This is a genomic window from Pseudomonas sp. 3HC3, from assembly GCF_044904505.1.
GTDB classification, from domain to species: Bacteria; Pseudomonadota; Gammaproteobacteria; order Pseudomonadales; family Pseudomonadaceae; genus Aquipseudomonas; species Aquipseudomonas putida_Y.
In genome coordinates this window covers 1-56,255 of the sequence record NZ_JADDRH010000022.1, presented here as the reverse complement: position 1 = coordinate 56,255, position 56,255 = coordinate 1, and the positions used below count along the sequence as shown (strand labels likewise).

General features: G+C 62.5%; 58 protein-coding genes. 3 read left to right on the top strand and 55 right to left on the bottom strand.

Features of this window, described 5'->3' with window-relative positions:
• Nucleotides 1-63: 63 nt before the first annotated feature.
• From INQ47_RS22330 to ccmA, 15 genes are all read right to left on the bottom strand, one after another.
• Nucleotides 64-402: an FKBP-type peptidyl-prolyl cis-trans isomerase gene (locus INQ47_RS22330; protein ID WP_404702602.1), complete on the bottom strand. Its 339-nt coding sequence runs from the start codon at nt 400-402 to the stop codon at nt 64-66.
• 126 nt (nt 403-528) lie between these two features.
• On the bottom strand, nt 529-936 hold the full coding sequence (locus tag INQ47_RS22325; protein WP_252458912.1) for a GFA family protein: 408 nt from the start codon (nt 934-936) through the stop codon (nt 529-531).
• A gap of 67 nt (nt 937-1,003) precedes the next feature.
• Complete coding sequence (locus INQ47_RS22320) at nt 1,004-1,792, bottom strand: PhzF family phenazine biosynthesis protein (protein WP_404702601.1); 789 nt, start codon at nt 1,790-1,792, stop codon at nt 1,004-1,006.
• A 51-nt stretch (nt 1,793-1,843) separates the two neighbouring features.
• Complete coding sequence (locus INQ47_RS22315; protein WP_404702600.1) at nt 1,844-2,782, bottom strand: 2-hydroxyacid dehydrogenase; 939 nt, start codon at nt 2,780-2,782, stop codon at nt 1,844-1,846.
• Nucleotides 2,783-2,810: 28 nt separating this feature from the next.
• Entirely contained in the window at nt 2,811-2,999 is a 189-nt protein-coding gene (locus INQ47_RS22310; protein ID WP_404702599.1) for a hypothetical protein, read from the bottom strand.
• Between the two features lie 648 nt (nt 3,000-3,647).
• Nucleotides 3,648-4,064, bottom strand: a complete 417-nt coding sequence (locus INQ47_RS22305) for a hypothetical protein (protein WP_021785213.1) — start codon at nt 4,062-4,064, stop codon at nt 3,648-3,650.
• Between the two features lie 12 nt (nt 4,065-4,076).
• Nucleotides 4,077-5,273 (bottom strand): c-type cytochrome biogenesis protein CcmI, encoded by a 1,197-nt coding sequence (ccmI, locus tag INQ47_RS22300; protein ID WP_404702598.1) that lies wholly within the window; start codon nt 5,271-5,273, stop codon nt 4,077-4,079.
• On the bottom strand, nt 5,266-5,742 hold the full coding sequence (locus tag INQ47_RS22295) for a cytochrome c-type biogenesis protein (RefSeq protein WP_021785211.1): 477 nt from the start codon (nt 5,740-5,742) through the stop codon (nt 5,266-5,268). The genes ccmI and INQ47_RS22295 overlap by 8 nt, the downstream gene beginning before the upstream one ends.
• Nucleotides 5,739-6,275 (bottom strand): DsbE family thiol:disulfide interchange protein, encoded by a 537-nt coding sequence (locus INQ47_RS22290; RefSeq protein WP_003254377.1) that lies wholly within the window; start codon nt 6,273-6,275, stop codon nt 5,739-5,741. Before INQ47_RS22290 ends, INQ47_RS22295 begins: the two co-directional genes overlap by 4 nt.
• Nucleotides 6,272-8,260, bottom strand: coding sequence for a heme lyase CcmF/NrfE family subunit (locus INQ47_RS22285; RefSeq protein WP_252460561.1), 1,989 nt, complete (start codon nt 8,258-8,260; stop codon nt 6,272-6,274). Before INQ47_RS22285 ends, INQ47_RS22290 begins: the two co-directional genes overlap by 4 nt.
• Nucleotides 8,257-8,712 (bottom strand): cytochrome c maturation protein CcmE, encoded by a 456-nt coding sequence (gene ccmE, locus INQ47_RS22280; RefSeq protein WP_404702597.1) that lies wholly within the window; start codon nt 8,710-8,712, stop codon nt 8,257-8,259. The genes INQ47_RS22285 and ccmE overlap by 4 nt, the downstream gene beginning before the upstream one ends.
• The gene (ccmD, locus tag INQ47_RS22275) at nt 8,709-8,885 is read right to left on the bottom strand and encodes a heme exporter protein CcmD (RefSeq protein WP_021785208.1); all 177 of its coding nucleotides are present in this window, start codon (nt 8,883-8,885) and stop codon (nt 8,709-8,711) included. Before ccmD ends, ccmE begins: the two co-directional genes overlap by 4 nt.
• Nucleotides 8,882-9,649, bottom strand: a complete 768-nt coding sequence (locus INQ47_RS22270; RefSeq protein ID WP_021785207.1) for a heme ABC transporter permease — start codon at nt 9,647-9,649, stop codon at nt 8,882-8,884. Before INQ47_RS22270 ends, ccmD begins: the two co-directional genes overlap by 4 nt.
• 46 nt (nt 9,650-9,695) lie before the next feature.
• Complete coding sequence (gene ccmB, locus INQ47_RS22265) at nt 9,696-10,373, bottom strand: heme exporter protein CcmB (protein WP_021785206.1); 678 nt, start codon at nt 10,371-10,373, stop codon at nt 9,696-9,698.
• A complete protein-coding gene (gene ccmA, locus INQ47_RS22260; protein ID WP_003254385.1) occupies nt 10,361-10,993 on the bottom strand; it encodes a cytochrome c biogenesis heme-transporting ATPase CcmA in 633 nt (210 codons plus the stop codon). The genes ccmB and ccmA overlap by 13 nt, the downstream gene beginning before the upstream one ends.
• Before the next feature lie 267 nt (nt 10,994-11,260).
• Here ccmA and INQ47_RS22255 point away from each other — a divergent pair, with 267 nt between their 5' ends.
• From INQ47_RS22255 to INQ47_RS22245, 3 genes are all read left to right on the top strand, one after another.
• On the top strand, nt 11,261-12,817 hold the full coding sequence (locus INQ47_RS22255; protein ID WP_404702596.1) for a flagellar hook-length control protein FliK: 1,557 nt from the start codon (nt 11,261-11,263) through the stop codon (nt 12,815-12,817).
• Nucleotides 12,814-13,152 (top strand): EscU/YscU/HrcU family type III secretion system export apparatus switch protein, encoded by a 339-nt coding sequence (locus INQ47_RS22250; protein WP_021785204.1) that lies wholly within the window; start codon nt 12,814-12,816, stop codon nt 13,150-13,152. Before INQ47_RS22255 ends, INQ47_RS22250 begins: the two co-directional genes overlap by 4 nt.
• A 67-nt stretch (nt 13,153-13,219) precedes the next feature.
• The gene (locus tag INQ47_RS22245) at nt 13,220-15,931 is read left to right on the top strand and encodes a dermonecrotic toxin domain-containing protein (RefSeq protein WP_252460550.1); all 2,712 of its coding nucleotides are present in this window, start codon (nt 13,220-13,222) and stop codon (nt 15,929-15,931) included.
• 115 nt (nt 15,932-16,046) lie between these two features.
• Here the strand turns inward: INQ47_RS22245 and INQ47_RS22240 are convergent, their stop codons facing one another.
• The 40 genes from INQ47_RS22240 to INQ47_RS22045 all read right to left on the bottom strand — a co-directional run bounded on the left by INQ47_RS22240 (nt 16,047) and on the right by INQ47_RS22045 (nt 55,845).
• Entirely contained in the window at nt 16,047-16,442 is a 396-nt protein-coding gene (locus INQ47_RS22240) for a DUF2802 domain-containing protein (RefSeq protein ID WP_252460549.1), read from the bottom strand.
• Between the two features lies 1 nt (nt 16,443).
• The gene (locus INQ47_RS22235) at nt 16,444-16,923 is read right to left on the bottom strand and encodes a chemotaxis protein CheW (protein ID WP_003254393.1); all 480 of its coding nucleotides are present in this window, start codon (nt 16,921-16,923) and stop codon (nt 16,444-16,446) included.
• Between the two features lie 41 nt (nt 16,924-16,964).
• Nucleotides 16,965-17,861: a CheW domain-containing protein gene (locus tag INQ47_RS22230; RefSeq protein WP_279934518.1), complete on the bottom strand. Its 897-nt coding sequence runs from the start codon at nt 17,859-17,861 to the stop codon at nt 16,965-16,967.
• Complete coding sequence (locus INQ47_RS22225; RefSeq protein ID WP_252460547.1) at nt 17,861-18,649, bottom strand: ParA family protein; 789 nt, start codon at nt 18,647-18,649, stop codon at nt 17,861-17,863. The genes INQ47_RS22230 and INQ47_RS22225 overlap by 1 nt, the downstream gene beginning before the upstream one ends.
• A gap of 223 nt (nt 18,650-18,872) precedes the next feature.
• Nucleotides 18,873-19,730 (bottom strand): flagellar motor protein MotD, encoded by an 858-nt coding sequence (motD, locus tag INQ47_RS22220; protein WP_209967355.1) that lies wholly within the window; start codon nt 19,728-19,730, stop codon nt 18,873-18,875.
• 3 nt (nt 19,731-19,733) lie between these two features.
• On the bottom strand, nt 19,734-20,474 hold the full coding sequence (locus INQ47_RS22215) for a flagellar motor protein (RefSeq protein WP_003254399.1): 741 nt from the start codon (nt 20,472-20,474) through the stop codon (nt 19,734-19,736).
• Nucleotides 20,474-21,586 carry a chemotaxis response regulator protein-glutamate methylesterase gene (locus INQ47_RS22210; RefSeq protein ID WP_176685416.1) on the bottom strand — a complete coding sequence of 371 codons (1,113 nt, stop codon included), beginning with the start codon at nt 21,584-21,586 and terminating at the stop codon, nt 20,474-20,476. The genes INQ47_RS22215 and INQ47_RS22210 overlap by 1 nt, the downstream gene beginning before the upstream one ends.
• A 45-nt stretch (nt 21,587-21,631) precedes the next feature.
• On the bottom strand, nt 21,632-23,878 hold the full coding sequence (locus INQ47_RS22205) for a chemotaxis protein CheA (RefSeq protein ID WP_404702595.1): 2,247 nt from the start codon (nt 23,876-23,878) through the stop codon (nt 21,632-21,634).
• Nucleotides 23,879-23,890: 12 nt separating this feature from the next.
• Nucleotides 23,891-24,679 carry a protein phosphatase CheZ gene (locus INQ47_RS22200; RefSeq protein WP_176685414.1) on the bottom strand — a complete coding sequence of 263 codons (789 nt, stop codon included), beginning with the start codon at nt 24,677-24,679 and terminating at the stop codon, nt 23,891-23,893.
• A gap of 23 nt (nt 24,680-24,702) precedes the next feature.
• Complete coding sequence (locus INQ47_RS22195; protein WP_010955070.1) at nt 24,703-25,077, bottom strand: chemotaxis response regulator CheY; 375 nt, start codon at nt 25,075-25,077, stop codon at nt 24,703-24,705.
• Between the two features lie 107 nt (nt 25,078-25,184).
• Nucleotides 25,185-25,925 (bottom strand): RNA polymerase sigma factor FliA, encoded by a 741-nt coding sequence (gene fliA, locus INQ47_RS22190; protein ID WP_404702594.1) that lies wholly within the window; start codon nt 25,923-25,925, stop codon nt 25,185-25,187.
• Nucleotides 25,922-26,755, bottom strand: coding sequence for a flagellar synthesis regulator FleN (fleN, locus tag INQ47_RS22185; protein WP_021785193.1), 834 nt, complete (start codon nt 26,753-26,755; stop codon nt 25,922-25,924). The genes fliA and fleN overlap by 4 nt, the downstream gene beginning before the upstream one ends.
• Before the next feature lie 93 nt (nt 26,756-26,848).
• Nucleotides 26,849-28,156 carry a flagellar biosynthesis protein FlhF gene (gene flhF, locus INQ47_RS22180; protein WP_252460544.1) on the bottom strand — a complete coding sequence of 436 codons (1,308 nt, stop codon included), beginning with the start codon at nt 28,154-28,156 and terminating at the stop codon, nt 26,849-26,851.
• Nucleotides 28,157-28,167: 11 nt separating this feature from the next.
• Nucleotides 28,168-30,297 carry a flagellar biosynthesis protein FlhA gene (flhA, locus tag INQ47_RS22175; RefSeq protein ID WP_252460543.1) on the bottom strand — a complete coding sequence of 710 codons (2,130 nt, stop codon included), beginning with the start codon at nt 30,295-30,297 and terminating at the stop codon, nt 28,168-28,170.
• A 1,234-nt stretch (nt 30,298-31,531) separates the two neighbouring features.
• A complete protein-coding gene (gene flhB / locus INQ47_RS22170; protein WP_404702593.1) occupies nt 31,532-32,674 on the bottom strand; it encodes a flagellar biosynthesis protein FlhB in 1,143 nt (380 codons plus the stop codon).
• Between the two features lie 2 nt (nt 32,675-32,676).
• Nucleotides 32,677-33,453, bottom strand: a complete 777-nt coding sequence (gene fliR, locus INQ47_RS22165) for a flagellar biosynthetic protein FliR (protein WP_010955080.1) — start codon at nt 33,451-33,453, stop codon at nt 32,677-32,679.
• Between the two features lie 7 nt (nt 33,454-33,460).
• On the bottom strand, nt 33,461-33,730 hold the full coding sequence (fliQ, locus tag INQ47_RS22160; RefSeq protein ID WP_103462211.1) for a flagellar biosynthesis protein FliQ: 270 nt from the start codon (nt 33,728-33,730) through the stop codon (nt 33,461-33,463).
• A 21-nt stretch (nt 33,731-33,751) separates the two neighbouring features.
• On the bottom strand, nt 33,752-34,507 hold the full coding sequence (fliP, locus tag INQ47_RS22155; protein ID WP_003254415.1) for a flagellar type III secretion system pore protein FliP: 756 nt from the start codon (nt 34,505-34,507) through the stop codon (nt 33,752-33,754).
• Nucleotides 34,507-34,941, bottom strand: coding sequence for a flagellar biosynthetic protein FliO (fliO, locus tag INQ47_RS22150; RefSeq protein WP_031322757.1), 435 nt, complete (start codon nt 34,939-34,941; stop codon nt 34,507-34,509). The genes fliP and fliO overlap by 1 nt, the downstream gene beginning before the upstream one ends.
• A gap of 12 nt (nt 34,942-34,953) precedes the next feature.
• Nucleotides 34,954-35,421 (bottom strand): flagellar motor switch protein FliN, encoded by a 468-nt coding sequence (gene fliN, locus INQ47_RS22145; RefSeq protein ID WP_029615633.1) that lies wholly within the window; start codon nt 35,419-35,421, stop codon nt 34,954-34,956.
• Nucleotides 35,422-35,468: 47 nt separating this feature from the next.
• Nucleotides 35,469-36,437 (bottom strand): flagellar motor switch protein FliM, encoded by a 969-nt coding sequence (gene fliM / locus INQ47_RS22140; RefSeq protein ID WP_021785186.1) that lies wholly within the window; start codon nt 36,435-36,437, stop codon nt 35,469-35,471.
• Nucleotides 36,438-36,446: 9 nt separating this feature from the next.
• The gene (fliL, locus tag INQ47_RS22135) at nt 36,447-36,944 is read right to left on the bottom strand and encodes a flagellar basal body-associated protein FliL (RefSeq protein ID WP_176685407.1); all 498 of its coding nucleotides are present in this window, start codon (nt 36,942-36,944) and stop codon (nt 36,447-36,449) included.
• A 217-nt stretch (nt 36,945-37,161) separates the two neighbouring features.
• Nucleotides 37,162-38,427, bottom strand: a complete 1,266-nt coding sequence (locus INQ47_RS22130; protein WP_252458829.1) for a flagellar hook-length control protein FliK — start codon at nt 38,425-38,427, stop codon at nt 37,162-37,164.
• 70 nt (nt 38,428-38,497) lie between these two features.
• Nucleotides 38,498-38,845, bottom strand: a complete 348-nt coding sequence (locus tag INQ47_RS22125) for an Hpt domain-containing protein (RefSeq protein WP_404702592.1) — start codon at nt 38,843-38,845, stop codon at nt 38,498-38,500.
• A gap of 48 nt (nt 38,846-38,893) precedes the next feature.
• Nucleotides 38,894-40,585, bottom strand: a complete 1,692-nt coding sequence (locus INQ47_RS22120; RefSeq protein ID WP_404702591.1) for a SpoIIE family protein phosphatase — start codon at nt 40,583-40,585, stop codon at nt 38,894-38,896.
• An 8-nt stretch (nt 40,586-40,593) separates the two neighbouring features.
• Nucleotides 40,594-40,899, bottom strand: coding sequence for an STAS domain-containing protein (locus INQ47_RS22115; protein ID WP_279934532.1), 306 nt, complete (start codon nt 40,897-40,899; stop codon nt 40,594-40,596).
• Nucleotides 40,900-41,207: 308 nt separating this feature from the next.
• Nucleotides 41,208-41,660 carry a flagellar export protein FliJ gene (gene fliJ, locus INQ47_RS22110; RefSeq protein WP_103462206.1) on the bottom strand — a complete coding sequence of 151 codons (453 nt, stop codon included), beginning with the start codon at nt 41,658-41,660 and terminating at the stop codon, nt 41,208-41,210.
• A gap of 6 nt (nt 41,661-41,666) precedes the next feature.
• The gene (gene fliI / locus INQ47_RS22105) at nt 41,667-43,022 is read right to left on the bottom strand and encodes a flagellar protein export ATPase FliI (protein WP_103462205.1); all 1,356 of its coding nucleotides are present in this window, start codon (nt 43,020-43,022) and stop codon (nt 41,667-41,669) included.
• Nucleotides 43,012-43,806 (bottom strand): flagellar assembly protein FliH, encoded by a 795-nt coding sequence (gene fliH, locus INQ47_RS22100; RefSeq protein WP_404702590.1) that lies wholly within the window; start codon nt 43,804-43,806, stop codon nt 43,012-43,014. Before fliH ends, fliI begins: the two co-directional genes overlap by 11 nt.
• A gap of 162 nt (nt 43,807-43,968) precedes the next feature.
• Nucleotides 43,969-44,988, bottom strand: a complete 1,020-nt coding sequence (fliG, locus tag INQ47_RS22095; protein WP_003254434.1) for a flagellar motor switch protein FliG — start codon at nt 44,986-44,988, stop codon at nt 43,969-43,971.
• The gene (gene fliF, locus INQ47_RS22090) at nt 44,981-46,759 is read right to left on the bottom strand and encodes a flagellar basal-body MS-ring/collar protein FliF (RefSeq protein WP_404702589.1); all 1,779 of its coding nucleotides are present in this window, start codon (nt 46,757-46,759) and stop codon (nt 44,981-44,983) included. The genes fliG and fliF overlap by 8 nt, the downstream gene beginning before the upstream one ends.
• Nucleotides 46,760-46,774: 15 nt before the next feature.
• On the bottom strand, nt 46,775-47,107 hold the full coding sequence (fliE, locus tag INQ47_RS22085) for a flagellar hook-basal body complex protein FliE (protein WP_003254438.1): 333 nt from the start codon (nt 47,105-47,107) through the stop codon (nt 46,775-46,777).
• A gap of 136 nt (nt 47,108-47,243) precedes the next feature.
• Complete coding sequence (locus INQ47_RS22080; protein ID WP_103462202.1) at nt 47,244-48,599, bottom strand: sigma-54 dependent transcriptional regulator; 1,356 nt, start codon at nt 48,597-48,599, stop codon at nt 47,244-47,246.
• Nucleotides 48,599-49,816, bottom strand: a complete 1,218-nt coding sequence (locus INQ47_RS22075) for a PAS domain-containing sensor histidine kinase (RefSeq protein WP_103462201.1) — start codon at nt 49,814-49,816, stop codon at nt 48,599-48,601. The genes INQ47_RS22080 and INQ47_RS22075 overlap by 1 nt, the downstream gene beginning before the upstream one ends.
• Nucleotides 49,817-50,018: 202 nt before the next feature.
• Entirely contained in the window at nt 50,019-51,494 is a 1,476-nt protein-coding gene (fleQ, locus tag INQ47_RS22070) for a transcriptional regulator FleQ (RefSeq protein ID WP_119714053.1), read from the bottom strand.
• A gap of 167 nt (nt 51,495-51,661) precedes the next feature.
• On the bottom strand, nt 51,662-51,955 hold the full coding sequence (locus INQ47_RS22065; RefSeq protein ID WP_404702588.1) for a flagellar protein FliT: 294 nt from the start codon (nt 51,953-51,955) through the stop codon (nt 51,662-51,664).
• A 16-nt stretch (nt 51,956-51,971) separates the two neighbouring features.
• On the bottom strand, nt 51,972-52,373 hold the full coding sequence (fliS, locus tag INQ47_RS22060) for a flagellar export chaperone FliS (RefSeq protein WP_019438376.1): 402 nt from the start codon (nt 52,371-52,373) through the stop codon (nt 51,972-51,974).
• A 127-nt stretch (nt 52,374-52,500) separates the two neighbouring features.
• Nucleotides 52,501-53,889 carry a flagellar filament capping protein FliD gene (fliD, locus tag INQ47_RS22055; RefSeq protein WP_404702587.1) on the bottom strand — a complete coding sequence of 463 codons (1,389 nt, stop codon included), beginning with the start codon at nt 53,887-53,889 and terminating at the stop codon, nt 52,501-52,503.
• 83 nt (nt 53,890-53,972) lie between these two features.
• Nucleotides 53,973-54,329, bottom strand: a complete 357-nt coding sequence (locus INQ47_RS22050; RefSeq protein WP_014590128.1) for a flagellar protein FlaG — start codon at nt 54,327-54,329, stop codon at nt 53,973-53,975.
• Nucleotides 54,330-54,405: 76 nt separating this feature from the next.
• Nucleotides 54,406-55,845 carry a flagellin gene (locus INQ47_RS22045; protein ID WP_404702586.1) on the bottom strand — a complete coding sequence of 480 codons (1,440 nt, stop codon included), beginning with the start codon at nt 55,843-55,845 and terminating at the stop codon, nt 54,406-54,408.
• Between the last annotated feature and the right edge of the window lie 410 nt (nt 55,846-56,255).

Genomic DNA, 56,255 nt, shown 5'->3' with positions numbered 1-56,255 from the left:
ATTAGGGGCTGGGTGTTGCGCAATTGTGTAAGGTGCAAGAATTTCGGGTTGCAACGTGCCCACTCAATCATCCCGCGTGAGCACTTCCAGCAGTTCGATCTCGAAGGTCAGGTCCGAATTCGGCGGGATCGCCCCTACGCTGCGTTCGCCATAGCCCAGGTGCGCCGGTACCAGCAGCTTGCGCTTGCCGCCAACGCGCAAGCCCATCAGGCCTTGGTCCCAGCCTTTGATTACCCTGCCGGTACCGATCACGCACTGAAACGGCTTACCGCGCGACCATGACGAGTCGAACTCGCTGCCATCGGCCAGCCAGCCGGTGTACTGGGTGGTGATCAGGGCACCTTTGACGGCGGCTTTGCCGTCGCCCTCGACCAGGTCGATGATCTGCAGTTCTTGGCTCACGGGTACACTCCAACGCTGAAAAACAAAACCGCCCTTTTCTCAGGAATGCACCGGTTTGGCAAGTTCACGCAGAATTGTATGGAGGCATTCGCCAACGGAATGCCCCCGTACAGACATGACGTTGAATCAGCTGTTCTGCTCGAACACCTCTTGGCCGGACAGCTCCTTGGTCTGATTGGCGAAGCAGTACCACGCGGGTTTCTGTTCAACGAAGATCTGCAGGTCGAAATCCCAGGCTTGGTCGCCATCGAGCAGGCCGACCGGCACGGCATGGAAGTCGTTGGCCTTGAGCCGGTAGTACAGGTGCGTACCACAGCGGCCACAGAAAGCACGCTGGGCCCAGTCGGACGAATCGTAGACGCTGGGCGCACGCCCTTCGATCAGCGGAGGCTTGCTGCAGTGCACCACCAGCAGCGGGCCGCCGGTCCACTTGCGGCACATGCTGCAATGACAAGCGCTGATATGGGTATTGTCGACGCTGACCGTCAGCCGCGTGTCGCCGCACAGGCAGGTGCCGTGTTTTTCCAGGGCCATGGGTGGCTCCTTGAACGGAAAGATGGGCCTGCAATTATAGAGGCCCCCCAGGGCATCGCACGCCATGCTAGATGTAAACATTGCCCCGCAGGTACAACGCCGCCCGCCCACTGATGATTACGCGGCCATTGCCCGGCACTTCACACTGCAATTGCCCTTTGCGTGCCCCGCCCTGCTCGCAGTTCAGCACCTTCTTGCTCAGCCTCTGGGCCCATACCGGCGCCAGCGAAGTGTGCGCCGAGCCGGTTACCGGGTCTTCATTCACACCAACCCGCGGGCCGAACCAGCGGGTGACGAAATCAAAGCCACGCCCTGCCGCGGTCACGGCAATGCCACGGACGTCGAAGGCCGACAGTGCAACAAAGTCTGGTTTCAACGTATCGAGCAGCAAGGCGTCATCGATCACCACCACATAATCGTCGCTACGGTACACCACCTGTGCCTGGCTCAAGCCCAACGCCTGCAGCAGGCCCGCCGGCATGTCCACCGCTACGGGTTGCTTGGCTGGGAAGTCCATGGCCAGCAGGCCATCAGTGCCACGGCTCACGCGCAGCTCGCCACTGCGGGTGTTGAAGCGCAGTACTTGCGCCTGCTCACCCAGTTGCTCGAACAGCACGTAAGCCGAGGCCAAGGTAGCATGGCCGCACAGGTCGACTTCCACGGTGGGGGTGAACCAACGCAGGTCGAACGTTTCGCCTTTGCGCACGAAGTAGGCTGTTTCTGACAGGTTGTTTTCTTCAGCGATGCGCTGCAGCACATCGTCCGGCAGCCAGCTGTCCAGCGGGATCACTGCGGCCGGGTTGCCACCGAACGGTTCAGTGGAAAAGGCATCGACCTGGAATATTTCGAGTTGCATGCACACACTCCTTGTTGCCCGGGCGCTGCCAGGCAGATATCTGGAAAAGGGTTACGGGCGTACCGGGGTCAAAACTGGCTCACCGGCAAAGAACGCCTGCAGGTTGCGTAGCACCAAGGCCACCGTGTCGCGCGCGGCTTCTGGCGATTGGCCAGCCACGTGGGGTGTGAGCACGGTGTTGGGCAAGGCCTTGAGTGCATCGGGCACTGCCGGCTCGTCATCGAATACATCCAGCGCGGCGCCAGCCAGCTGGCCACGCTGCAATGCAGCAATCAGGGCCTGGGTGTCGACCACGCTGGCACGGGCGATGTTCACCAGATAGCCGTCAGCCCCCAGGGCCTGAAGGACGTGGGCATCGACCAGATGCCGGGTGTTGGCGCCACCGGGGGTGGCCACCACCAGGATGTCGACGGCTTCAGCCAAGTGTCGGGGGCTGTCGTACCAGGCATAGGGGACATCCTGGCGTGCTGTGCGGCTGTGGTAGCTGACGTGCATGTCGAAGCCCAAGTGGGCCCGCTTGGCGATCGCCAGCCCTACTGCTCCGAGGCCGAGAATGCCCAGGCGTTTGCCACTCACCGAGGGGCTGATCACCCGGTTCCATTCACCGCGCCGCGTGCTGGCATCGGCACGGGGGATGTCGCGCAGCAGCGCCAGCAGCAGGGCCAGGGTGTGGTCGGCGACGGCTGCGGCATTGGCCCCGGCGCCATTGGTGACGGTTATGCCGCGGGCGTCGGCGGCGGACAGGTCGACCTGCTCGTAGCCGGCGCCGATCACGCAGATGATCTGCAATCTGGGTAATGCGTCAATTTCGGCGGCGGACAGCCCCAGCGGACCACGGGTGAGCACCGCATCGATTTCTTCGGCGTGGCGATGAATGGCATCGGCGCGCAGTTGCGGCGAAGGGGCACGGATCAGGTGGTAACCGGCCTGCTCCAGCATGGGCAGGTAATCGTCGACGGTTTCCACCAGTACCAGGACTGTCTTGCGCATGCCACCTCCGGGTAAATTCGAGGCGTCATTATGCGGAGTCACCGACCGGTACAGTCAATGGAAATAACAAGGCAAAACTGTACTGTGCTGTTGCTGCGTTGCTGTTGCTGTTGCTGTTGCTGTTGATCTTGATCTTGATCTTGATCTTGATCTTGATCTTGATCTTCGCGACTTCAGGAGGCCGAACGCAGGCCTTGCGGAGGCAGGTGACGGGCATGGATGCCCGTCAAGCGCTGAGGCCCCAGGATGGGGCCTTCGGCGCGGTCCTGCCGGGAGCAAGGCCGGAGGGAGGGGACCCCGGAGCGCAGCGCAGGGGCCGGATGATGGGAGCGCAGCGTTTTTTGGTTACTTTTTGTCGCGTTTGACAAAAAGTGACTCGCCGTAAGGGCGAAAAGGTGAGTCCGTGTCGCCATCGCGAATGGACTGTTCGCTGAGTCAAAACAGACGAGTTCGCTTCTTGCTTCTTGCTTCTTGCTTCTTGCTTCTTGCTTCTTGGATGTGGGCACTCACATCGAGTAGGTATTCATTCACGCAGGTGGCGCATAGTCACCTTTCCGCCCTTACGGCGGGTCACTTTTTGTCAAACGCGACAAAAAGTAACCAAAAAACGCTGCGCTCCTATCATCCGGCCCCTGCGCTACGCTCCGGGGTTCCCTCGCTACGGTCTTGCTCCCGGGAGGACCGCGCTGCAGGCCCCATCCTGGGGCCCAGCGCTTGACGGGCATCCATGCCCGTCACCTCCCTTCGCAAGCCCTGCGCTCGGCCTCCTGAAGTCGCAATCTGCGTCGCCTGAACTATCGCGCGCTTACAAGCAAAATCAAAAGCAGAAGCAGAAGCAGAAGCAGAAGCAAATACAGAAACAGCGTTACTGTGCGAACGCGCGCCCCAACCCACCTGGTACACCGCTGCTGTCAGTTTCCTGCCACGGCCCATTCGGGCTCAGCGACCAGCTCCAGCCGTTATCAAACCGATAGTAGGTACGCTGCCGGTAGAAGGTATTGGGCTGCTTCTCCAACACATATACACCCAGCCTGGGATCCCAGTGGCTTGCCCCGCCAGGCGGTGGCGCAAAGCTGGCCGAGGTACGCGGCATGGGCTTGGGTATTGCTGCCGGCTTGCTCGGCTGAGTGGAAGGCTGCCCGCCCGGCAAGGGCTTGACCACCGGCCCCGACGGCGGCACACGCTCGATAGGTGGCGCGGGCTGCTCGTACGGCTCGTGCACCGTACACGCAGACAAACCCAGGGCCAGGGTAATCAGGGTCAGGCGGACGGTGCTATGCATGGCATTGCTCTCTTACTGGTCTGGAGTGTCGATGGTCAGGCGCTGGGTAGCCTGGGTGGCGCTAGGCAACGGAGCACCCCGGCCAATCCATTCACCCTGGGTAGGCTGACCCGCGCGTGAAACACGTGCAACCAGTTGGACTTCGGCAAATTGCGACAGTTTCATCTGCGGCATCATCGCATCAGCATCAGACAACTCCACCTCGATCGGCAACTGCGCCACGGTCACCCGCTTGGCCGCCAGTGGCATCGGCGGGCCATTGCTGGCGCGAGCGAAGATAAACACCGTGTCGTCCGGCTTGACCTTGTCCTTCAAAGCATCCGCCAGTTCCACACGCACTTTCAGGCGAGCCGCCACAGGTGCAGGCTTGGTCGCCTGCGCTGGCGCGCCACCCAGGCGCTCGGCGGCGCGGTCGATACCACCCTGCAGGGCAGCACGCGATGTATCACTTTCTGGCAACTGCGCCAGCAAGCGCTTCCAGTAGTCGATGGCTTCCTGATAACGCTCGCCTTCAAACGCAGCAATACCGCGCAAGCCCAGGCTGGTCACCTCGTTGGGGTCAGCCTTCAACGCTTCGTCAGTCAGCGCCTGCAATTGCGGGCTCCACTGCTTGTTGGCGGCAAAGTACAGGGCCTGGGCCCACTGCCCCAGCAGCTCGGGCTGGCGGCCAGCCAAGGCCACGGCCCGTTCGAACGTACGCGCGGCATCGGCCGGGCGCTGTTCGGCCATGTAGGCCCGGCCAAGGAAATACATGGCCTCGGCCGAATCCGGCTGGGCCTGCACCACGCGCTCAAGGCGCGTGGTCATTTCTTCCATCGACTTGGGTGCCTCGGCAAATTCCTGGGTCAGCGCCACCTTGTCGGCCGCGCCAAAATGCAGGTACAGCCCCAGCGCCATCAGCGGTACCAGCACTGCCGCCAGCAGCGGCAGGGCCTTGCCCAAATGCCCCTGGCGCGGGGCCTCGGCGCCTTCGGTATCGGCCAGCAACTCGCGGGCAGCCTCGTCCCGGCCCTTGGCCATCTGCGCCTCATCGAGCACACCGGCGGTTTGCTGGGCCGCCAGTTCAGCGATGCGCTCCTGGTAAAGGGCCACGTTCAGGGCCGTGCGGTCTTCTTCCTGCTGGCGACGGCGGCCACGCAGGATCGGGAGCAGCAAAAAGCTGAGGGCAGCGAGCAGCAGCAGGCCCGCGCTAAGCCAGAATTCAATCATGGGTCTGTTCTTTTTCCAGCAGTTTGGCGAGACGCTCGCGTTCTTCAGCAGACAACTCATCGGCACCTTGCGCGGCCGTACCACGGCGTCGGCGCACAATCACCGCCAGCACCACGAAGCCACCGACCAGCAAGATCCCAGGGCCAAACCACAGCAGCCAGGTACGCGCGCTGAGCGCCGGCTTGTAACGCACGAAGTCGCCATAGCGGTCGACCATGAAGTCGATGATCTGCTGGTTGCTCTGGCCTTCGCCGAGCATGCGGAAGATTTCCCGGCGCAGGTCGGCAGCAATCGGCGCGTTGGAGTCGGCAATATCCTGGTTCTGGCACTTGGGGCAGCGCAGTTCCTTGGTCAACTGTTGGTAACGCTCGCGCTCGGCCTCGTCGCGAAACTGGTAGGTGTCGATCGCCGCCTTGGCCACACCGGCCAGGCTCATGCCCAGCACCGCAGCTGCCAGCCAGCGCTTCATGGCTTGGCCTCGTCAATCAGGCCCTGGTACAACGGCGCCAGCTGTTCACGCCAGACCGTGGCATCAACGATACCCACGTGCTTGTAGCGGATGATGCCCTTGGCGTCTATCAGGAAGGTTTCCGGCGCCCCATACACCCCAAGGTCCAGGCCCAGGCTGCCCTGCTCGTCACGAATATCCAGCTGGTAGGGGTTGTGGAACTCGGCCAACCACTTCTGCGCGGCGGCGTTGTCATCCTTGTAGTTGACCCCATGGATCACCACACCCTGCTGTGCCAGCTGGTTCAGGTACGGGTGCTCGACCTTGCATGACGGACACCAGGTGGCCCATACATTGACCAGTGCCGGGCGGCCCTGCAAGTCAGCCTGAGTCAGGGTGCGGTCCCCCTGTGTCGAAGCCAGGGAAAACACCGGGAACGGTTTGCCAATCATTGCCGAAGGCAGCTCGTCGGGCTTGAGGAAAAGCCCCTTGTAGAGGAACACCGCCACCAGCAGGAACACTGCAAGGGGCACTACCATGATCCAACGCTTCATGCAGCTGCTCCAGACACGCCCAGGACATCACGCACCCGGGTCTTGACCTTGACGCGGTAGCGCCGGTCGAGGGCCGCCAGCAACCCGCCCAGGCCGGTCAGCAGACCGCCCAGCCAGATCCAGCGAACGTAAGGCTTAATATGTACGCGCACAGCCCAGGCGCCATTTTCCAGTGGCTCACCAAGCGCAACGTACAGGTCTCGGGTAAAGCCGGCGTCGATGCCCGCTTCGGTCATCATCGACTGTTGCACGGTGTACAGGCGCTTCTCCGGGTGCAGTGTGGTCACTTCACGACCCTCGCGGCTGACCACGACGGTGCCCTTGTCAGAGATAAAATTCGGCCCCTCGAAGTGCTTGGCGCCCTGGAACAGGAAGTGGTAGCCACCCAGTTCCACGCTTTCGCCGGGCGCCATGCGCAGGTCGCGTTCGGCGCTGTTGTTGCTGGACAGCACCACGCCCAAGGCACACACCGCCAGGCCCAGGTGCGCCAGTTGCATGCCCCAGTAGCTGCGCCCCAGGCCCGGCAGGCCTTTGACCAGGCCCTTGTGGCGGGTCTTGTCGAAAATGTCACGCAGCCCGCCAAGCACTACCCAGGCAGCCAGGGCAAAGGCCGTCAGTGTCGGCCAATCGAAGTCGTCGACGATAAAGCCGGCAACCGGAGCAAGGATGGCACTGCCGATCAACACCGGGGTCATCATGCTGACCAGCCATTTGCCCGGGGTGTCCTTCCAGCGCACCACCACGCCCACGCTCATCACCACCATCAGCAGCGCCATCAGTGGCAGGAACAAGGCGTCGAAGTAGGGCGGGCCGACCGACAGCTTGGCACCGGTCAGGGCATCGAGCACCAGCGGGTACAGGGTACCGAGCAGAATCATCGAAGCCGCCACCACCAGCACCAGATTGTTGGCCAGCAGCAGCGTTTCACGCGACCACAGGGCGAAACCGACCTGGCTCTTGACCACCGGTGCGCGCAGTGCGAACAGGGTGAGCGACCCGCCGACCACGAACAGCAGGAAAAACAGGATGAAAATGCCGCGTGACGGGTCGGCGGCAAACGCATGCACCGAGGTCAGCACGCCGGAACGCACCAGGAAGGTACCCAGCAGGCTCAACGAGAATGCGGCAATTGCCAGCAGCACGGTCCAGCTCTTGAACACCCCGCGTTTCTCGGTCACCGCCAGCGAGTGGATCAGTGCCGTGCCCACCAGCCAAGGCATGAACGAGGCGTTCTCCACCGGGTCCCAGAACCACCAGCCACCCCAGCCCAGTTCGTAGTAGGCCCACCACGAACCCAAGGTGATACCAACACCAAGGAAAGCCCACGCAACGATGGTCCACGGCCGCGACCAGCGCGCCCAGGCCGCGTCCAGCCGGCCGCCAAGCAAGGCGGCGATGGCGAAAGCAAAGGCCACCGAGAAGCCCACGTAGCCCATGTACAGCATCGGCGGATGCACGATCAGGCCAAAGTCCTGCAACAGCGGGTTGAGGTCGCGACCATCGGTCGGCACCTGCGGCAGCAGGCGCTGGAACGGGTTGGAAGTAATGATCAGGAAGCTCAGGAAGCCCACGCTGATCATGCCCATTACCGCCAGTACGCGGGCCAGCATCACCTGCGGCAACTGCCGCGAGAACACCGACACGGCAAAGGTCCAACCGCCGAGGATCAGCGCCCAAAGCAGCAACGAACCCTCATGAGCGCCCCACACCGCACTGAACTTGTAGTACCAGGGCAAGGCGCTGTTGGAGTTGCTGGCCACATAGGCGACCGAGAAATTGTCTGTCATGAAGGCATGGGTCAGGCAGGCAAAGGCAAACACCAGGAAGGCAAACTGCCCCCACGCTGCCGGCCGCGCCAGGCTCATCCACAGGCTGTCGCCACGCCACGCGCCCAGCAGCGGCACACTGGCCTGCACGACGGCAAAGCAGATGGCCAGAATCATCGCCAACTGGCCCAGTTCGGGGATTACCAGTGCTGCGTTCATGGCTTGGCCTCTGCGCCGGTAGCGGCCTGGCCGCTTTCCTTCAACGCCTTGGTGACCTCGGGCGGCATGTATTTCTCATCATGCTTGGCCAGCACTTCATCGGCTACCACCACACCTTCGGCATTGAGCTTGCCAAGGGCGACGATGCCCTGCCCTTCGCGGAACAGATCGGGGAGGATGCCGCGGTAGGTGATGGGTACCGACTTGTTGAAGTCGGTAACCACGAAACGCACTTCCAGCGAGTCGGCCGAGCGCTGCACCGAGCCTTTCTCGACCATGCCGCCAGCGCGAATGCGCGTGTCCAGCGGCGCTTCGCCGTTGGCGATCTGGGTTGGTGTATAGAACAGGTTGATGTTCTGCTGCAATGCGCTCAAGGCAAAGCCGACGGCAACCCCGACGCCGACCAACAGGCCGACGATGAGCAACAGGCGTTTCTTGCGCTGCGGATTCACTGGTTGTTCTCCCGGCGCAAACGGCGCGCCTCTTCTTGCAAATAGCGACGACGAGCCAGCAATGGCGAGGCGACATTCAGTGCCAGCACCACCAGGCAGATGCCATAGGCCGACCACACGTACAGCCCATGGTGGCCCATGGCGAGAAAGTCACCGAAAGTGGCAAAGCTCATTGTGCGGGCCTCCGCCCCAGGCTGTTCAATACTTCGTCCCTGACCCAACTGGCACGTGCTTCGCGCTTGAGCACCTCTAGGCGCATACGCAGCAACAGCACCGCACCGAAAAAGCAGTAGAAACCCAGCGCCGTACACAACAGCGGCAGCCACATTTCGGCCGGCATCGCCGGCTTTTCGGTAAGGGTGAAGGTGGCGCCCTGGTGCAGGGTGTTCCACCACTCCACCGAATACTTGATGATCGGGATATTCACCACGCCGACAATCGCAAGCACCGCACAGGCCTTGGCCGCACTGTCACGATTACTGATTGCCTGGCCCAGCGCAATAATGCCGAAGTACAGGAACAGCAGGATGAGCATGGACGTAAGGCGGGCATCCCATACCCACCAGCTGCCCCAGGTCGGTTTGCCCCAGATGGCGCCGGTAACCAGCGCCACGGCGGTCATCCAGGCGCCAATGGGCGCAGCACATTGCAGGGCGACGTCGGCCAGTTTCATCTTCCACACCAGCCCCACCACCCCGGCCACCGCCAGCAGCACATAGCAGGACTGCGCCAGCATCGCCGCCGGCACATGGATATAGATGATGCGGAAGCTGTTGCCTTGCTGGTAGTCCTGGGGGGCGAAGGCCAGGCCCCAGGTAATGCCCACCAGCAGCAGGAGCACGGCTGCACCGGCCAGCCACGGCAGCATGCGGCCGCTGATGGCATAGAACCATTTCGGGGAGCCCAGCTTGTGGAACCACGTCCAGCTTATTTTCATCAGGGTACATCCAGGGTATTTGCCGGGCTTGAGAGCCCGGGACTCGTTATTCGCCGACGCTGATCTTCAGGCCAGCCGCTATCGCAAAGGGTGCCAGGGTAACGGCAAGAGCCGTCAAGCTGGCGAGCCAGAGCAGATGGCCGGTTGCCGGCATATTTTGCAACGCCGCTTGCAACGCACCACTGCCCAGGATCAATACAGGGATATACAACGGCAGAATCAGCAACGCCAGTAACAAACCTCCGCGTTTAAGGCCGACTGTCAGCGCCGCGCCCACTGCGCCCAGCAAGCTCAATACCGGCGTACCCAGCAGCAACGAACCGAGCAGCACCGGCAGGCAATGGCTTGGCAGCCCCAGCATCAGTGCCAGCAGTGGCGCCAACAATACCAGCGCCAGCCCGGAAAAGATCCAGTGCGCCAGCACCTTGGCCAGCACCAGCAGCGCCAGTGGGTGCGGCGACAGCACCCATTGCTCCAGCGAGCCGTCTTCGAAATCGCTGCGGAACAGGCCGTCCAGCGACAACAACACTGCCAGCAACGCTGCCACCCAGACCAGGCCCGGCGACAAGGTTTGCAACAATTGGCTTTCCGGGCCGACCGCCAGCGGGAACATGGCCACGACGATGGCGAAGAACACCAACGGGTTGGCCAGTTCGGCCGGGCGACGGCACAGCAGGCGCGCTTCGCGGCGCAGCAACAAAATGAATACGCTCATGCAGCCCATTGCCCCAGGTTCAGTTCTCGGTAACCGGAGGGCTTGCGTTCCAGTGTGTGGTGAGTCGTCAGCACCACCGTGCCGCCCTGCTCGCAGTGGGCTGCCAGGTGCGCTTCAAGCTGCGCCACGCCTTGCTTGTCGAGCGCGGTGAACGGCTCGTCGAGAATCCATAGCGGCGGGCAAGCCAGGTGCAGCCGGGCCAGGGCCACGCGGCGCTGCTGGCCGGCGGACAGGGTATGGCAGGGGACGTCTTCGAAACCGCGCAGGCCGACAGCCTCCAGCGCCGCCCAGATCGCCTCGCGGCTGGCCGGCTGGTGCAGGGCGCACAGCCAGGTGAGATTCTCCTCGGCGGTGAGCAAGTCCTTGATGCCAGCGGCGTGGCCGATCCACAGCAGTGCGCTGGCCAGGGCATGTCGCTGTTCGGCCAGGGGCTTGCCACCCAGCAGAATCTGCCCGGCCGTCGGCTGCATCAGCCCGGCCAGCAAGCGCAACAGGCTGGTCTTGCCACTGCCGTTGGGGCCACTGATCTGCAGCATGTCGCCGGCGCCCAGCTCGAAATCGAGCTGCTCGAACAGCAGGCGCCAGTCGCGCTCGCAGGCCAGGCCCGCAGCTTGGAGGTGAAGGGTCACGGTTTCGCCTTATCTTTAGTAGGGCTTTGGCGCGGCGTCGCCTGTTTCGCGGGTGAACCCGCTCCTACAGGTTCGGCGCAGTACTCGGATACCGCACAGAATCCTGTAGGAGCGGGTTCACCCGCGAAGCAGCCAACACCGCTCCAAAGCCCTTGTGTCTCAAGTCGCCCCGCGCGCTGCCGTTATACTGGCAACCACGGGCGCTCGGCATTATTACACGCGCCGCCGCGCTGCCAAGAGGCCGGGCTCGACAGGTTGTATACAATCATGACTGAAATCAATAGTCTCGGCGCACAAAACGCGATCAGCAGCCAAACCATGAAGGCAGGCATGACCGGCGAACTGCTGCGCCTGATCCAGGCGCAACCCGGGCTGCTGGCCCCCGGCGAAACCGCGCAAGCCGAGGTTTTATCGTTGCGCCAGACGGGCCAGGACTTTCAACTGGTGCTAAGGCTGATGCAGGCCAACGGCGTGCAGACCCAACTGCAGGCCAACGCCAGCCAGCCGCTGCCCCAAGGCAGCCAGATCACCGTCAGCCAGACCGAAAGCAATCGCCTGGCGATCATGTTGCAACAGGCCAGCGCCAGCCAGGTCGCCACCCTCACCCAGCTGGACACCAGCAAGGTGCCGGTCGGCACCTTGCTGCAAGGCAAGGTCCTGACCAACCAGCCGCTGGCCCAGGCACCCGGCCAACCGGCCGTGTACCGGGCGCTGGTCAGCTTGCTCAACAGCACCCAGGCCGGTGCCACGCTGAGCATCGACAGCCCGCGCCCGCTGGCCATTGGCAGCCTGCTCAGCGCCTTGGTGCAGGGCGATCAGTCATTGCGCTTCGTGCCGCTCAGCGGCAGGCAGGACCAACTCAGCATTGCTCAACAGCTGCTGACCCAACAAAACCGCCAAGCCTCGCTGCCAGGCCTGCTCAACGCCCTGCAACAACTCACCCGCGACCCAGGCGTCGATGGCGACCTGCGCGCCAGTGCCGAGCGCCTGCTGGCCGGCTTGCCGGACGCCCGACAACTGGGCGACGCCAAGGCAGTGGCCCAGGCCCTGAACAACAGCGGCGGCTTTCTCGAGGCGAAGCTGCTGAGTGGATCCACCGCCAGCGTCGCCACCGACCTCAAGGCGCATTTGTTGCGGCTGATGGACCAGGCCCCCGCCCTTGCGGCGGGCGCCACCAATCTCAACCCCGCCAGCCTGGCCGTGACCATGCCGGCACTGGCGCGCAGCGCACTGGGCATGCTCGAACGGGTCAGCCCCAAGCCGCAGCCGGGAGCTTTCCCGTTACCGTCGCGACTGCTAAAGGCCCTGGAGGACGAAGGCGACCTGCAACAGTTGCTGCGCCTGGCTGCTGCTGCCGTTTCACGCTTGCAGAGCCACGCCATGAGCAGCCTGCAACAGACCGGCACGCTGGAGAACGGCAACCTGCAGACCACCTGGCAAACCGAAGTGCCTATCCGCCACGGCCAGGAGTTCATCCCGCTGCAAGTCAAACTGCAACGCGAAGAAACCCCGCAACAACAAGCCGACCGCCAATATAAAGCCCAAGACCCTCGGCAAGCCCTGTGGCGCATCGAGCTGGCCTTTGACCTGTCCCCGCTCGGCCCCATGCAAGTACAGGCGCAACTGAGCCAGGGCCGTTTGAGTGGGCAGCTATGGGCGGAGCGCGAGCAGACCGCGCGCTTGATCGACACCCAGCTCGGCGCGCTGCGCGAGCGCCTGCAGGCCCGGGGCCTGGAAGTCGGCGACCTGGAGTGCTACCCGGGCATTCCACCACTGGGGCCACGCACACGAATGGAACAACGCTGGGTGGACGAAACCGCATGAGCCACACGACACCACGCCAAGCCATAGCGCTGAACTACGACGGCCATCAGGCACCGACCCTCACCGCCAAGGGCGACGAGGAACTGGCCGAGGCCATCCTTGCGCTCGCCCGCGAACACGAAGTGCCGATCTACGAAAACGCCGAGCTGGTACGCCTGCTGGCACGGCTGGAGCTGGGCGATCAAATACCCGAGGCGCTGTACCTGACCATTGCCGAGATCATCGCCTTCGCCTGGCAACTGCGCGGCAAGGTACCCGCCGGTTTCGACGATGCGCCTCCGGAAGAGCACGATATCACCCCGCCATTGCCCCTGCTGCCCGGTACTGGCCGGTAACTATCTACCACCCCCTCTCCCACCATGCGCCCAACCTTGTCGGCCTCCCACGTACAAGGTGACCGTCATGATCGACAGCAGAATCAACGCCCAAGGTGTGCAATTCGTAGTAGACCATCTGGCCAACATCCCACGCCCGGACCGCGAAGCCAATCGCTTGATCCGGCAGTGGCTTGCCGGGCAAGGTGTGCATATCGACCCCGATCGCGTCGATGTGGTCACCCTGCACTACCGGCCGGATGACCAAGGGTATGTGGCAGCGGTCCAGCAGACCCAGAGCATGACCCAGGCGCTGCTGGGCAACTGGCAAGGGGAGTCCGATAACAACCTCATCGGCGCACTGTTCGCCAACCCTTGGGCAGGCACCTTCCCCCAAGGGCCGCTGAAGCTGGTCGATCGCCTGCCAACGCTGGGCTTTGGCCATCAGGGCGCGGCCTTCGAGGTGTATAACGGCCTGTTCCAGCGATCGTCCCCCGCCCGTTACGATGCTTCGACCCACGTTCAGGTTCCGGCTGAAGCCTTCCAGCGGTTCATAGAAGCGCTGGACTTTCACCAGCCGTTCAAAGCCATGCTCGACGCTTACTGGCAGGAGCATCAGGACAGTCACCGCCTGGCCAGCAAGCTCAATTTCATCGCCGCCTGCAACGCCCAGGTCAGCCAGGGGCGCCTGAGCGATGCCGCCAGGGAGCTGGCATGGCAAGCCGCCGGCATGATGCCGCAGCGCTTCAAGATGCGAGTGAGCACGCTGAGCATCTATGGCTATGCGGCCACCGACCTGCTGTACATCAATGCCCCCCACAGCGATCTGACCCTGCTGTACATGCCAGGTAACAGCTCGCCCTTGCTCGAATTCGCCAGCGAGAACCTGCTCAAGGACTGGGTGGGCGATCAGTGCAAGGACCCCGCCCGACGCGAGGCACTCAAACAACACTTCAGGCTCGCCGACCGTCCTCAGGGCCTCGACTTCAGCGGCCTGGACACCGCGCTAGAAGGCCTTGGCGACTATCCGGACCGGCACCGACTGCCGCCTGAACATGGTTACTTCAACGATGATGGCGTCTGGCCCCCCAGAACCTACGTGAACTACAAACCTGGCAAATACAACCCCAAACTGACCGGGGATATGTTCGCAGCCCTGACCGAGCGCCAGCGCCAGCGCAGCTACGACGATGCCGATTTTGTCATCACCACCGATAGCCAGGTTACCAAAGCCAGATGGCGAGGCTACCTCACCAACACGCTCAACCTGCTGGCGCCACTGTGCCTGGTGGTGCCGGGGCTGGCGCCATTGCTGGCAGTCGGTGGCATTGCCCAGTTGGGCCTGGGCCTGGATCAGGTGATCAACGGCCACAGCCTGAAAGCCAAACAGGACGGGGTTGGCGACATCGCCTGGGGGTTGTTCAACGCCGTACCGTTGGCAACGGAGGGCACGGCAGGCATCAAGGCCCTGTTCGAGTTCAAAAGCGATGGTTTTGTCATGCCGCGCGAGGTCAACGGGCAGCTCGGCTACCCGCTAAGCCCGACCCGTCCACCACGGCTTCCCGAGCCAGAAGGCGCGGAGTACTTCCACAACCACGAGCCGATTACACCGCTTGACGAAGGCGACCCAGCTGTTGCCGGCGCGGTGATACGCTTGCCACACTACGATGGCGAACTGGACGACCTGGAATGCAGCATCGAAACCTACAATGCACGCGTGGTCTATGACCTGGAGCACGACGCATTCATCATCAAGGAAACCGTCAACGAGGTCGAGCCGCAAGCCTACATCGCAGTACCTGGCAGTCGTGACCTTGTGGCGCTCGACAGGCAGCGCCCAGTCACCGACGCCATGCGCACCCGCACCTTGCGCGCGCTGGGTGTGGACCTGCCACTGCCAGTCACCATTCCGACACCGGCGCCGGACAGCACCCCCATCCCCAAACTTATCTCCAGCCTCTGGGTCGGCGACAAAGTCATAAGCGAGCCATTGCTGGCCAACCTTGCCGCCAACGCCGCGCGCCTGAGCGACAGCGAATACAGCATGCGCCTGTTTCTGTCGAAGGCTTCGCCTACCGCCTACGAACAGAACGCAACGCTATTGGCAGCCCGGGCGCCGGGGCTGCAGGTATTGCCGCTTGAAGAGCAAGGCTTCTTCCGGGCCTTCCGCCAGAGCCGCTATTACGCGCAGTACGAGGCAGCGCTGGATGGCAATGGTGGCATCGCCACCAATTACGCGTCTGCGACAGATGTGCTGCGCTACCGGATGCTGCACCATGAGGGCGGGCTATACATGGACGTAGACGATTTCCTGCTGCCGGACGGCAAGGGCGAAACGATCGATCAGGTCGAGCTGCGCACCCCAGCCGATGGGCTGCTGCTGCCACCGCCAATGTCCAACGAGAAAATGAGCATGAATTGCCTGTACAACACCAGCCTCATGGGTAGCCACCCCGGCAACCCGCTGCTGGATGCGATCTCCGACGAAATGCTCGCACGTTACCAGACCCATGCAGACTTCTACGAAAGCCGACCGAGCCTGGAACAGGACCCGAGCGGTTTCTACCGCTATGCCAATACGCTCAGCTATCTCACCGGGCCGGCGCTGCTCACCGAAGTGGTCGATCGCCATCTACCCGGGTTGCGGACCCTGCGCCAGATCATCAACCTGCACACCATGCCACGCGTCAACACCTATCCATTCATCAACCCTTCGCAAGCCAATACAGCCCTGAGGCAACTGCTGCCCCTGAACCGATTCGCCGGCGTCGGCGGCAACCATTCCTGGGTTCGCAACTGAAATGAACAGCGGGTACCGAACGGGCCCGGCGGCACCGTTCAGATCGAGCGTCGCGTGGGCGTCGCTCGATTTCCCAGGCGACGAACCGGCTGCCAAGGATACCTGCCAGCCCCAATCAAGGAGCCCGGTACACCTTGCTCATCAACTCGGCCTCGGCCTGGGTCAGGCCGCAGCTCTGGGTCAACTCATCGATACTCGCCCCCATCCCCACCAGCTTGGCCGCCTGGCTAAAGGTAACGTTGCTCGGGTCGCGCTGTTCGAGGCGCTCCAGCCGGTCCGGCAGGGTGGCCACCGCCGCACGCAGCTCATGGATGGCCTCACCCATGCGCACGGTACCGTTCTGGTAGTCATCCAGACGCTTGGCCAAGTCCTTGATGCGCTGGTCACGCAGCGCATCACCCTCGGCCTGCTGCGCAGCCAGCTCGCGCTGGCGCTTGCTGTAGTTGAGGAAAAACCACAGGCTCAGCGCCCAGGCCAGCGCCAGGAAGATGACAGCAACCTGTAGGATCAACTCAGATGTTCTCCAGCTCGGACCACTCTTCCTCGGTCATCATCTTGTCCAGTTCGACCAGGATCAGCAGCTCGCCATTCTTGTTGCACACGCCCTGAATGAACTTGGCCGACTCTTCGTTACCCACGTTCGGCGCAGTCTCGATTTCGGACTGGCGCAGGTAAACCACTTCGGCCACGCTGTCGACCAGAATGCCGACCACTTGCTTGTCGGCTTCGATGATGACGATACGGGTGTTGTCGGTCACTTCGGTCGGCATCAGGCCAAAACGCTGACGCGTGTCGATCACCGTCACCACGTTACCGCGCAAATTGATGATGCCCAGCACGTAGCTCGGCGCGCCCGGCACCGGGGCGATCTCGGTGTAGCGCAGTACTTCCTGCACCTGCATCACATTGATGCCGTAGGACTCGTTGTCCAGACGGAAGGTAACCCACTGCAGGATCGGATCTTCGGAACCTTGTGCAGACGACTTTTTCATTCCCCTACCCTCAAAATCCGCCGTTGGCGGTATGTTCTGTGTCATTTCTGGTTGGCGTGCATCTGCTTGACCGCACCGCTGGCGATCAGCTCGGCCAGTGCGGCGACGTCGAGCAGTGCACACATGTGTTCGATTACGGTACCGGCCAGCCACGGGCGCTGGCCACGCTGGCTGCGCCACTTGATCTCCGACGGGTCCAGGCGCAGCGAACGGCTGACCTGATGCACCGCCAGCCCCCATTCGTAGCCCTGCACCGAAATTACGTACTGCAGGCCCTGGCGAAAATCATCGCGGTAACGGTCGGGCATTACCCAACGCGCAGTGTCCAGCACCTTCAGGTTGCCAGCCTGGCAGGTCAGGATGCCGAGGAACCAGTCGGGCTGCCCGAACAGTGGCGTCAGCTCCTGGCCAGCCAGGGTGTAGATCGAACCCAGGCACACCAACGGCACCGCCAGGGTCAAGCCGGCGACGTCGAACAGCAGGCATTCAAATGGCTCGGCCGCCCATGCCGGACGACCGTCGACAGTGGCCGGCGGTACGGGCAGGTTGGGCGCCGGCAGATGCACATCGACCAGCGGCACAGCCGGTTCCACGGTTTGCTCTTCGACCAGTACCGGGATGCTGGATTCGGCCACTATTTCCTGCTCGACCACCGTCACCACCGGGGCTTCCACCGGCATCACGCTGGGCAGTACCGCCAGACGGGGTTCGGCGAACGGCCGCGGGGCAAAGCTGGCGGCGGCGGCTTCGGCGGGCTCAGGCCGGGCCGGCTGTCGGGCATCGCGTTCCTGCTCCTCGCGCACCGCCTCGGCGAACTCATCCGCCACTGCCGGCGGCTCGCTCTGGTTTTCGGACTCAGTGGCCTCCTGCAACAGGCCGTCCAGGTAAGATTGCAGGGCCATCTGGGGCCGGGTGCTGGTTTGCCGAGTTTGAGTCATCAGGCCACCTGCACTGCGTTCTTGTAAGTAAGCAGGTGCTTGAGCAGCGCCCTGTAGGCGATCAACCCGCGGCTCTTGCTGTCGAACTGCGAGGGCGTGACGCCCTTGCGACTGGCGTCGCGCAGGCGCGTATCCACCGGGATATAGCCCTGCCATACATGCTGCCCGTAGGTGTCACGCAGCAGCTTGAGGGTGCCCAGCGACGCCTGGGTACGACGGTCGAACAGGGTCGGTACGATCTGGTACGGCAGCGCCTGCTTGCGCGAACGGTTGACCATCGCCAAGGTGCCGACCATGCGTTCCAGGCCCTTCACCGCGAGGAATTCGGTTTGCACCGGGATCACAAGCTGCTGGCTGGCGGCCAGGGCGTTGACCATCAGCACACCCAGCAAGGGTGGGCTGTCGATCAGGGCATAGTCGAAATCCTGCCACAGCTGCGCCAGACTCTTGGCGATTACCAGGCCCAGGCCATTCTGTCCTGGTGACTGGCGCTCCAGCACCGCCAGCGCGGTACTCGACGGCAACAGCGAAATGCGATCATCGCTGGTGGGCAGCAGCAATTGCCCGGGCAAGCCTTCGGGCACCGCACCCTTGTGCAGGAACAGGTCGTAGCAGCTGTGCTCCAAGGTATCCGGGTTGTGCCCAAAGTAGCTGGTCATCGATCCGTGCGGGTCGAGGTCGACGACGACCACGCGCTTGCCGGCCTCGGCCAGCAGGCCGGCCAGGGCAATGGTAGTGGTGGTCTTGCCGACACCACCTTTTTGATTGGCTACTGCCCAGACTCTCATCAAGCAAACTCTATCTATTGATTTGGCAGGGACACTGTAGATACAACTGTCATGCGCAAAACTTCAAAGCTTGCACGCCCCTCTATGGGAGCGGGCATGCCCGCGAACACCGGCGCAGTCGGTGCCATTCACCGAGTCGCTGGCTTCGCGGGCATGCCCGCTCCCACAGGGGACGGCGGCACATTCAAAATCGTGTTCGTATCAGCGACGGGGAATTGACGAATCACTGCCCCGCCACCGTTGCTGGCGTTGCTGGTGCACTTTGTGTGCCAGCCCGGCGCAACGCGGCATCCGGTGTGGCATTGGCACTGCCCGAGCCTGTCAGGCTGCGGCGCACTTCCAGGTTACGGGAAATCACCAGCACCACCCGGCGGTTGCGTGCGCGCCCTTCGGCGGTATCGTTGCTGGCCACCGGCTGATACTCGCCGTAGCCCACCGAGGCCATGCGCGCCGGGTTGACGCCCTCCATGGCCAACAGCCGCACGATGCTGGCCGCGCGCGCCGAGGACAACTCCCAGTTGGTGGGGTACTGCGCGGTGCGGATCGGCAGGTTGTCGGTGAAGCCTTCGACGTGCACCGGGTTGGCGAACGGCTTGAGGATGTTGGCCACCTTCTCGATGATCGCAAACGCCTTGTCACTGGGCATCGCATCACCACTGCCAAACAGCAGCGACGAATTGAGCTCGATCTCGACCCACAGTTCGTTGCCGCGCACAGTCATCTGGTCGCTTTTAATCAGGTCGCCAAAGGCATCGCGCACGTCATTGCTGATGGTTTTCAACGGGTCGGCATTGGTCGCCGCCAGGCCCGCTTCGGTCTGCTCACTGTCTTTGACCAGCGGTTCGGCCGGGCGCACGCTCAGCGGCTGCTCATCGCCAATCGGGATCGGCTTCATGCTGCGCTCAGGGTCGTTGAATACCCCGAGCAAGGCCTGGGAAATAACTTTGTACTTACCCTCGTTGATCGAGGAAATCGAATACATCACGACGAAAAAGGCGAACAGCAACGTGATGAAGTCGGCATACGACACCAGCCAGCGCTCGTGGTTTTCGTGTTCCTCGGTATGACGACGGCGACGCATGGGTTACTCCATGAAGCCTTGCAGCTTCAGCTCGATCGAGCGCGGGTTTTCACCTTCGGCAATCGACAGCAGGCCTTCGAGCAGCATTTCGCGGTAGCGCGACTGACGCATGACGATGGCCTTGAGCTTGCTGGCGACCGGCAATAGCACAAGGTTGGCACTGGCCACACCGTAAATGGTGGCGACAAAGGCCACGGCAATGCCATTGCCCAGTTGCGACGGGTCGGCCAGATTACCCATCACGTGGATAAGGCCCATGACCGCACCGATGATGCCGATGGTTGGCGCATAGCCGCCCATGCTTTCGAATACCTTGGCTGCCTGAATGTCACGGCCTTCCTGGGTAAGGAAGTCGACCTCGAGGATGCTGCGGATGGCTTCCGGTTCTGCGCCGTCCACCAGCAGTTGCAGGCCCTTGCGCGCATACGGGTCGGGCTCGCTGTCAGCTACCCCTTCCAGGCCCAGCAGGCCTTCTTTGCGAGCGGTCAGGCTCCAGTTCACCACGCGGTCGATGCCGCCCGCCAGGTCGACCCGCGGTGGAAACAGGATCCAACGCAAAATCTGCAAGGCACGCTTGAACGACGACAGCGGCGACTGCAACAACGCGGCCGCCAGGGTACCACCCAGCACGATCAGAGCTGCCGGGCCATTGACCAGAGCACCGACATGACCGCCTTCAAGAAAGTTGCCACCGACGATGGCAACGAAAGCCAGGATCAAACCGATCAGGCTGAGGACGTCCATCAGACGCACGCCTCCACCAGGTGCTTGCCAATATCGTCCAGGCTGTACACGGCATCAGCCAGGTTGGCCTTGACGATGGCCATGGGCATGCCATAAATCACGCAGCTGGCTTCATCCTGGGCCCACACTGTGCTGCCCCCCTGCTTGAGCAGGCGCGCGCCTTCGCGGCCATCGGCGCCCATGCCGGTGAGCACTACCGATAACACCTTGTCACCATATGACTTGGCCGCCGAACCGAAGGTGATGTCCACGCAGGGTTTGTAGTTCAGACGCTCGTCGCCGGGCAGGATCTTCACCGTGCCACGGCCATCGATCATCATCTGCTTGCCACCAGGGGCCAGCAGGGCCAGGCCGGGGCGCAGCATGTCGCCGTCTTCGGCTTCCTTGACGCTGATGCGGCACAGCTTGTCCAGGCGTTCGGCAAACGCTTTGGTGAAGGCCGCCGGCATGTGCTGGATCAACACGATCGGCGCCGGGAAATTGGCCGGCAGCTGGGTCAGTACCCGCTGCAGTGCCACCGGCCCCCCTGTGGAGGTACCGATGGCCACCAGTTTGTAGGGCTTGCGCTTGGGTGCTGGCGACTGCGAGGCTGCCGCTGTCGGGGCTGCTGCACGGGCAGGCGCAGCCGGGCGCGTCTGCGCCTGGCTGGTGAAGGTGCTGGCGGGCGCTGGCGCGGCGACCGGCGCCGTTCTGGCATAGCTGCCGATCCGGCGGTTGCTGCGCGAAATGGTGTGCACCTTCTCGCACAGCATCTGCTTGACCTTGTCAGGGTTGCGCGAGATGTCCTCGAAGTTTTTCGGCAGGTAGTCCACTGCGCCGGCATCCAGCGCGTCGAGGGTGACACGGGCGCCTTCATGGGTCAGCGACGAGAACATCAACACGGGCGTCGGGCAGCGCTGCATGATGTGCCGCACTGCGGTAATGCCATCCATCATGGGCATTTCGTAGTCCATGGTGATGACATCGGGCTTGAGCGCCAGCGCCTGGTCGATTGCTTCCTTGCCGTTGGTCGCGGTTCCCACTACCTGGATCGTTGGATCCGCCGAGAGGATTTCCGAGACACGGCGGCGGAAGAAACCAGAATCATCCACCACCAGGACCTTGACTGCCATAAACACTCCATTAGGCGGCGCAACCCGCAGGGCGCGCCACCGAAATCAAATACGCCGCGCGGCGTAACGCTTGAGCATGCTCGGAACGTCGAGAATCAACGCGATGCGACCGTCGCCAGTGATGGTGGCCCCGGACATGCCCGGGGTGCCCTGCAGCATCTTGCCCAGCGGCTTGATGACCACTTCTTCCTGGCCAACCAGTTGGTCGACGACAAAGCCGATGCGCTGAGTGCCGACCGACAGAATCACCACGTGGCCCTCGTGCTGCTCTTCGTGCACCTGCCCCTGGACCAGCCAGCGTTTGAGGTAGAACAGCGGCAGCGCCTTGTCGCGCACGATCACCACTTCCTGGCCGTCGACCACGTTGGTGCGCGACAGGTCGAGGTGGAAGATCTCGTTGACGTTGACCAGCGGGAAGGCAAACGCCTGGTTGCCCAGCATCACCATCAGGGTGGGCATGATCGCCAGGGTCAGCGGCACCTTGATGACGATCTTGGAGCCCTGGCCCTTGGCCGAGAAAATGTTGATCGAGCCGTTGAGCTGGGAGATCTTGGTTTTCACCACGTCCATGCCCACGCCACGCCCGGACACATCGGAAATCTCGGTCTTGGTCGAGAAGCCCGGGGCGAAGATCAGGTTGTAGCAGTCCGACTCGCTCAGGCGCTCGGCGGCGTCCTTGTCCATCAGGCCCTTTTCCACCGCCTTGGCGCGCAGGATGTTGGGGTCCATGCCCTTGCCATCGTCCGAGATCGACAGCAGGATGTGGTCACCTTCCTGTTCGGCCGATAGCACTACGCGGCCGGTACGCGCCTTGCCAGAAGCTTCACGCTCGGCGGGCATCTCGATACCGTGGTCGACAGCATTGCGCACCAAGTGCACCAGCGGGTCGGCCAAGGCTTCTACGAGGTTCTTGTCAAGGTCGGTCTCTTCGCCGACCAGCTCCAGATTGATCTCTTTCTTCAGCTGGCGCGCCAGGTCGCGCACCAGGCGCGGGAAGCGGCCGAAGACTTTCTTGATCGGCTGCATGCGGGTTTTCATCACCGCGGTCTGCAGGTCGGCGGTGACCACGTCGAGGTTGGACACGGCCTTGGACATGGCCTCATCGCCGCTGTTCAGGCCCAGGCGCACCAGGCGGTTACGCACCAGCACCAGCTCGCCGACCATGTTCATGATCTCGTCCAGGCGCGCGGTATCGACGCGCACCGTGGTTTCTGCTTCGCTGGCGGCATGCTTTTCGGCAGCCGGGGCTGGCGCGCGAGGCGCCGCGGCAGGTTTGCTGGCCGGCGAAGGCGCTGGCGCGGCGGCTGGCTTGGCCACCGGCTGGCTTTCGGCCTTGGCGGCAGCCGGCGCTTGCGCCTGGGCAGCAGCCGGGGCTTCTACAGCGGCAACATCGCCACCGAACTTGCCCTTGCCGTGCAACTGGTCCAGCAGGGCTTCGAATTCGTGCTCGCTGATTTCATCGCTGGCTGCGCTGCTGTCTGGCACGGCAGGCGCTGGTGCCTGGGCGGCTGGCAAGGCATCGACCTGGAAGGTGCCCTTGCCATGCAGTTGGTCGAGCAGCGATTCGAATTCGGCGTCGGTGATCTCATCACTGGTCGCTTCGCTGCTGACGGCAACCGGCGGCGCCGCAACCTCGACACTGAACTGGCCCTTGCCGTGCAACTGGTCGAGCAGCGACTCGAACTCGGCGTCGGTGATTTCATCACCAGCACCACTGACAGTCTCACCCTGCATCTGCTCGTCGGCCGCTGCTTGCGCCTTGACCGCATCGAGCGAATCGAGCAACTGCTCGAACTCGCTGTCAGTGATGTCCTGGTGCTGCTCCTCGGCCTCGGCCGAAGCCGCAACCGCCACGTCGGCAACCGGGGCCGGCGGCGGCGGCGCTGCAACAGCTTCGGCTGCGCCTGGTTCGGCCAGGCGCGCCAACGCTGCCAGCAGCTCGGGGGTGGCCGGCGTCACTTCAGCACGCTCGCGCACCTGGCCAAACATGCTGTTGACCGTATCCAGTGCCTCGAGCACCACATCCATCAGTTCCGCATCGACCCGGCGCTCACCTTTGCGCAGGACGTCGAACACGTTCTCGGCGATATGGCAGCACTCCACCAGCTCGTTCAGCTGAAGGAAGCCGGCGCCCCCTTTTACAGTGTGGAAACCGCGAAAGATCGCATTGAGCAGGTCGGCATCGTCAGGCCGGCTTTCCAGCTCGACCAGTTGCTCGGACAATTGCTCAAGAATTTCGCCGGCTTCTACCAGGAAATCCTGGAGGATTTCTTCATCGGCGCCGAAGCTCATCAAACGTGCTCCTTAAAAACCAAGGCTGGACAGCAGATCATCGACATCGTCCTGTCCGGACACGACGTCTTCACGCTTATCGGCATGAATCTGCGGACCTTCACCCCGAGTCGGATGTTTTTCTCGATCTTTTTCTGCACGCAATTGATCGTGATCATGGTTTATACCGGCAAAGCGGTCGACCTGGCTGGCCATCAGCACCAGCTTGAGCAGGTTGCTTTCCACCTCGGTCACCAGTGTGGTGACGCGTTTGATCACCTGGCCGGTCAGGTCCTGATAGTCCTGGGCCAGCAAAATGTCATTGAGGTGCCCGGAAACCTTGCGGTTACCCTCGGCGCTGTGCGTCAGGAAACTGTCGACTCGCTTGACCAGATCACGAAATTCCGGCGCAGCCACTTCGCGGCGCATGAAGCGCTGCCAGTCGGTGCTCAGGGCCTTGGCCTCGCTGGCCAGTTCATTGAGCACCGGTGTGCTTTCCTCGACCAGATCCATGGTGCGGTTGGCCGCGCCCTCGGTGAGCTTGACCACATAGGACAGGCGCTCGGTGGCGTCGGTAATCTGCGACACCTCTTCTGCCTGTGGCATGGTGGGGTCGATCTGGAAACTGACAATGGCACTGTGCAGCTCGCGAGTCAGCTTGCCGACTTCCTGATACAGGCCGCGGTCGCGGGTCTGGTTCAGCTCGTGAATCAGCTGCACCGCCTCGCCGAAACGGCCCCGCTCCAGGCTTTCGACCAACTCCTGGGCATGCTTCTTCAGGGTCGATTCGAACTCGCCCAAAGACGTTTGTGATGAATCCATGACGCGCCCCCCCGTAACGTGACTCAGCCGTTGACGCGTTCGAAGATCTTCTCGATCTTCTCTTTGAGCACCTGAGCGGTGAACGGCTTGACCACATAACCATTGACGCCGGCCTGGGCCGCTTCAATGATCTGGTCGCGCTTGGCTTCAGCAGTCACCATCAGTACCGGCATGCTTTTCAGCTTGTCACTGGCACGCACTTTACGCAGCAGGTCGATGCCGGACATGCCCGGCATGTTCCAGTCGGTCACCAGGAAGTCGTAGTGACCGTTCTCCAGCATTGGCAACGCCGTGGTGCCGTCATCGGCTTCGTCGGTGTTGGTGAAACCCAGGTCACGCAACAGGTTCTTGATGATCCGCCGCATCGTCGAAAAGTCGTCAACGATGAGGATTTTCATGTTCTTGTCCAATTAGACCTCCAAGCAGTCTCAAACGCGCTCGGCCTACCGAGCACGCACTCATTCAATTCGGTACAACGTGGAAAACGACTGCAACGACAGCGGGCTCAACGCGCCCGCCATTCCCCCAGGCGGCTGCGCAGGCGCGCGGCACACTGGCTGTGCAACTGGCTGACCCGCGACTCGCTGACCCCCAGCACCTCACCGATTTCCTTAAGGTTCAGCTCTTCGTCGTAGTACAGCGCCAGCACCAGGCGCTCACGCTCCGGCAGGTTGGCGATAGCCTCGGTCAGGGCAGCCTGGAAGCGCTCCTCCTCCAGGCCGCGCGCAGGTTCGACCTGGCCACTGGCGCCATCCTCATGCAGCCCTTCGTGCTCGCCGTCCTGCAACAGGTCGTCGAAGCTGAACAGGCGGCTGCCCAGGGTATCGTTCAAGATCCCGTAGTAATCATCGAGACTCAATTGGAGTTCGGCAGCAACTTCATGATCTTTAGCGTCACGGCCTGTTCTGGCTTCAACCGCACGCATGGCATCACTGACCATACGGGTGTTGCGGTGTACCGAACGCGGCGCCCAATCGCCTTTGCGCACTTCGTCCAGCATGGCGCCGCGGATGCGGATGCCGGCGTAAGTCTCAAAGCTGGCACCCTTGCTGGCGTCGTATTTGTTGGCCACTTCCAGCAGGCCGATCATGCCGGCCTGGATCAGGTCCTCGACCTGCACGTTGGCCGGCAAGCGCGCCAAGAGGTGGTAGGCGATGCGCTTGACCAGCGGGGCGTAGCGTTCGATCAGCTCGTACTGGGCGTCCTTCGACGCCCGGCTGTACATCTTGAAGCCACTGGCGTTCATAGCACGGGTCCCGCGCTGGTGGGTTGCACCAAGCGCTCGACAAAGAACTCCAGATGGCCGCGCGGGTTGGCCGGCAGCGGCCAGCTGTCGACCTTCTGGGCAATCGCCTTGAAAGCCAGCGCACACTTGGAGCGAGGGAAGGCTTCGTAGACGGCACGCTGCTTCTGTACCGCCTTGCGCACGCACTCGTCGTACGGCACGGCACCCACGTACTGCAGGGCAACGTCAAGGAAGCGGTCGGTGACCTTGGTCAGCTTGGCAAACAGGTTGCGCCCTTCCTGCGGGCTCTGCGCCATGTTGGCCAACACACGGAAACGGTTCATGCCGTAGTCGCGGTTGAGCAGCTTGATCAAGGCGTAGGCATCGGTAATCGAGGTAGGTTCATCACACACCACCAACAGCACTTCCTGGGCGGCGCGAACGAAGCTGACCACCGAGTCACCGATACCCGCAGCGGTATCGATCACCAACACATCGAGGTTGTCGCCGATTTCGCTGAACGCCTGGATCAACCCGGCGTGCTGGGCCGGGGCCAGGTGCACCATGCTCTGGGTGCCCGAGGCTGCCGGCACGATGCGCACACCGCCAGGGCCCTGCAGCATCACGTCACGCAGCTCGCAACGCCCTTCAATGACATCGGCGAGGGTACGTTTGGGGGCAAGGCCCAGCAACACGTCGACATTGGCCAGGCCCAGGTCGGCGTCCAGCAGCATGACCCTGCGGCCAAGCTCGGCCAGCGCCAGGGACAAGTTGACTGAAACGTTAGTCTTGCCGACGCCACCTTTGCCACCGGTTACGGCGATCACCTGTACGGGATGCATGCTACCCATGTCTGTTCTTTACCTTGTCTCGCTGGGACTCAGGCCACACGTAGGGCAATTCTGCGTGCCCCTTGGCATAGCGACTTTGCACACGCTTCATGGTCAACCCGCTCGCCGTGGGTTGTGATAGAGATCAGCGAACATGTCGGCCATGGCCTCTTCGCTGGGCTCGTCCTGCTGCTGCACATTCACCGCCCGCGTGACCAACTGGTGGCCCCGCGGCAAGTGCAGGTCGTCAGGAATGCGTGGGCCATCGGTAAGATAGGCCACTGGCAGTTCATGACTGATGGCAAGGCTCAACACATCGCCAAGGCTTGCCGTTTCATCGAGCTTGGTCAGGATGCAACCGGCCAGGCCACAGCGCTTGTAGCTGTGGTAGGCGGCGGTCAGCACCTGCTTCTGGCTGGTGGTGGCCAGCACCAGGTAGTTCTTCGCGGCAATGCCACGCCCGGCCAGGGTTTCCAGTTGCATGCGCAGCGCAGGGTCGCTGGCCTGCAGGCCGGCAGTATCGATCAGCACCACGCGCTTGCGCAGCAGAGGCTCCAGCGCTGCTGCCAGCGACTGGCCCGGGTCGACGTACGTCACCGGCACGTTGAGGATGCGGCCCAGGGTCTTGAGCTGCTCCTGGGCGCCGATACGGAAGCTGTCCATGCTCACCAGCGCCAGGTTCTGCGCGCCGTACTTGAGCACGTAGCGCGCGGCCAGCTTGGCCAGGGTGGTGGTCTTGCCCATGCCCGCCGGGCCCACCACGGCGATCACGCCGCCCTCTTCGATCGGCTCGATTTCAGGTATTTCGATCATCCGCGCCAAGTGAGCCAGCAGCATGCGCCAGGCCTGGCGCGGCTCTTCGATCTCGGCGGTCAGGTCCAGCAACTCGCGGGCAATCGGCCCCGACAGGCCGATGCGCTGCAGGCGGCGCCAAAGGTTGGCCTGCTGCGGCTTGCTGCCCTGCAGCTGATTCCAGGCCAGTGAACCGAGTTGCACTTCCAGCAACTCGCGCAGGCCCGACAGTTCGGAACGCATGGCATCGAACAGGCGCGGATCAACCGGTGCAGCAGCCGTTGCGGCGGCGGCCTCAGGGGCCTCGACATGCGGCTCGATCAACGGTTCGGCAGCGGTCAAAGATTGCCCGGCGAACAATTGGCGGTTGTTGTCGCTGCTGTCCTGACGGTGGTCCAGCTCAGCCTGGGCACTGGCAATGCGCGTATGGGTCTTGCGCAGTTCTTGTTCCAGCTCGGCGTTGGGCACACGCGGGGCCAGGGCGGACAGCTTGTAGTCCAGCGCGGCCGTCAGTTCGACACCACCGGCAATGCGACGGTTGCCAATGATCGCGGCATCGGCGCCCAGCTCGTCACGGACCAGCTTCATGGCCTGACGCATATCGGCGGCGAAAAATCGCTTAACTTGCATTATCCCCTACCTCAGCCGTTAGGGCCCACGGTGGCAACGATGGTGACTTGCTTGTTGTCAGGTATTTCCTGATACGCCAGAACATGCAAATTCGGTACAGCCAGGCGACCGAAACGCGACAACATGGCGCGGATCGGGCCGGCGACCAGCAGAATGGCCGGCTGACCCTGCATTTCCTGGCGCTGGGCCGCCTCGATCAGCGAACGTTGCAGCTTCTCGGCCATGCTTGGCTCCAGAAGAACACCGTCTTCCTGACCCTGCCCGGCCCTTTGCAGACTATTCAGCAAAATCTGTTCCAACCTTGGCTCCAGGGTAATCACTGGCAGCTCCGACTCAACGCCGACAATGCTTTGCACGATGGCGCGACACAATCCGACGCGCACCGCCGCCACCAGCGCGGCGGTATCTTGACTCTTGCCGGCGTTGTTCGCGATGGCCTCGGCAATACTGCGAATATCGCGCACTGGCACCTGTTCAGACAACAGTGCTTGCAGCACCTTGAGCAGCCCCGACAAGGAAATGACACCCGGCACCAGCTCTTCTGCAAGTTTAGGCGATGCCTTGGCAAGTACTTGCAGCAGTTGCTGAACCTCTTCGTGGCCAATCAGCTCGTGGCAATGTTTCTGCAGGATCTGGTTGAGGTGGGTGGCCACAACGGTACTGGCATCGACCACGGTGTAGCCCAGCGACTGCGCCTGGGAGCGCTGGCCGACGTCGATCCAGACCGCCTCCAGGCCAAACGCCGGATCGCGCGCGGCAATACCGTTGAGGGTGCCGAACACCTGCCCCGGGTTGATCGCCAGCTCGCGGTCCGGATAGATCTCCGCCTCGGCCAGAATCACCCCCATCAGGGTCAGGCGATAGGCGCTGGGTTGCAGGTCGAGGTTGTCACGAATGTGCACGGTGGGCATCAGGAAACCCAGGTCCTGCGACAGTTTCTTTCGCACGCCCTTGATCCGCGCCAGCAACTGGCCGCCCTGGTTGCGGTCGACCAGCGGGATCAGCCGATAGCCAACCTCCAGGCCGATCATGTCGATGGGGGTGACGTCGTCCCAACCCAGCTCCTTGGTTTCCAGCGCGCGCTGTGGCGAGGGCAGCAGGTCCTGCTGGCGCTGCGCCTCTTCCAGGGCTTTGACCTTGACCTGCTGCTGTTTCTTCCACACCAGGTAGGCGCCCCCACCGGCCAGCAGACCGAGGCTGAGGAACGCCACGTGCGGCATGCCCGGCACCAGCCCCATGACAATCATCAACCCGCCAGACACCGCCAGGGCCTTGGGCGAATCGAACATCTGCCGATTGATCAGCTTGCCCATGTCCTCGGAGCCCGACGCGCGGGTCACCATGATCGCGGCGGCGGTGGACAGCAGCAGTGATGGCAATTGCGCCACCAAACCGTCACCGATGGTCAGCAAGGCGTACACCTTGCCGGCCTCCGTGAAACTCATGCCGTGCTGCATCATGCCGATCAATATGCCGCCGATCAGGTTGATGAAGAGGATCAGCAAGCCAGCGATGGCGTCGCCGCGCACGAACTTGCTGGCACCGTCCATAGAACCGTAGAACTCGGCCTCCTGCGCCACCTCGGCACGGCGGTGCTTGGCCTGGGCCTGGTCGATCAGGCCGGCATTGAGGTCGGCGTCGATGGCCATCTGCTTGCCAGGCATGGCGTCGAGGGTGAAACGCGCACTCACTTCCGAGATACGCCCGGCACCCTTGGTCACCACCACGAAGTTGATGATCATGAGGATGGCGAACACCACGGCACCGACCACGTAGTTACCACCGATCACCACCTCACCGAAGGCCTGGATCACTTTACCGGCAGCGCCATGGCCCTCCTGACCATGCAGCATGACCACACGGGTGGACGCCACGTTCAGGGCCAGGCGCAACAACGTGGCCACCAGCAAAATGGTCGGGAACGCAGCAAAGTCGAGGGGGCGCAGGGCGTATACACAGACCAGCAGCACCACGATCGACAGGGCGATGTTGAAGGTGAAGAACACGTCGAGCAGGAACGGCGGTATCGGCAACATCATCATTGCCAACATCACCAGCAGCAACAGCGGCACACCCAGGTTGCCCCGGCCGAGCCCGGCCAGGTTGTTACGGGCGTTGCTGATTAACTGAGTGCGATCCACCGCGAGTCCTCTTGATGCAAAACTTTGACGCCCAGGGGGCGCCTGGGCGTGGCTCTGCAAGAAGCTTTCCAACTTTGCTCGGCGAGGGATTTATGTTGCTGTACCGGCCCTTTCGCGGGTAAACCCGCTCCTACGACGGCCTGTGCCCACCACCGACCTGCGCCCACCACCGTGGTAGGAGCGGGTTTACCCGCGAATACGGTAGCGGCGGCAACGGTGAACGGCGGGTGGAAATTGGCCAGCAGGACCGGCCCTTTCGCGGGTAAACCCGCTCCTACGACGGCCTGCGCCCAACCACCGACATGTGTCCACCACCGTGGTAGGAGCGGGTTTACCCGCGAATACGGTAGCGGCGGCGACGGTGAACGGTGGGTGGAAATTGGCCAGCAGGACCGGCCCTTTCGCGGGTAAACCCGCTCCTACGACGGCCTGCGCCCAACCACCGATCTGTGTCCACCACCGTGGTAGGAGCGGGTTTACCCGCGAATACGGTAGCGGCGGCGACGGTGAACGGTGGGTGGAAATTGGCCAGCAGGGCCGGCCCTTTCGCGGGTAAACCCGCTCCTACGACGGCCTGTGCCCAGCCACCGACCTGTGTCCACCACCGTGGTAGGAGGGGGTTTACCCGCGAATACGGTAGCGGCGGCGACGGTGAACGGTGGGTGGAAATTGGCCAGCAGGGCCGGCCTCTTCGCGGGTGAACCCGCTCCTACGACGCCTGTGCCCAACCACCGACCTGCGCCCACCACCGTGGTAGGAGCGGGTTTACCCGCGAATACGGTAGCGGCGGCGACGGTGAACGGTGGGTGGAAATTGGCCAGCAGGGCCGGCCTCTTCGCGGGTGAACCCGCTCCTACGACGGCCTGTGCCCAACCACCGACCTGTGTCCACCACCGTGGTAGGAGCGGGTTTACCCGCGAATACGGTGGCGGCGGCAACGGTGAACGGGGGTGGAAATTGGCCAGCAGGGCCGGCCTCTTCGCGGGTGAACCCGCTCCTACGACGCCTGTGCCCAACCACCGACCTGTGTCCACCACCGTGGTAGGAGCGGGTTTACCCGCGAATACGGTAGCGCCGGCAACGGTGAACGGCGGGTGGAAATTGGCCAGCAGGACCGGCCCTTTCGCGGGTAAACCCGCTCCTACACGACGGCCTGCGCCCAACCACCGACATGTGTCCACCACCGTGTAGGAACGGGCCCGCCCGCGAAAGGGCCTGAAGCCGTGACACAAGGTCAACTGTCACGCCGCAAATCCGGCGGGATCGGCAGGTCGTCTTTCAGCGGCTCCGGCCGCTTGCCCTTGCCAGCCCGGTACTGCCGGATCTGGAACACATACGCCAGCACCTGCGCCACCGCCAGATACAACCCCGCCGGGATCTCCTGCTCAAGTTCGGTGGAGTAATAGATCGCCCGCGCCAGCGCCGGCGACTCGAGGATCTGGATGTTGTGCTCCACGCCAATTTCACGAATCTTCAACGCCATGAAATCGCTACCCTTGGCCAGCAGCAACGGCGCCGCACCGCCCTTCTCCGGGTCGTACTGCAAAGCCACCGCATAATGCGTCGGGTTGGTGATGATCACGTCGGCATCCGGCACCGCTGCCATCATGCGCCGCTGCGACACCTCGCGCTGCAGTTGGCGAATACGTTGCTTGACTTCGGGCTTGCCCTCGCTGTCCTTGTACTCGTCGCGCACTTCCTGCTTGGTCATCTTCATTTTCTTCTGCGTCTGGTACAGCTGGAACGGCACATCTGCTGCGGCAATCAGCAACAGCCCGGCTGACATCCACAAGGCACTCCAGCCCACCACCTGCAAGCTGTGGATGATCGCCTGCTCCAGCGGCTCATTGGCAATCGACAGCAAGGCCTGGCGGTCGCTGGACAGCACCAGCACCGCCACCACCAGAATCACGAAGAATTTGGCCAGCGCCTTGAGCAATTCAGTCAGGGCCTGCATCGAGAACATGCGCTTGATCCCCGACAGCGGGTTCATGCGGCTGAATTTGGGCTGCAGCAAGCTGCCCGAGAACAGGAAGCCGCTAAGCGCGATGGGCGCCACGAAGGAAATCACGAACAGCAGGATCAGCACCGGCTGCACCGCCCAGATGGCCATCTTGCCCGAGGCCAGCAGGAAGGCCCCCATCGCCCGCTCGTCGACGATGATGTCGCGGGTCAGACTGAAGTTCATACGCATCAACGCCAGCAGTGTTTCGGCCAAGTGACCACCGAATGCCAGCAAGCCACCGGCACCCGCCAGGGTCACCGCCAATGTGTTCAGCTCCTTGGAACGGGCGACCTCGCCCTTCTCGCGGGCGTCGCGCTTGCGCTTCTCAGTGGGGTCTTCTGTCTTGTCCTGACCGCTCTCGCTTTCCGCCATGCTCAGCGCACCCTCGCCAGCTCACGCAGCCATTGCAGCGTTTCGCTGGCCAATGCCTGATAGTGGGACAGTACATCGGCCAGGCCGACCCAGAAGATGAACATGCCCATGACCAGGGTCAGCGGGAAGCCGATGGAGAAAATGTTCAGCTGCGGCGCGGCGCGGGTCATTACGCCAAAGGCAATGTTCACCACCAGCAGCGCAGCGATCACCGGCAGAATCAACAGCAGGCCGGCACCGAACACCCAGCCCATGCGCCCGGCCAGCTCCCAGAAGTGGTTGACCACCAGCGCACTCCCCACCGGCAGGGTGGTAAAACTTTCGGTCAGTACCTCGAACACCACCAGGTGGCCGTTCATCAGCAGGAACAGCACACTCACCAGCATGGTCATGAACTGGCTGATTACCGTGACGTTGACACCATTGGCGGGGTCGACCATCGAGGCGAACGCCATGCCCATCTGTACCGCGACGATTTGCCCGGCCACCACGAAAGCCTGAAACAGCAACTGCAAGGCCAGGCCAAACAGCGCACCGACGATGATCTGCTCGGCGCACAGCAGCATACCGCGCAGGCTTAACGGGTCGAACTCGGGCAACGGCGGCAATGCCGGCACGATCACCACAGTAACTGCCACCGCCACGTACAGGCGAATCCGCGCCGGCAACATGCGGGTACCGAAAATCGGCATGGTCATCAGCACAGCAGTCACCCTGAACAACGGCAGGATGAAGGTAGCGACCCAGGTGCCAATCTGCGTGTCGGTCAGCTCCAGCATCGCCGCGTCAACCAATGAGCTGCGGGATGTTGGTGTAAAGGGTGGTGAAGTACTCCATGAACTTCTGCACCAGCCACGGCCCGGCGACGATCAGCGTGATCAGCATCACCAGCAGGCGCGGCAAAAAGCTCAAGGTCTGTTCGTTGATCTGCGTGGCAGCCTGGAACATTGCCACCACCAGGCCCACCAACAGGCTCGGCACCACCAGCACGGCGACCATGAGGGTGGTCAGCCACAGGGCATCACGAAACAGGTCGACAGCTACTTCAGGTGTCATCGGCGGCTCTCCTTGACGGCGTCAGACGCCGCCGAAACTGCTGGCCAGAGTGCCCATGATCAACGCCCAGCCATCGACCAGCACGAACAGCATGATCTTGAACGGCAGCGAAATGATCAGCGGCGACAGCATCATCATACCCATGGCCATCAGCACACTGGCCACGACCATGTCGATGATCAGGAACGGGATGAAGATCATGAAACCGATCTGGAACGCCGTCTTCAGCTCGGAAGTGACGAACGCCGGCACCAGGATCGTCAGCGGCACCTGGTCGGGGCCGGCGATGTCGGTACGCTTGGACAGGCGCATGAACAGGTCGAGGTCGCTTTGCCGGGTTTGCGCCAGCATGAAGTCCTTGAGCGGCCCCTGGGCCTTGTCGATAGCCTGCTGGGCAGTCATCTGCTCCTTCAGGTACGGCTGCAGCGCGTCCTGGTTCACCCGATCGAACACCGGGGCCATGATGAACATGGTCAGGAACAGCGCCATGCCGGTCAACAGCTGGTTGGACGGTGTCTGCTGCAGGCCCAGGGCCTGGCGCAGGATCGAGAACACGATGATGATGCGGGTAAAGCTGGTCATCAGGATGACGAACGCCGGGATGAAGCTCAGCGCGGTCATGATCAGCAGGATTTGCAGGCTGACCGAATATTCCTGCTGCCCGTCCGGGGTGTTGGACAGGGTGATGGCCGGGATCGACAGCGGGTCGGCGGCCAGGGCCAGCGGCGCAGCCAACAGCAGCGCCAGAGTCAACAACGTACGCAGCGCGCCGCTCATCACTTGTTGTCCTTAGGGTCCTTGCCCATCAGCTCCATCAGCCGCTGGGCAAACTCCGGCGTCGCCTGACGGACGCTTGCCGGCACTTCCACGGGTTCGGCCAGTACGTGCAGGGCCTCGATACTGCCGGGGGTATGGCCGATCAGGATCTGCTCCTTGCCCACCTGCACCAGCAGCAGGCGGTCACGCGGGCCGATGGCACGACTGCCGACAATCTCGATCACCTGCCCACCCTTCACTGCGGTGCTCTGCAGGCGCCGCAGCAGCCAGGCCAGGAAGAAGATCAGGCCCACCACCAGCAGCAGGCCCAGGACCATCTGCGCCAGCTGCCCGCCGAGACTGCCAGGTTGAGCCGCCGGGGTGGCCGCTGGCGTGGCCGCGGCCATGCAGACGTGGCTGGCGAACAGCGCCGCAACTGCGGCGATGGCGCGCATCGTGCCCTTCACTCAGCGCAGCTTCTTGATACGTTCGCTGGGGCTGATCACGTCGGTCAGGCGAATGCCGAACTTTTCGTTGACCACAACCACTTCGCCATGGGCGATCAGCGTGCCGTTGACCAGCACGTCGAGCGGCTCGCCGGCCAGGCGGTCGAGCTCGATCACCGAGCCCTGGTTGAGCTGCAGCAAGTTGCGGATGTTGATCTCGGTACTGCCCACCTCCATGGAAATGTTCACCGGGATGTCCAGGATCACGTCCAGGTTCGGGCCTTCGAGGCTGACATTTTCGTTCGGCTTCGGCGAGCTGGCGAATTCTTCCATCGGCAGGCGGCCAGGGCCGCTGCTGCTGCCGGTGTCCCCGCCCAGCAGTGCATCGATGTCGGCCTGCCCGGCTGAACCGGTTTCTTCCAACGCTGCGGCCCACTCATCGGCCAGTGCCTGGTCCTCTGGGGAGGTGATCTCGTTTTCGTTAGCCATGATTTCCTCGACAGGCATTCAATTCGTTGTAAGCGACCGGCACACCGTCAGCGGCGTTCGATCGGGTCGATGATCTGCAGGGCCAAATTGCCCTTGTGCGAGCCCAGCCGCGCCTTGAACGCGGGCACCCCGTTAGCGCGCAGCACCAGGTGCTCGGGCAGCTCGACCGGGATCACGTCACCCGGCTGCATGTGCAAAATGTCGCGCAGCTTCAACTGGCGCCGGGCGACCGTGGCGCTCATCGGCACGGCCACGTCCAGCACGTCCTCGCGCAGGGCCTTGACCCAGCGCTCGTCCTGGTCGTCCAGGTCCGACTGGAAACCGGCATCGAGCATTTCCCGCACCGGCTCGATCATCGAGTACGGCATGGTCACATGCAGATCGCCGCCACCGCCGTCCAGTTCGATGTGGAAGGTGGACACCACCACCGCCTCGCTGGGGCCGACAATGTTGGCCATGGCCGGGTTGACCTCGGAGTTCATGTACTCGAAGGTGACCGGCATGATCGCCTGCCAGGCTTCCTTGAGGTCGACGAAACACTGGTCCAGCACCATGCGCACCACGCGCAGTTCGGTCGGGGTGAATTCACGCCCTTCGATCTTGGCGTGACGGCCGTCGCCGCCAAAGAAGTTGTCCACCAGCTTGAACACCAGCTTCGCGTCAAGGATGAACAGCGAAGTGCCGCGCAGCGGCTTGATCTTGACCAGGTTGAGGCTGGTGGGCACGTACAGCGAGTGCACGTATTCACCGAACTTCATTACCTGCACGCCACCCACGGCCACGTCTGCGGAGCGGCGTAGCAGGTTGAACATGCTGATACGGGTGTAGCGGGCGAAGCGTTCGTTGATCATTTCCAGGGTCGGCATGCGACCCCGTACGATCCGATCCTGGCTGGTCAGGTCGTAGCTCTTGATGCTGCCAGGCTCGGATGCACTCTCGGTCTGCACCAGACCGTCGTCGACGCCGTGCAACAGGGCATCAATTTCATCCTGGGACAGCAGGTCCTGTACGGCCATTGCGGACTCCTACTGCAATACGAAATTGGTGAACAGCAACTGGTCAACGACCGGCTTGCCGACTTCCTTCTGCGCCACTTCCTGGACCACTGCGGTGGCCTTCTGGCGCAACATCTCCTGCCCTACCGGGCTGCTGGCCAGGGCGTCGAACCCTTGCCCGGAGAACATCATCACCAGGTTGTTGCGGATCACCGGCATGTGCACCTTGAGCGCATCCAGATCGGCCTGGTTACGCGCCTGCAGGGTGATGCTCAACTGCATGTAGCGCTGACGGCCGTTCTGGTTGAAGTTGACCACGAAGGCAGGGGTCAGCGCTTCGTAGATCGCCGCTGGCTTGACGTTGCTGGCCGCAGCCTCGGTGGCAGGAGCCGGCTCGCTCTTGTGCATGATGAACCAGGTAGCGCCCACCGAAAGGCCGATCGCCAGCAACAGGCCTACCACGGCCAGCAGGATCAGCTTGAGTTTGCCTTTAGTGGCGGGGTCTTTGACTGCTTCGCTCTTCGCCATGCCAATAATCCGTCGTCCATCGGGGGTTCAAGGGAGGATGGCTTGGCTTGAGCAAGTGTTATGCCAGATTTTGCAGTGGATGGATTCCAGCAGGTTTGCGGTGCTGGCCTCTTCGCGGGCACGCCCGCTCCCACAGGTACCGCACAGGGTTCGAAATCAACGAAATGCCCGTGGGAGCGGGCTCGCCCGCGAAGAAGCCAGCCCAGGCCAATAGCTATCAGGCGTAGTAATCGACCGCACTGTCGCCGACAACCACCTGCCGCTCCAAAGGCCGGGCGCTGTCGACCGCCTCGGTCCCACCCTGCTCGGCCCGGCGCGCCGCCACACCGGACAGGTTGCTGCCCTGCGCCTGCCCCTGCTGCTGCTGCTGCTCGCGCGACTGGTCAGCCACGTTGACATCCGGCTGCGCCAGCCCCTGCTGGGCAAACAGTTCGCGCAGGCGGTGCACCTGGCTGTCGAGGGCATCACGTACGCCGGCGTGGCCGCTGATGAAGGTAACCTGGGTGGCCTGGTCCGCCGCAACATTGACGCGGATGTCGAGACGACCGAGCTCTGCCGGCTCCAGCTGGATATCAGCCGACTTGAGGTTCTGGCTGGACAGGTACATGACCCGGTTGACCAGGCCCTCGGCCCAAGCGTTCTGGTTCATTGGCAATGGCTGATGCAGCGGGCTCGCATTGGCCGGGACGGCGTTGGCGGTCTTGGCCGTGGCCGCCTGGGTCAGGCTGGCCAAGCGGTTGGCAAAATCATCGATGCGGGTGTCGCTACTGGCGCTCTTGGTGTCTTTCAGGCCGTCTTCAAGCAAGGCGCCAAAGGCCTTGTCACCGGATTCGGCGCTTTCGCCATCGGCATTCTCGACCAGGTTCGCCAAGGTATTGACGGCTGCCCGCCCTTCCTCGCCCTGAGCCTGGGCAGCATCAAGGGCATGTGCCGAGGTACCACCTTTGGCCTGGGCACTGTGCTCCAGCGCCAGGCGCAGGGTCGGCAGGTTGGCCAGGGGGTCAGCATCCGGGTCGAAGGCCTCCTCGGCAGACGGCTCTTCAGGCAATGTCGCAGCGACCTGGCTTTGCGCCGTGGCCGCCTGAAGCACTGGCGCCACCGCCTCGGCCTGCGCCTGGATCAGTTGCGCGCCAGGCTGGGCATCAGTGACCTGACCAGCCACCAGGCTGGCATCACGCACACCCGCATCGGCCTGGGCCGAATCATCTTCTGGCAACTTGTTGCCGTCATCGGCAACTGCAGCCTTGCCAGCCGGGTCTTTCTTGCCGCCCGTTGCCGCATCAGGCTTGTCCTTGGGCTTGGCCGGAGCGACCTTGTCATCCTGCCCGACAACCTTGTCGCGGCCCTGCCTGGCCATCATCTGGCCAAAAGCATCGCCCTTATCGCCCAGCGCCTGTAGCGGTTTGTCCGCCTGCACGGTGGCCGAACGCGAGGTCTTGGCAATGGCATTGGCTTGCAACAAAGGGTTGGGTGCGACAGGCATTGAGCGGTCTCCGCGCCAGAAACAAAAATCATCCTGGCAGAGACAGGCAAGACTCGCGCCAACTCGCCTATCAGCCTGCGGAAATACGCTGCTGCTCACCACGGTAAAAGTGCTGCACCACGACGAATTCCATGTCGATGCGGCTGATCAAGTCTTCGATACCGTACAACGGGGGCCGCCGCGCGCGCTCTTCAAGCTGTTGACACAGGCTGGCCAAAGCCACAGCGCCCATGTTGCTGCTGCTGCCCTTGAAACTATGAGCCGCCGCGCCAAGCTCCTCTGCGCTTCTGGCCGCGTGCAACTGCCCAAGACGCCGCTCTGAGTCATCGAGAAAAGTCTGCACCAACTGCAGGTAGCCATCTTCCATGACCTCACGCAGGTCACTGAGTACCTTGTGGTCAATATGCATGTCAGTCACTTGTTCACTCCTTGATCAAGCCAGATTATGCCCGAGCCAACCAGCGGCTCACCATACGAACTCCACATGCGCGCAACGCCCGCCCTCACTCCAGCGCGCGTCACTGGCCAACTGCCGCACCAGATTCAGACCGCGACCACTCAGCCCCTGATCCAGCGAAGGCCGCGAAAGCACTCGCTGCACGTCAAAGCCGGCACCGCTGTCGCGCACCTCGATCATCAGACGCCCACCGCCGCCATGCGGTTCAACCTTGAAATCGATGCTTACAAAGCCTTCGGTCAGCGAGCCCAGCCGCCGGGCGCGCTCCTGGTAATAGTCGGTAAAGCCTTGCACATCGCGCTTGAGCTGCGAGTCCAGGCCCAGCACACCATGCTCCAGCGCATTGGAATACAACTCGCTAAGCACACTGTGCAGGTTGCCCGCACGTGCGCGCAGGCCATGAATTTCCTGCAATAACTGCACCAGATACGGCACAGGGTTGAAGCGCTTAAGGCTCTCGCCGCGCACCTCGAAGGCCAGCGACCAGTCCAACGGGCTGGAACGGCCGCTGTCAGAGTAGATCATCGGTGCTGACACCCGCTCCTCGGCAGTGAACATGCGGATGTCGCACAAGCTGATGTCATCGCGCGGCTGCCCCCCAAAACGCTCCAGGGCCAGCATCAGCTCGTCGAACAACTGCACAGGGTCGCGGTTGTCGGCCAGTACCGCTCGCAGGCGCTGCACGCCAAACAGGCGTTCTTGGTCGTCGGCGGTATCGAGCACACCATCCGACAGCAACAAAAGGCGCTCGTCCGGTGCCAGCGGCAACACCTCAGTGCTGTCATCGAAGCGCTCAGCGGCCAGAATGCCCAGCGGCAGGTGCCGCGAACCCAGTACCGACAGCACCTGGCCATCCACCGACAGGCGATACCCATCGGGCATACCGCCATTCCACACCTCCACCGTGCCGCGCTGCATGCTGAGGTTGAGCAGCAGCGCACAGCAGAACATGTCTACCGGCAGGATGCGCTTGAGCTTGGCATTCATCTCGCGCAGGATCTGCGCCATGCCGTGGCCCTTGGCGGTCATGCCGTAGAACACCTCAGCCATCGGCAAGGTGCCGACCGCGGCTGGCAGGCCGTGACCGGTGAAATCGCCGAGCAGCACACGCATGTCGCCGGCCGGGGTAAATGCCGCCAGCATCAGGTCGCCATTGAACAGCGCGTAAGGCGATTGCAGGTAGCGAATGTTGGGCGCAGAAAGGCATCCAGAGTGGGCCACTTTGTCGAACACCGCCTTGGCCACCCGCTGCTCGTTAAGCAGGTGATGGTGATGCCGTGTGATCTGGTCGCGCTGCGCCAGCACGGTAGCCTGCAACCGGCGCAGACGGTCCATGGCGCGAATCTTGGCAGCGAGGATCACCGCGCTGTAGGGCTTGGCCATGAAATCATCGCCCCCCGCCTCAAGGCAACGCACCAGGCCTTCCTCTTCATTCAGCGAAGTCAGGAAAATGATCGGCACCAGCGCTTCGCCAGCCAATGCCTTGATCTGCCGCGCCGCCTCGAAGCCATCCATGACCGGCATCAGGGCGTCCAGCAGCACCAACTGGGGGCGCCGCTCGATGAACAGCGCTACCGCTTGCTCGCCGTTCTCCGCAGTGAATACCTGATGCCCCTGGCGGCGCACGATCTGCGCAAGCAGCAGGCGATCGACAGCACTGTCTTCGGCGACCAGCACGGTCAACGCCTGTTCGGCCGGCATGTCGGCGCTCAACTGATATCGAAGAGTTTTTCGAAATTGGAGATGGCGAGAATCTTGCGCACGTCGGAGCTGGCATGCACCACACGTACATCCGACTCATCACCGCCCGCGTGGTCGCGTAGCAACAGCAGCATGCCAAGCGCGGAGCTGTCGAGGTAGGTGGTATCCTTCAGGTCGACGACCACCGAATCCGGCCGCCTGGTCTGGCGTTCGTAGGCTTCGCGAAACTCCTGATGCTTGCCGAAATCGAAGCGCCCCTTGATCTTGATGGTCAGCTTTTTCCCGTCCTGCGAAAAATCAGTCTCGACTGCCATGCTAGCGATTCCTTCGATGATGGCGGATGCAACTGCTTTAAGGTTTAGCAGGCGAAGGTGGGGGTGGCAAGCGGATGCAGGCTCATGGCTTTGATGGCCTGTACCGGCCTCTTCGCGGGTAAACCCGCTCCTACATCAATCGGTGGTGTCGCCCAATACCGTGGTAGGAGCGGGTTCACCCGCGAATAGGCCGGACCTGCCAGCCAATATTCCCGGTCATACACCGTCGCAGCCGCCACCGCATTCGCGGGCAAGACCTCTCATTTGTTTCGGGCCAATTATTCCGCTGCAAGGCCTGCGGCGAACACCTATAGATGGTTTTGCCGCGGCAGGCGCTGCGACAGCTCATCCAGCAAGCGCTGCTCACGCTTGTCTTCAGCGCGCCGGGCCTCGTCCTGGTAGCGCTGCACCAGCTTGCGCAAACCCTCCACCCGGGCATAGGCCTGCTGCCAGGTACCACGCGCGTTGTTGAGGTTGTTCTGGTGCCAGACCAGGCTCTGACGCTGCTGGGTCATGGCCGTTTCCAGCTGCCCGAGAAAACGCTGGTAATTGACCAGCCAACTGCCATTGACCCCTTGCCCGCCGCGGTTGATCCACTGCAGCTGGTAATCCTCGCGAAAGCGCTCCAGCTCAGCCAGCTTGGCCTGGGCCGTGGCCACCTGCTGCTGAAAGTGGCCAAGGCGCTGAGCCGCCTTGCGCTCGGCCTCTTCGGCCATGTCCACCACCGGCGCCAGGCGCGCGGCACGCCCAGGCTGCGCCATGGCTTATCAACCTGCCGGGGGCGTGAAAATCGCCCCCAGCTGTTCGCGGCTCTGCGCCATACCCACGTTCTCGCGCAGACCCTGGCGCAGGAACTCCACCAGCTTCGATTGCAAGGCAATGGCCAGGTCGGTCTCCGGATCACCGCCGGCCACATAGGCACCCACGCTGATCAGGTCGCGGCTTTGCGACAGACGCGACCACAGTTGCTTGAACTTCTGCGCCTGGCGCAAGTGGTCGGCATCGACCACTTGGGGCATGACCCGGCTGATCGACGCTTCGATGTCGATGGCCGGGTAATGGCCTTCCTCAGCCAGCCGACGCGACAGCACAAAGTGGCCGTCTAGCACGCCCCGCGCCGAGTCGGCGATCGGGTCTTGCTGGTCGTCGCCTTCGGACAGCACGGTATAGAACGCAGTGATCGAACCACCGCCGGGTTCGCCATTGCCTGCCCGCTCGACCAGCTTGGGTAGCTTGGCAAACACCGAGGGCGGGTAACCGCGGGTGGCCGGCGGCTCGCCGATGGCCAAGGCAATTTCTCGCTGGGCCTGGGCGAAACGGGTCAACGAGTCCATCAGCAACAGCACATTCTTGCCTTTGTCGCGGAAGTATTCGGCAATGCGTGTGCAATACATGGCGGCACGCAGGCGCATCAGCGGCGCATCGTCGGCCGGCGAAGCCACCACCACCGAGCGCTTGAGGCCCTCTTCACCGAGGATATGCTCGATGAACTCCTTCACCTCGCGCCCCCGCTCACCGATCAGGCCGACCACGATGATTTCGGCTTCGGTGAAGCGGGTCATCATGCCCAGCAACACCGATTTACCCACCCCGGTACCGGCAAACAGGCCTAGCCGCTGGCCACGGCCGACGGTAAGCAGGCCGTTGATACTGCGAATACCCACATCCAGCGGCTTGCTGATAGGGTCGCGGTTGAGCGGATTGATCACCGGGCCGTCCATCGGCACCCAGTCCTCGGCCTTCATCCCGCCCTTGCCATCCAGCGCGCGGCCGGCGCCGTCGAGCACCCGGCCCAGCATGCTCATGCCCATGGGCAGGCGGCCACCGTCATCCAGCGGCACTACCCGGGCCCCCGGGGCAATCCCGACGATGCTGCCCACCGGCATCAGAAACACCTTGGGCCCGGCAAAGCCCATGACTTCAGCCTCGACCTGCACCGGGTGATAACTGTCGTCGTTGATCACCAGGCAGCGGCTGCCCACTGCTGCGCGCAGGCCTTCGGCTTCCAGGGTGAGGCCGACCATGCGCAGCAAGCGGCCTTCGACGATGGGCTGGGCCGGCAGCGCGATGGCCTCAGCGTAAGTGCCCAGGCGCTTGCCGAAGCTGGTGCGCTCAAGGTGCATCTGGGCTGTCCACGGTACGCTCGACCGGCGCATCCAGGTCTGTCGACATGTCTGGCGCTGCCGGGTGCAAGGATTGGTCATGCAAGTGGTCGAACAGCTGCGCCACCGCTTTTTCGATACGCGTCTCCATGGTGGCATCGATGCGGCTGTGGGCCGTCTCGATGCGGCAACCACCCGGCAGCAGCGCACTGTCTTCCAGCAGCCGCCAGTTCTCCTCATGGCGTTCGCGCAGGGCTTTGGCCAGCTCGAAATCCTGCGGGTTGAGGTGGATGCGGATATTGTCCGCCCCCATGGGCAGCAGCTTGAGCGCTTCGCGCAGCACCTGAGTGATCTGGCTGGAATCGTTGCGCAGCTCGCGGCCAATCACCTGGCGGCTCATGTGCGCGATCAGGTGTACCAGGCTTTTCTCGATCTGCGTGTCCTGCTCGGCGATCGGCTCCATCAGGTTGGCCATCAGCCGTTCGAGGCTGTCGAGCTTGGCTTTCAGGGCCTCTTCGGCCTCCTGCCGGACCTTGAGCTGGGTGCTGTGGAAGCCCTCGCGCTCACCGGTGGCGAAACCCTCGTTGTAGGCCTCCTGACGGATGGCTTCGAGCTCTTCCAGGGTCAGTGGCTGGACTTCTTCCAGCGGCACTTCCTCGATTTCTTCCTCGATGACCTCGGGTTCCGGCTCTGGCTCGGGCGCAGGCTCCGGTTCCGGGTCGAAGCTTGGCAGCGTCCACACGTCCACGCCCTCGAGGTCGCGGGCGCGTATCAGGTCGCTGGGGTGGTGTTCTTTGGTGGGCATGCTGTCATGTTCTCAAACCATGTTCGGCCGACACGGTCCCTTGTAGGAGCGGGTTCATCCGCGAATGCGTCGGCAGCGACAACCTCGATTGCCAGGACCGACGCCTTCGCGGGTAAACCCGCTCCTACTTAAGGCGGCGTCGGCTATGGGATCGCGAATACCTTAGATCATTTCCTCGGCGCCCTTGCCGCCGAGCACGATCTCGCCGGCCTCGGCCATGCGCCGGGCAATGGTGAGGATTTCTTTCTGCGCGGTTTCCACATCGCTGACCCGTACCGGCCCCTTGGCCTCCAGGTCGTCGCGCAGCAGCTCCGAAGCACGTTTGGACATGTTCTTGAAGATCTTGTCCTTGACCCGCTCGTCGGCGCCCTTGAGCGACACCACCAACACGTCGGAGGACACTTCGCGCAACAGCGCCTGGATGCCCCGGTCGTCGACGTCGGCCAGGTTGTTGAAGACAAACATCAAGTCTTCGATCTGCTCCGACAGGTCGCTGTCGATTTCGCGGATCGCGTCCATCAGTGCGCCTTCCACCGAGCTGTCGAGGAAGTTCATGATGTCGGCCGCCCGCTTGATGCCACCCAGGGTGGTGCGCGCGGCGTTGGAGTTGCCCGAGAACTGCTTCTCGAGAATCTGGTTCAGCTCCTTCAGCGCCGCGGGTTGCACGGTGTTCAGCGATGACACGCGCAGGACGATGTCCAGGCGCACCTTGTGGTCGAAGTTGCTCAGCACTTCACCGGCCTGGTCCGGGTCGAGGTAGGCGACCACGATGGCCTGGATCTGTGGGTGCTCGTAGCGGATCACGTCGGCCACGGCACGCGGTTCCATCCACTTGAGGCTGTCCAGGCCGCTGGTATTGCCGCCAAGCAGGATGCGGTCGACCAGGCCGTTGGCCTTGTCCTCGCCCAGAGCCTGGTTGAGCATCTTGCGAATGTACGCATCAGACCCGACGCCCAGGCTGGTCTGGTCGCCGACGATGTCGACGAACTCGCTCATCACCTGTTCGACCTGGTCACGGTGCACATTGCCCATCTGCGCCATGGCCACACCCACCCGCTGCACTTCCTTCGGGCCCATGTGCCGCAGCACCTGGGCCGCATCGGTCTCGCCCAGCGAGAGCAGGAGGATCGCCGCCTTGTCGACGCGGCTTAGCTTGGCGGTAACGGCTCGGTTATCACTCATCGGCGTTGATCCAGTCTTTCACGACCTGAGCCACACGGCCCGGGTCTTCGGCCACCAGGCCTTTGATTGCGTTGAGCTGTGCCTCGTAACCCTCGCTCGGGCTAGGCAGCAGAATGCTTGTCGGGCCACCCAGGCTGACGCGGTCGTTGGCCAGTTCGCCATCCAGACCCATCATGCCGCCCAGCTCCATGTCGCTGTCCGGGGCAGCCTGCTTGCCGCCCCCGGTAATGTTGTTCAGCACTGGCCGCAGCACGCCGAACACCAGCACCAGGATGAACACCACACCCAGCACCTGCTTGACGATATCCCAGAACCACGGCTGCTGGTAGAAGGCGATGTCGGCGATTTCCTCGCCACGGTCGGCGGCGAACGGCACGTTGATCACCGTCACGCTGTCGCCACGGCTGGCATCGAAGCCGACGGCGTCCTGTACCAGGCGGGTAAAGCGCGCCAGGTCCTCGGCGCCCCACGGTGCCCGCGTAGTATCGCCAGTGGCCGGGTCGATCTTGACCTGGTCGTCCACCACCACCGCTACCGACAGGCGGGTCATGCGCCCCTGCTGCTGGCGGGTGTGGCTGATGGAACGGTCCAGCTCGAAGTTCTTGGTGCTTTGCTGACGTTTGTCTGACGGGTACGGTGCGAGCATCGGCTGGCCGGTGGCCGGGTCCATGATCTGCTGGCCGTTGGCATCCACCAGCGGCTGGCCAGGTTGAATGGCTGCAGCCGGGGTAGCCGCGCCACCGGTGGTCTGCGGTGCCGAAGCGGCGCCTGGCGGCTGGTTGCTCAGCGCGCCAGGCACGCCTTGCGGGCCTTGGCTGCTGGCACGCTGTTCGTCGACTGACTGCTCGCTGCGCAACGCCGGCTGATCGGGGTTGAACTGTTCGGAGGTGGACTCGACCGCGCTGAAGTCAAGGTCGGCGGACACTTCGGCCTTGTAGCGGTCGTTGCCCAGCACCGGCTGTAGGATATTGTGCACGCGCTGGGTGAGCATGCTTTCCACCCGGCGGCTGTAGTCGAACTGCTTGCCAGCCTGGGTCAGCGCGGAATCCTGAATCTGATCGGACAGCAGGTTGCCCTTCTGGTCGACGACGGTGACCTGGGACTTGTCCAGTTCCGGCACACTGGTGGCGACCAGGTTGACGATGGCCATCACCTGCCCGGCTTCCAGTGCGCGGCCTGGGTAAAGCTCGACCAGTACCGAGGCGCTGGGCTTGCGCTCATCACGCACGAACACCGAACTTTTCGGAATGGCCAGGTGCACGCGCGCGGCCTTGACGTTGTTGAGGCTGGAAACGGTACGGGCCAGTTCGCCTTCCAGGCTGCGGCGGTAACGGGTGGCTTCCATGAACTGGCTGGTACCCAGGCCCTGCTCCTTGTCGAGCAGCTCGAAGCCGACATTGCCGTCGCTCGGCGCCACACCGGCGGCTGCCAGTTTCAGGCGCGCACGGGAGAGGTCGTCGGCCTTGACCAGCAGGGCCCCCGAGTTGGGCTCCACGTTATAGGAGATGTCAGCAGCGGCCAGGGTGTCCATGACCTGCTTGGTGTCCATGCCCGACAGGCTGCCGTACAACGGACGGTAATCGGGTTGTTGCGACCACAGCACCACGGCAAAGCCGATGGCCACGCTGGCCGCCAGGCCGACCATGAGGCCGATCTGGCGCAGCATGGGCATCTGCGAGATATTTTCCAGAAACGCCATGCCAAACAGCGGCGGCTTGGCCGCTGGCGAGCCAGCTTTGGCGGGGGCGTTTTCGACGACTGCTTCAGCCATGGGTTACATCCGTCCTCAAACCGGCATCTGCATGATGTCCTGATACGCCTGGACCAGCTTGTTGCGTACCTGGGTCATGGCTTGCATCGACACGCTGGCCTTTTGTGAAGCGATCATCACGTCAGTCAGGTCGACGCCGCTCTTGCCGATTTCGAACGCGTTGGCCAGTTGGGTCGAGGCCTGCTGCGTCTCATGCACCTTGCCGATGGCCTGGCCGAGCATGTCGGCGAAGGTACTTTGCCCTGGCGCCAACTCGGGGGCGGCGGTTACCTTGGGCAGCGACATGGCATCGGCCTGCATGGCCCGCATGTCCAGCATCAGACGATTGAATTCAACACCTTGGCTCATGACCCTTCTCTCTCCTGCGGCCGCATTTTTTTGACAGTCATGCGGCGAATGACCTACCTAAAGCAACAAAGGTGCCAGCCTACAGAGTTCAGGCAACACAACCCCTGTGGGGGCGGGTTCACAACGGAGCAGAGGGTCAGCCGAACAGACTGGCCTCGACGTCAAACCCGGCATCGCGCATCTGCGCCAGCTTGTAGCGTAACGTACGCGGACTGATCCCCAGGCGTTCGGCCGCCTCTTTGCGGCGGCCGCGCTCGGCGCGCAGGGTGTCGATGATCATCTGGTACTCGTGGCGACGCATGTCATCCCCCAGGCCGCCGGCATCAGCCACCACCTCGAGAGATGGCTCGGTGCCGGCCGACAATGGAATGGCGCCTGCCAGACAAAAATCCGCCGCCTCGATCACGCCCCCCTGCTGCAGAATCAACGCCCGCTGCAGGGCGTTGTCCAGTTCGCGCACGTTGCCCGGCCAGGCATATGCCTGCAGGCAGGCCCGAGCCGCTGGCGAGAGGCGCACCGGGGCATGCTTCATCTTGGCCACATGGCGCGCCAGCAATCGCTCGGCCAGTTGCAGGATATCGCCCGGCCGCTCACGCAGCGGGCGCCAGGCCAGCGGGAACACCGACAGGCGGTAGTACAGGTCTTCGCGGAAGCGCCCGGCCGCCACTTCGCCGGCCAGGTCGCGGTTGGTGGTGGCCAGCACCCGAATATCCAGGCTGATCGGCTTGCGCCCGCCTACCCGCTCCACCTCGCGCTCCTGCAGCACACGCAGCAGCTTGGCCTGCAAGGCCATGGGCATTTCCGATATTTCGTCCAGCAGCAGGGTGCCGCCTTCGGCCTGCTCGAACTTGCCAGCCTGAGCCGCGATAGCGCCGGTGAAGGCACCCTTCTCGTGGCCGAACAGGGTGGCCTCGAGCATGTTGTCGGGGATCGCCGCGCAGTTGATCGCCACAAAGGGCTGCGCCGCACGCGGCGACTGCTGGTGAATGTAGCGCGCCAGCACTTCCTTGCCAGTACCGGACTCGCCGGAAATCAGCACGGTCGAGTCACTGCGCGCCACACGGGCCGCCAGCTCCAGCAACTGGCGACTGGCCGGCTCGCAAGCCACCGGCCCTTCTTCGCCGGTGACCCGCCCGGCGGCATGCCGCTCCACGAGGCTGAGCAGCGCCTTGGGCTCGAACGGCTTGACCAGGTAGTCGGCGGCGCCTTGACGCATGGCCTCGACCGCACGCTCGACAGCAGCATGCGCCGTCATCAACAGCACCGGCAACTGTGGCTGCTGGCGGCGCAACTGGCTCAGCAACTGGTGCCCGTCCATACCGGGCATGTTGACGTCACTGACCACCAGGCTGAACGCGTCATCCAGTACCGCCTCCAGCGCTTCTTCGGCACTGCCCACCGCCTGATAGGCGAACCCGCCGATTTCCAGGGTATCGCCCAGCGCCTGGCGCAATACGCGGTCATCCTCGACCAGCAGCACCTTGATTGCCATTACACCCCCTCCGCCAATTGCCCGTCGATCAACGGCAGCTCTACCCGCACGCAGGTACCACGGCCGACTTTCGAGCGCAGGTTGATCGTGCCCTGATGCGCACGCACCACCGCCTTGACCACGGCCAGGCCCAGGCCGGTACCGGTGGCCTTGGTGGTAAGGAACGGCTCGCCCAAACGGCCGAGCAAGCCTGCATCGATGCCGCTGCCGGCATCGCTGACACACAGGTGCAAGCTACGTTCGCGGCGGTACAGGTGCACCTTCAGCCGTGCAGGGCCATCGCTGGCCTGCAGGGCATTTTCAATCAGGTTGAGCAAGGCGCCGACCAGCGTGTCGCGGTTGCACAGCAACTCGCCCAGATGACTGTCGCACTGCCAGCGCACGGCATGCCCCTGCACATGTGCCTGGGCCGCCTGTTGCAGGGCCTGGAACAGCGCTTTCGGGGTCACCCGATCCCCCAGCGGCAACTCGCCACGGGCAAACACCAGCATGTCGCGCACCTGGTGTTCCAGCTCGTGCAGGCGCTCCTTCAAGGTCGCGGCGAACCGCAGGCGGGTTTCCGCGCTCAGCGCTTGCTCGCTATCGGCCAGGTGGCTGGCATACAGCATGGCTGCCGACAGCGGCGTGCGAATCTGATGGGCCAGCGAGGCAACCATGCGCCCCAAGGACGACAGGCGCTCGTGGCGAGCCAGTTGATCCTGGAGGCGACGGGTTTCAGTCAGGTCGTTTAGCAGCACCAACTGGCCAGGCTCGGCATCCAGCGAGCGGGTGGCAATCGACAGGCGGCGGCCGTCGCGCAGCGAGACTTCGTGGCCGTCGTCCTTGCGCGGGGCAAAGCTACGGGCGATCACCTGGCGCCACAACTGGCCGATCAGAGGATCGCCGAGCAACTCGCAGGCGGCCGGGTTGGCTTCGCGCACCAGGCCTTGGCCGTCGATCACGATCACCCCACCGGGCAGCAAGTCCAGCAGGTTCTGCAGGCGGTTGGCCAGGCGCTCCTTTTCGCTCAGTTCGTCGATGCGCTGGGCGCTGACCACGGCCAGCTCACCTTTGAGCTCACTGACCCGGGCTTCGAGCAGGCTGTAGGACTGGCTCAGCTGGCTGGACACCTGGTTGAACAGGGCAAAGGCTTGCGCGATACCCTGGCCGCTGTCCTGCGCGACCGGGGTTTGCCCCTGCTGATCAGGGGCTCGTGATACGTGGGCGGCCTGGGGCATCGTGCTCTCTCGCGTGGCTGACCGTCATAAAAACGGTGTGTTGCCAGCGGTGTAGCAATAGCCGTGCCGGAGATAGGGATTTGTGCCGGCCTCTTCGCGGGCAAGCCCGCTCCCACAGGATCGATACACATCTTCAATTCGGTGATATCCCTGTGGGAGCGGGCTTGCCCGCGAAGAGGCCGGCATAGGCAACCGCCAGGCTTCAATCTTCCGCCTGTTCCTCGCCGCCCTGGCGGCTCATGCCGTACTTGCGCATCTTCTCGACCAGGGTGGTACGGCGAATACGCAAACGTTCAGCCGCGCGCGCAACGATACCGTTGGCATCGTCCAGCGCCTGCTGGATCAGCCCCTGCTCCAGGCTACCCAGGTAGTCCTTGAGGTCCAGGCCTTCGGGCGGCAGCATGGCGTGGTTGCTGAAGTTTGGTGTGTGGCCATTGATCGCCACGCGCTCTTCCAGGTCGCTGCGCAGGCTGTCGACCATCTGCTCGTCTTCGTCATCGACATAGCGGAATTTCTTCGGCAGTTCCGACACGCCAATGACCCCGTACGGGTGCATGATCGCCATGCGCTCGACCAGGTTGGCCAGCTCGCGCACGTTGCCCGGCCAGCCGTGACGACACAGCGACATGATCGAGGCGGAATTGAAGCGAATGGAGCCGCGCTTCTCGTGCTCCATGCGCGAAATCAGCTCGTTCATCAGCAACGGGATGTCTTCCACGCGCTCACGCAGCGGTGCCATCTCGATAGGGAACACGTTCAGGCGGTAGTACAGGTCTTCGCGAAAGGTACCGTCCTCGATCATGTTCTCGAGGTTTTTGTGCGTCGCAGCGATGATGCGCACGTCGATGCTCTGGGTCTTGTTGCTACCCACGCGCTCGAAGGTACGCTCCTGCAGCACACGCAGCAGCTTGACCTGCATCGGCAACGGCATGTCGCCGATTTCGTCGAGGAACAGAGTACCGCCGTTGGCCAGCTCGAAACGCCCGGCACGGCTGGTGATGGCCCCGGTAAAGGCGCCCTTCTCGTGGCCGAACAGTTCGCTTTCCAGCAGCTCGGCCGGGATCGCGCCACAGTTGACCGGCACGAACGGCGCTTCGCGGCGCTTGGAATGGTAGTGCAGGTTGCGCGCTACCACTTCCTTACCGGTGCCGGACTCACCCAGGATCAGCACGCTGGCGTCGGTATCCGCCACTTGCTGCATCATCTGCCGCACGTGCTGAATGGCACGACTGGTGCCAACCAGGCTGCGGAACAGATTGGGCTCGCGCTGGCGACCGCGCTCACGCGCCTGGTCATACATTTCGCGGTAGACCTGGGCACGGTGCAGCGAATCCAGCAGCTGGCTGTAGCTTGGCGGCATTTCCAGGTTGGAAAGCACCCGGCGGCGAAGGTCTTCCGGCAGCTCGGCAGAAGAAATTTCACCTAAAAGCAGAACCGGAAGGAACTCATCCCAGGTAGCCACTGTCTTAAGCAGCCCAAGCAGATTGCCCGGAGCATTTACGGTGCCGATGAGCACGCACAGCACTTCGCGGCTCGAAGACAATGGCTCGACCGCCTGCTGCCAGTCATGGCTGGCACACGCGAGGTTTTCTTCGCCGAGGAAGTTCAGCACCACCGCAAGGTCGCGGCGGCGCGCGCTGTCGTCATCGATCAGCAGAATCTTGGTTTCACGCCACATGCAATAGCAACTTCCCTAGTCATATCGGCGCCCTGCAGGGCGTGCTCGACATCATTCCGACTGAATGGTCAGTGTTCGGACGTCTGAAATTCGAAAACAGCCACTAGTAAAGTCAAAAAGGCCCACACAGTCAAATTTATGGCGCCTTTTGTTAAGTCGTGCGCATCTTAACTGAAGAGATGGTAAACCTTCGATGCATTTTTCGCTTGATTGATCTGCATCATCTCTTCGGCAATTGCCTGGCGTTCACCGGTTGTCACATCGATCAGATTGCGGTAAAGCTGCAGCACCCCTTCCAGCTTCTCGCGCAGCAACGCCTGATCCACGGCGTGGGTTTCCAGCACCTCGTCGATGCACGCGCGGCACGCCACATCCAGCTTGGCAATGGCTTCCCAGTCACGCTCACCCAAGGCCCCGATCAGGGCATCGCAGGTGTCATCGAGGCGTTGCAGTGCGGTCACGGTAATCTCCTTGCCATCAGCTGGCAGGTTGGGCGTCGGCAATGCCGTCCCAGCCACTTTTCACGGTAATCAGCAGCTGGGCAACTTCGTCGATAATGCTGGCATCGTTGTCCACATTGGCCTGCATCAGGCGGTTGGTCATGTAGACGTAGAGGGCGTCGAGCTTTTCGACGTACTCCGGGTTTTCGCTTTTTTCAGGCGACAAGCCATCGCGCAAGCCGATGATGATATCGATCGCCTTGCCCAGCATCAGGCCCTTCTCCGCAATGTCGCCACGCGCCATCGCCCCCTTGGCCTGCGCCATGCGATCGAGGCCGCCTTCCATCAGCATCTGCACCAGGCGATGGGGCGTGGCTTCGGAAATCTGGGCATGGGAATTGACCTTCTGGTACTGACGAAGGGCTCTCATGGGATTCATCTTGCGACCTCGTGACGGGCAGGCTTAAGGGGGAGATATTCCTTGTATCGGGCAGGCGGCGAAAAACTTTACCGGCCGATGACATGAAGCCCGGCATCTTGCACGGACTTCATGCAAGGTTCACGGATTAATCGTCGCTGTTCGCCTTGTTCAGTGCGTTGAGGGTGCTCAGCACCGAGTTCTGCTGCTGACGCAACTGAGTGACCAGGGTATCCATGTTGTTGTACTTGTCCTGCAGGCTTTTTTGCAGGGCTTCCATGCGGGCGTCCAGGGTATCCTGCTCGGTCTTGAGCTTGGTCAGGCTTTCGCTCAGGACCTTGGAGCGCTCGGCGAGGGTGCCGGTTGCGGCCTTGGCGAATGGCTCGGTGACTTTTTGCAGGCGCGCCAGCAGGCCATCCTTGCCATTGAAAATGCTGGTCAGGTCCGCCGCGTTGGTGGAGGCAACCTTGTCCCATTTCTTGTCGTCCAGGCTCAGCGCACCGCCATCCTGGGCCGAAGTGACACCAAAGGCAGCGAGCGACTTCAACGTACCATTGCCCGATACCGCATTGAGCTCCTCGCGAATGGATGACATCAGCGTACGCATGGTGGCATCCCCCGTCAGCGCCGCAGACGTCATGCTGCCATCGGCATTCTTGGTGACCTTGGTTTCTGCGTTCATCACAGCAAGCAAGGCGTTGTAGGTGTCAATGAAACCCTTGAGACCCGATTTCAACGTAGTTGAACTGGTCGTCAGCGAGAGAACTGTGGCAGTGACCTCGCCACTGCTCGCGTTGGTCGGCGACACACCTACCAGCTTGATATTGAGACCACTCACGGCATCAGTGATGTCATTGGTCTTGGACTTCATGGCAATGCCGTCCAGGGTGTACTCGGCGTCTGTCGGCTCATCGACAACGGTATAGCCGGTATCGATGCCCGAATTACCCGAAAGGGTAATGTCAGAGCCTTCACCCATTTTGGTCGAGGTGACGATCAGGCGAGAACCATTGGCATCCGTCAGCACGTTGGCGCTAAGGCCCGCTACGCCAAACTGGCTATTGATGCTGTCGCGCACCTGCTGCAATGTGGCGCCGGCGGGCACACTGAGGTCGAAGTCCTTGCCGCCCTGACTGATGGTCAGCGTAGTCGGTGTACTGCCACTATTGACTACCGATCCCGCACCATCTGCATACACTTTGGTCGAAACTTTTGACGCAGTCGCCAACTTGTCGACGATCAGCTTGAACGAGCCGTTCGCAGCCCCAGTCCCCATGGTGACGGTCGCGACCTTTTCATCCGAAGACTTCAGGCTCAGACCCCCAAAGCTGTTGGTATCGGTCATGTTGGTCAGAGCGCCGCGGAATGCATCCAGTGCCGACTGAATCTTGCCAATAGAGGACAACGTGGTGGTTGCCTTCAGCGTTTGGGTATTGATCTGGGCCTGCTTGGGCGCTTTTTGCGCGGCCACCAGGGAATCGACGATCGCCTGGGTATCGATGCCCGAGCCAATACCGCTGACTGTTGTACCTGCCATCATTGCTCTCCTTGTTCAGTAGCTGCCGGATCCTTGGCGGATAAATCCATCAAATAGTCGACAACAACAAAAATCATGCCAGCCTATGCCTGACCGTCGAACAGCAGGCTGCTGGCTTCACTGAGGCTCTGCGCCAACTTCAGCGCAGCTTCCGATGGAAGTTGCCGAATCACCTCACCGGACTGGGTAGCAATCACCTTGACTACAATCCGGCCCGTGGAATCGTCAATGGAAAAGTCCAGCTGGCGCTGGCTCGACTGGACGAAATCACGAATTTCGCCAACCGCTTTTTCCAGGTCCTCGCGCGAGTGTGGCTGATTATCGGAGGCAGCGGCTTCCTGCACCTTGGCAGGCGTAGCCGGGTCCCGCTCGCGATCAGCTCCTGGCACCTGGGGTAACACGGCTGGATACACCTGGTTCAGCTTGACACTCATGTCCATGTTTCGAACTCCTCATGTCAAAAAGGGTGAAAGGGCACGTAAACGCGCCCTTTCACCCTTCACTCAAGCGCCTGAATTACTGAAGCAGTTTCAGGACCGACGATGGCAGCTGGTTAGCCTGCGACAGGATCGCAGTCGAAGCCTGCTGCAGAGTCTGCTGCTTGGTCAGCTCGGCAGTTTCCGAAGCGAAGTCCACGTCCTGCACGGTGGAGCGGGCAGCGGTGGAGTTCTTCTGGATGTTCTGCAGGTTGTCGACGGTGGTCTGCAGACGGTTCTGGGTAGCACCCAGGCCCGAACGGACGCTGTCGATGGAGCCGATCGCTTTGTCGATAACAGCCAGAGCGTTCTGAGCGTTGGTGGCGTCGGTCACATCGGTATCGGCGATGGTTTTTTTGGTGGAGGATACAGAGGCACCACCGAACAGGTCGGTTGCACCAGTACCGGTAGCACCATCAGCAATGGAGTAGCCTTTCGCAGAGTCAAGCGAAACCTGACCAGTCACGATAGCATCGTCACCAGCAGTTGCCGACAGCGGAGTCAGAGCAGCATAGGCACCGCTACCGTTTTTGGCACCAACAGAGATGGCGTCAGCGCCAGCCTGCGATTTGAAGGTCAGGTTCTCACCGGTGTCGGATTTGACTTCCAGGCTCTTGGTCGACTCGTCGTAGTTGACGCTGATGCCCAGTTTGGCAGCGTTGGACTTCAGTTGGTCGGCCAGGCTGGCAGTATCGGTCACACCGATGAAACTCACAGTGCTGCCACCAACGGTCAGATCGAAGTTGGCTGGAGTGGTTGCAGCCGCGGCACCCACCGAAAGCTTGACCTCAGTGCTGGCAGCAGCAGTCAGACCACCGATTGCACCATTGAGCTGGGCAGCGATGTCTTTGGCGGAAGCACCAGCGGCGTAGTTCACGGTTTTGGTCTGACCATTACCGGTAACAACCAGGTCAGCAGCAGCCAGACCAGTTGCGCTAGGCGTGATGCTGCCGGACTTGATCTGCTGCGAACCGATGCTCTTCGCCGAAACGTTATCCAGCGACAAGTTGATGGTTTCGTTGGCGTTGGCGCCGACCTGAATGGCCTTGGTGCCGTAGGAGCCGTCCAGCAGCTTCTGACCACCGAAGGTGGTGGTTTCCGAGATACGGTTCAGCTCAGCGGTCAGAGCCTGGTATTCGTCGTTGTTCGACTTACGGTCGTCGGCGCTCAGCGAGCCAGTAGCCGAGGACAGAGCCAGGGTACGCATTTTCTGCAGGATGTCGGTCGAGGCCTGCATTGCACCTTCAGCGGTCTGGGCGATCGAGATACCGTCGTTGGCGTTCTTCACAGCCTGGCCCAGGCCATTGATCTGGCTGGTCAGACGGTTGGCGATCTGCAGGCCGGCAGCGTCGTCTTTAGCGCTGTTGATGCGCAGACCCGAGGACAGACGCTGCATCGAAGTGGTCTGAGCGTTGCTCGCCTTGGTCAGGTTGCCCTGGGTGGTGATCGACGCAATGTTGGTGTTTACAGTTAAAGCCATGACGAAATCCTCGTTGGATGGGTACTGCGGCTTCCGGCCTTGGCAACCGCCGGATTGGCCTAGAGAACCTTCGTAATGGTTATCGTCGGGTGCGCGGGTTGCTTGAGGGTTTTTTCAAAAAAAAAATACTGGCATGGGGCCAGCCCTGAGAAATCAAGGGGTTAAGGGCGGTTTATTGGCGTCAAAAACTGTTCGAGCTGGGGCTGAATGCCTCATCCCGTCTGTAGGAGCGGGTTCACCCGCGAACACCGGCTAAGCCGGTGCCATAGACCGAGCTGCCTTCTTCGCGGGTGAACCCGCTCCTATGTATGGACTCGCCCACACTGTCTAGCTGCTTTTTTGAACATAGGAACCCGGTTGCATCTATGTATCAGGCCTGTTCGAGGAAGCTTTTTGCTTCTGGCCAACAT

Excerpts from the sequence above, each read along its gene's own strand:
- fliH (WP_404702590.1), bottom strand. The coding sequence starts at position 43,806 with ATGCCCACCAAAGAACACCACCCCAGCGACCTGATACGCGCCCGCGAC.
- INQ47_RS22225 (WP_252460547.1), bottom strand. The coding sequence starts at position 18,649 with ATGAGAGTCTGGGCAGTAGCCAATCAAAAAGGTGGTGTCGGCAAGACC.
- INQ47_RS22305 (WP_021785213.1), bottom strand. The coding sequence starts at position 4,064 with ATGCATAGCACCGTCCGCCTGACCCTGATTACCCTGGCCCTGGGTTTG.
- INQ47_RS22245 (WP_252460550.1), top strand. The coding sequence starts at position 13,220 with ATGATCGACAGCAGAATCAACGCCCAAGGTGTGCAATTCGTAGTAGAC.
- fliJ (WP_103462206.1), bottom strand. The coding sequence starts at position 41,660 with ATGGCGCAGCCTGGGCGTGCCGCGCGCCTGGCGCCGGTGGTGGACATG.
- INQ47_RS22230 (WP_279934518.1), bottom strand. The coding sequence starts at position 17,861 with ATGACTCAAACTCGGCAAACCAGCACCCGGCCCCAGATGGCCCTGCAA.
- INQ47_RS22205 (WP_404702595.1), bottom strand. The coding sequence starts at position 23,878 with ATGAGCTTCGGCGCCGATGAAGAAATCCTCCAGGATTTCCTGGTAGAA.
- ccmB (WP_021785206.1), bottom strand. The coding sequence starts at position 10,373 with ATGGGCTGCATGAGCGTATTCATTTTGTTGCTGCGCCGCGAAGCGCGC.
- INQ47_RS22045 (WP_404702586.1), bottom strand. The coding sequence starts at position 55,845 with ATGGCTTTAACTGTAAACACCAACATTGCGTCGATCACCACCCAGGGC.
- fliA (WP_404702594.1), bottom strand. The coding sequence starts at position 25,925 with ATGAACGCCAGTGGCTTCAAGATGTACAGCCGGGCGTCGAAGGACGCC.
- INQ47_RS22130 (WP_252458829.1), bottom strand. The coding sequence starts at position 38,427 with ATGCCTGTCGCACCCAACCCTTTGTTGCAAGCCAATGCCATTGCCAAG.
- fliI (WP_103462205.1), bottom strand. The coding sequence starts at position 43,022 with ATGCACCTTGAGCGCACCAGCTTCGGCAAGCGCCTGGGCACTTACGCT.
- fliF (WP_404702589.1), bottom strand. The coding sequence starts at position 46,759 with ATGGCTGAAGCAGTCGTCGAAAACGCCCCCGCCAAAGCTGGCTCGCCA.
- ccmI (WP_404702598.1), bottom strand. The coding sequence starts at position 5,273 with ATGATTGAATTCTGGCTTAGCGCGGGCCTGCTGCTGCTCGCTGCCCTC.
- fliQ (WP_103462211.1), bottom strand. The coding sequence starts at position 33,730 with ATGACACCTGAAGTAGCTGTCGACCTGTTTCGTGATGCCCTGTGGCTG.
- INQ47_RS22290 (WP_003254377.1), bottom strand. The coding sequence starts at position 6,275 with ATGAAGCGTTGGATCATGGTAGTGCCCCTTGCAGTGTTCCTGCTGGTG.
- fleN (WP_021785193.1), bottom strand. The coding sequence starts at position 26,755 with ATGGGTAGCATGCATCCCGTACAGGTGATCGCCGTAACCGGTGGCAAA.
- fliS (WP_019438376.1), bottom strand. The coding sequence starts at position 52,373 with ATGAATCCCATGAGAGCCCTTCGTCAGTACCAGAAGGTCAATTCCCAT.
- INQ47_RS22215 (WP_003254399.1), bottom strand. The coding sequence starts at position 20,474 with ATGGACGTCCTCAGCCTGATCGGTTTGATCCTGGCTTTCGTTGCCATC.
- INQ47_RS22210 (WP_176685416.1), bottom strand. The coding sequence starts at position 21,586 with ATGGCAGTCAAGGTCCTGGTGGTGGATGATTCTGGTTTCTTCCGCCGC.
- flhB (WP_404702593.1), bottom strand. The coding sequence starts at position 32,674 with ATGGCGGAAAGCGAGAGCGGTCAGGACAAGACAGAAGACCCCACTGAG.
- fliD (WP_404702587.1), bottom strand. The coding sequence starts at position 53,889 with ATGGCAGGTACAACAGTCAGCGGTATTGGCTCGGGCATCGATACCCAG.
- INQ47_RS22075 (WP_103462201.1), bottom strand. The coding sequence starts at position 49,816 with ATGCCCCAGGCCGCCCACGTATCACGAGCCCCTGATCAGCAGGGGCAA.
- fliN (WP_029615633.1), bottom strand. The coding sequence starts at position 35,421 with ATGGCTAACGAAAACGAGATCACCTCCCCAGAGGACCAGGCACTGGCC.
- fliR (WP_010955080.1), bottom strand. The coding sequence starts at position 33,453 with ATGCTGGAGCTGACCGACACGCAGATTGGCACCTGGGTCGCTACCTTC.
- INQ47_RS22250 (WP_021785204.1), top strand. The coding sequence starts at position 12,814 with ATGAGCCACACGACACCACGCCAAGCCATAGCGCTGAACTACGACGGC.
- fliM (WP_021785186.1), bottom strand. The coding sequence starts at position 36,437 with ATGGCCGTACAGGACCTGCTGTCCCAGGATGAAATTGATGCCCTGTTG.
- INQ47_RS22255 (WP_404702596.1), top strand. The coding sequence starts at position 11,261 with ATGACTGAAATCAATAGTCTCGGCGCACAAAACGCGATCAGCAGCCAA.
- flhF (WP_252460544.1), bottom strand. The coding sequence starts at position 28,156 with ATGCAAGTTAAGCGATTTTTCGCCGCCGATATGCGTCAGGCCATGAAG.
- INQ47_RS22320 (WP_404702601.1), bottom strand. The coding sequence starts at position 1,792 with ATGCAACTCGAAATATTCCAGGTCGATGCCTTTTCCACTGAACCGTTC.
- INQ47_RS22120 (WP_404702591.1), bottom strand. The coding sequence starts at position 40,585 with ATGCCGGCCGAACAGGCGTTGACCGTGCTGGTCGCCGAAGACAGTGCT.
- motD (WP_209967355.1), bottom strand. The coding sequence starts at position 19,730 with ATGCGTCGCCGTCGTCATACCGAGGAACACGAAAACCACGAGCGCTGG.
- INQ47_RS22235 (WP_003254393.1), bottom strand. The coding sequence starts at position 16,923 with ATGAAAAAGTCGTCTGCACAAGGTTCCGAAGATCCGATCCTGCAGTGG.
- INQ47_RS22115 (WP_279934532.1), bottom strand. The coding sequence starts at position 40,899 with ATGGCAGTCGAGACTGATTTTTCGCAGGACGGGAAAAAGCTGACCATC.
- INQ47_RS22270 (WP_021785207.1), bottom strand. The coding sequence starts at position 9,649 with ATGAAAATAAGCTGGACGTGGTTCCACAAGCTGGGCTCCCCGAAATGG.
- fleQ (WP_119714053.1), bottom strand. The coding sequence starts at position 51,494 with ATGTGGCGTGAAACCAAGATTCTGCTGATCGATGACGACAGCGCGCGC.
- INQ47_RS22285 (WP_252460561.1), bottom strand. The coding sequence starts at position 8,260 with ATGAACGCAGCACTGGTAATCCCCGAACTGGGCCAGTTGGCGATGATT.
- INQ47_RS22325 (WP_252458912.1), bottom strand. The coding sequence starts at position 936 with ATGGCCCTGGAAAAACACGGCACCTGCCTGTGCGGCGACACGCGGCTG.
- fliP (WP_003254415.1), bottom strand. The coding sequence starts at position 34,507 with ATGAGCGGCGCGCTGCGTACGTTGTTGACTCTGGCGCTGCTGTTGGCT.
- fliL (WP_176685407.1), bottom strand. The coding sequence starts at position 36,944 with ATGGCGAAGAGCGAAGCAGTCAAAGACCCCGCCACTAAAGGCAAACTC.
- INQ47_RS22195 (WP_010955070.1), bottom strand. The coding sequence starts at position 25,077 with ATGAAAATCCTCATCGTTGACGACTTTTCGACGATGCGGCGGATCATC.
- fliE (WP_003254438.1), bottom strand. The coding sequence starts at position 47,107 with ATGAGCCAAGGTGTTGAATTCAATCGTCTGATGCTGGACATGCGGGCC.
- ccmD (WP_021785208.1), bottom strand. The coding sequence starts at position 8,885 with ATGAGCTTTGCCACTTTCGGTGACTTTCTCGCCATGGGCCACCATGGG.
- INQ47_RS22310 (WP_404702599.1), bottom strand. The coding sequence starts at position 2,999 with ATGCCCGTCACCTGCCTCCGCAAGGCCTGCGTTCGGCCTCCTGAAGTC.
- INQ47_RS22050 (WP_014590128.1), bottom strand. The coding sequence starts at position 54,329 with ATGGACATGAGTGTCAAGCTGAACCAGGTGTATCCAGCCGTGTTACCC.
- fliO (WP_031322757.1), bottom strand. The coding sequence starts at position 34,941 with ATGCGCGCCATCGCCGCAGTTGCGGCGCTGTTCGCCAGCCACGTCTGC.
- INQ47_RS22295 (WP_021785211.1), bottom strand. The coding sequence starts at position 5,742 with ATGAAGCGCTGGCTGGCAGCTGCGGTGCTGGGCATGAGCCTGGCCGGT.
- INQ47_RS22200 (WP_176685414.1), bottom strand. The coding sequence starts at position 24,679 with ATGGATTCATCACAAACGTCTTTGGGCGAGTTCGAATCGACCCTGAAG.
- INQ47_RS22080 (WP_103462202.1), bottom strand. The coding sequence starts at position 48,599 with ATGGCAATCAAGGTGCTGCTGGTCGAGGATGACCGCGTATTGCGCCAG.
- fliG (WP_003254434.1), bottom strand. The coding sequence starts at position 44,988 with ATGAGTGATAACCGAGCCGTTACCGCCAAGCTAAGCCGCGTCGACAAG.
- INQ47_RS22315 (WP_404702600.1), bottom strand. The coding sequence starts at position 2,782 with ATGCGCAAGACAGTCCTGGTACTGGTGGAAACCGTCGACGATTACCTG.